The following is a 57,671-nucleotide window of genomic DNA, read 5'->3' on the forward strand; positions in this document are numbered from 1 at the left end:
ACCCCGTTGTGGGGGGAAAGGAAAAGGACAGCAAAATAGCGGCGGGAGGGGAAAAGAAAAAGACAGAAAAAAAAAAAGAACACCCCACTCCTCCCCCCAGCAGCCCCCCCGCCCCCCCCCCCGACAGGCGCCTGCGACGCCGTTCAGCGGGCCGTGCGCAGCCCGTCGAAGGCGAGGTGGACGACGGTGTCCACCAGCTGCTCCCGCTCCGTCACGGAGGCCTGGTGCGGCCGGTACCACTCGACCAGCGAGTTGATCATGCCGAAGAGCAGCCGGGTCGCGAGCCGGATGTCCAGGTCGGCCCGCAGGTCGCCCTCGGAGACCGCCGCCTTCAGGAGCTCGGCCACCCGGTGGTCGAACTCGCGGCGCCGCTCCAGCGCCCACCGCTCGGTCGAGGTGTTGCCCCGCACCCGCAGCAGCAGCGTCACGTACGGCAGCTCGGCGATCAGCACCTCGACCGTGCGCCGGGTCACGTACTCGACCCGCTCGACGGCCCGGCCGCGCCCCGCGCCCGGCTCGTCGAGGACGGCGAAGAGCCCGTCGAGCGCCCGGCTGACCGCGCGCCGCAGCAGCTCCTCCTTGCCGGCGACGTGGTGGTAGATCGAGGACTTGGAGATCCCGGCCGCCTTGGACAGGTGCTCCATGGACGTGCCGTCGTAGCCGCGCTCGTTGAAGACCTGCACGGCCACCGAGAGCAGCGAGTCGGGGGTGTAGGTGTCGCGTCGCGCGGTGGTCATCTCGCCTCCTCCGCTTCCTCGGCGTACGCCCGGCGCACCAGGCCGAGGCTCGGCGCGTACCGGCCCGTCGGGTACCGCTCGTGCAGCGCGTGGAGCAGGGCCGCCGCGCGCCGGTGGCCGAGGCGTGCGGCCCACTCCAGCGGACCGGCCGGGTAGTTGACCCCGAGGCGCATCGCGGTGTCCACGTCCTCGGCGGTGGCGACGCCCCGCTCGACCGCGTCGGCCGCCAGGTCGGCGAGCATCGCGACCGTGCGGGCGACGATCATCCCCGGCACGTCGCCGATCACCGACACCTTCTTGCCGATCGCCTGGAAGAGGCCGACGGCCTCGGCAAGGCCCTCCGGCGAGATGCCCTCGCGGGCCGACAGGACGATCCTGTCCGCCTTCTCGTAGTCGAGCGCCAGGTCGAAGTAGACGATGTCCTCCTGGTGGTACTCGAAGGAGGTCTCGCCGTCCGCGAGGCTGAGCTTCACGCCCGAGGGCAGGTCCACGAACCCGTCGCCCTTCTTACTCCGGACGGCGACGCCGGCCCGCTCGAAGAGGCCCACCAGGGGCTGCGCGGGACCGAGGTCACCGCGCACCGTGACCCGCGAGGGCGCCTTCTCCGGCGCCGCGGTGTGCGGCTCGGGGCGCTCGGCGCCCTCCGCGTACGAGAACCAGCCGTGGCCCGACTTCCGCCCGAGCCGGCCCGACTCCACGAGGCGCCGCTGCGCGAGCGAGGGCGTGAACTTGGGGTCCTGGTAGAAGGACTCCCAGACCGACCGCGTGACGGCCTCGTTGACGTCCTGGCCGATGAGGTCGGTCAGCTCGAAGGGTCCCATCCGGAAGCCGCCGCACTCGCGCAGCGCCGCGTCGATCGTGGCCGGGTCGGCGGCGCCCTCCTCGAAGACGCGGAGCGCCTCCGCGTAGAAGGGGCGGGCGACGCGGTTCACGATGAAGCCGGGGGTGTCGGTGCAGCGCACCGGCGTCTTGCCCCAGCGCTTCGCCGTCTCGTACGCGCGCGTGGCGACGGCCGGGTCGGTGGCGAAGCCGCTGACGACCTCGACCAGCGGCAGCAGCGGCGCCGGGTTGAAGAAGTGCAGGCCGACGAAGCGGCCAGGCAGCCGCAGCCCGCCGGCGATCGCGGTGACGGAGAGCGAGGAGGTGTTGGTGGCGAGGACGGCGTCCTCGCCGACGACGTCCTCCAGCTCGGCGAAGAGCCGCTGCTTGACGTCGAGCCGTTCGACGATCGCCTCGACGACGAGGGCCGCGTCGGAGAGCTCGGCGAGGCCGTCCGCCGCGTGCAGCCGTGCGACGGCGGCGTCCCGGTCCTCCTTGCCCAGCCGGCCCTTCTCGACCAGCCGGTCCAGGCGGCCCGTGACGGCCGCGACGGCCTCCTCGGCCCGGCCGGGGGCGCTGTCGTAGAGGCGTACGGGATGGCCCGCGACCAGGGCGACCTGGGCGATCCCCTGGCCCATGGTGCCGGTGCCGACGACGGCGACCGTGCTGCCCGGCTCGATGCCTGGTGGGACGGGCCCGGGCCCGTCGGCCGACAGCTCGTCGCTCCCGGGGCGGACGTTCGCGTTGGCGGTCATAGGAGTGATCCTCCCCGATGGGTTTTCCACAGGATCGCCGGACCCCCTTGTCCCGACCGATCGTTCGGTTACTCTAACTCCGTACGCGTCTCCCTGCCCAGCTCGACGAGGAGTTGGTCCATCCATGGCCACCGCTCTGCTGACCACCGACCGTCTGGCCGAGAAGCACCGGTCCACACTCGATCAGGCGCTCTCCACGATCCGCACCCGCGCCTACTGGTCCCCGCACCCGGAGCACCCGAAGGCCTACGGGGAGAACGGCTCGCTGGACGCCGCCGCGGGTCTCGCCGCCTACCAGGACCTGCTCGGCAAGCGCTTCGAGCTCGACCAGCCGGGCACGGACGGCTGGACCGCCGGCGAGACCTCGCCGTACGGCCCGGTCCTCGGCATCGAGTACCCGCACGCCGACATCGACGTGCTGCTCCCCGCGATGCGCGCCGGCATGGCCGCCTGGCGTGACGCCGGCCCCGAGACCCGCGCCCTGGTGTGCCTGGAGATCCTCGCCCGGATCTCCGCCCGCACCCACGAGTTCGCCCACGCCGTCATGCACACCAGCGGCCAGGCGTTCATGATGGCGTTCCAGGCCGGCGGCCCGCACGCCCAGGACCGCGGCCTGGAGGCCGTGGCCTACGCCTACGAGGAGCAGACCCGCACCCCGGCGGGCCGCGCCGCCTGGTCGAAGCCGCAGGGCAAGCGCGACCCGCTGGAGCTCAGCAAGGAGTTCACCCCGGTCGCCCGCGGCATCGCGCTCATGATCGGCTGCAACACCTTCCCGACCTGGAACGGCTACCCGGGCCTGTTCGCCTCCCTGGCCACCGGCAACCCGGTCCTGGTCAAGCCGCACCCGCGCGCGGTCCTCCCGCTGGCCCTGACCGTCCGGGTCGCCCGCGAGGTCCTCGCCGAGTCCGGCTTCGACCCCAACCTGGTCGCGCTGGCCGCCGAGCAGCCGGGCGAGGGCATCGCCAAGACCCTGGCGGTCCGCCCCGAGATCAAGATCATCGACTACACCGGCTCGACCTCGTTCGGCGACTGGCTGGAGGCCAACGCCCGCCAGGCCCAGGTCTACACGGAGAAGGCCGGCGTCAACACCGTGGTCGTCGACTCCACCGACGACTACAAGGGCATGCTCGGCAACCTGGCCTTCTCCCTGTCCCTCTACAGCGGCCAGATGTGCACCACCCCGCAGAACCTGCTGATCCCCCGCGACGGCATCACCACCGACCACGGCCCGAAGACGTACGACGAGGTCGTGGCCGACCTCGCCGCCGCCGTCGGCGGTCTGCTGGGCGACGACGCCCGGGCGAACGCGCTGCTCGGCGCCCTCGTCAACCCGGACGTCAAGGCCCGCCTGGAGGCCGCCGCGGGCCTCGGCGAGGTGGCGCTGGCCTCCCGCGAGGTGACGAACCCGGACTTCCCGGACGCCGTCGTCCGCACGCCGGTCATCGTCAAGCTCGACGGCTCCAAGCCGGACGCCGAGGCCGCCTACTTCTCGGAGTGCTTCGGCCCCGTCTCCTTCGCCGTCTCGGTCGACTCCACGACCGAGGCCCTGGAGCTCCTGCGCCGCACGATCCGCGAGAAGGGCGCGATGACGGTCGGCGCGTACACGACCTCGCCGGAGACCGAGCGCGCCGTCGAGGAGGTCTGCCTGGAGGAGTCCGCCCAGCTCTCCCTGAACCTCACCGGCGGTGTCTACGTCAACCAGACCGCCGCCTTCTCCGACTTCCACGGCTCCGGCGGCAACCCCGCCGCGAACGCGGCCCTGTGCGACGGCGCCTTCGTCTCCAACCGCTTCCGGGTGGTGGAAGTCCGCCGCCAGTCCTGAACCGGCCTCCGACCTGACCAGGCCATCGGCCTGACCGGGTCACCGACCTGACCAGGTCAGAGGCCTGTCCCAGGACGTCGGACCGACCCGGGCCCGCCCCTCAGCTGACGGAGGGGCGGGCCCGGGGTTCAGGCGGGAGGCGTCACGCGATGTCCGCGTACCTCTGCACCCACGCGTGCATCGCGACGGCCGCCGCCGCGCCCGCGTTGATCGACCGCGTCGAGCCGAACTGCGCGATCGAGCAGACCATCGCCGCGTGCTCACGCGCCTCCTCCGTGAGGCCGGGCCCCTCCTGCCCGAACAGCAGCACGCACCGGCGCGGCAGCACCGTCCGCTCCAGCGGCACGGCGCCCGGCAGGTTGTCGATGCCGATGATCGGCAGGTCCTCCGCCGCCGCCCACGCGGTCAGCGACGCCGTGTCCGGGTGGTGCCGCACGTGCTGGTAGCGGTCCGTGACCATGGCCCCGCGCCGGTTCCAGCGCCGCCGCCCGACGATGTGGACCTCCTTCGCGAGGAAGGCGTTCGCCGTCCGCACCACCGAGCCGATGTTGAAGTCGTGGCCCCAGTTCTCCACCGCCACGTGGAAGTCGTGGCGCCGGGTGTCCAGGTCCGCGACGATCGCCTCGCGCGTCCAGTACCGGTAGCGGTCGACGACATTGCGCCGGTCGCCGCCTGCCAGCAGCTCGCGGTCGTAACGATCGTCGTCCGGCCACGGCTCCGGGTGCGGCCCGACGCCGACCTCGGGGCCGTAGCCCTCGTCGTACTGGACCGGCTCGGCAGGCTGTTCTTCGGTGGTGCTCACCCGACGAGGGTACGGGGGCTCGCCCCGTCACCCGAACGGCTCTGACCGGGCGCCGGGGCTTCCTCACCCCGCGCTCGCCCGCGGCCGACGCCGCGGCCGGCGCCGAGGCCGGTGCCGAGCAGCCGGTCCCGGCCCCGCGCGGCCCGCGCCCCCAGCCACACCAGGAACGCCGTCGGCAGGAACACGGCGTCCGCGGCGATCATCGCCATCGAGAAGAACGGCAGCCCGAGCAGCAGCGCGATCCCGGCGTGCTCCAGCATCATCGCCGCGAGCAGCACGTTCTTGACCTTGCGGTTGAAGAGCGTGAAGGGGAAGGCGACCTGCACGATCACCGTGCCGTAGGTCAGCAGCAGCACCATCACGCCGCTCGATCCGAGCAGGTCGGAGAGGGCCGGCCACGGGGAGAAGTAGTCGAGCTTGAGCGGGAAGTAGAGCGCCGTGCCGTCCTGCCAGCGCGAACCCTGCACCTTGTACCAGCCGGCCGTGGCGTAGATCAGGCACACCTCCGCCATGATCACGACGAGCGTGGCGTTGTGCGCGAGGTTGGCGAGGACGTCCAGCAGGGTGCGCGGCTCGCCGGGCGCGTACCGGCACACCAGCCACCACAGCCCGTGCCCCAGCCACAGCACCCAGAACAGCACGAGCAGCCACCACTCACCGGTGACGCCGGAGAAGTACGTGGCGGCGAGCAGGAAACCACCGAGCACGATCCACAGCACCGGCCCCGCGAATCCACCGTCATCGCTGCCACTGCCACTGCCATTGCCGCTGCTACTGCCACTGCCGCGGCCGTCGGCCTTGACGCCGGCGCGGGCGGCGCGGGCGCGGGCGGCGCGCCGGGCGTCGAGCGACCAGACCTGCCCGCAGCGGGTGAGGACGAGGTAGACCGCCATGAGGTGGACGACGTTGTCGCCGCCGTCGCCCATGAAGATGGACCGGTTCTGCAGGGACAGCACGCCGGCCATGAAAACCACCGAGACGGCCCGGGTGTGCCAGCCGAGGAGCAGCAGGACGGCGGAGAGCACGGCGAGGCCGTAGACGACCTCGAACCACAGCCGCCCGTCCGACCACATCAGCGCGGTGAAGGAGCGGTTGTCGGCGATCAGCTGCCGGCCCATCTCCCAGGACCACGGGCTGTCGGGCCCGTACAGCTCCAGCCGGTGGGGCCACTCGCGCAGCAGGAAGAGCAGCCAGGTGAAGGAGAAGCCGATGCGGACGATCGCGGCCTGGTAGGGGCCGAGGGCGTGCGCCGTGACCTTCTGGACGGCGGAGGCCAGCCGCCGGTCGAAGGGGACGCGGGAGGCGGCGGGGGTGGTCTGGCTCATCGGGCTGCCTCCGTACCGGCCTTGGCCTCGGTGCTGTTGCCGGCGGCCGCCCCGGGCCGGTCGGGCGCGGTGATGCGCCACCAGGGGTACGTACGGAACGACGGCCGGGTGTCGATCTTCTCGGTGCTCCAGGCGGGGGCCGGCACGGGCCGGGTGGCGGACCGCAGCTGGATCTTCTCGACGGTGCCGCCGAGCGCCCGCTCGTCGAGGCGCAGCATGACGATCCGGCGCAGGTACTGCTCCGAGAGCCGGCCGCGCAGCCCGTTGGGGCGCTGGTCGTCGGTGTGGGAGTTGAGGTAGAAGTCCCAGGCGCGGCGCAGCTCGTTCTGCTCGGTGTGGCTGGGCAGGAGGTTGCCGCGGATCTGTTCGGCGTCCTGCGCGGACAGGTCGATCCAGCCAGTGGTCGTACGGGTGCCGTCCGGGCGGGCGAGCTCGGCGCGGACGTGGACGGCGATGTTCTGCTGGAGCGGGTTGGGGGCGAAGAGCTTCCAGTTCTGCTCGAACTCGGGGTAGACCCAGTCGTCGACGGCCTCGCCGTGCCGCTTGGTCAGCGTGTTCGAGGGCGCGACGTGCAGGAAGACCATCGAGAGGTGGACGCAGGCGAGGACGCCGATGACGGCGAGCGCGACGGCCGCGACGACCTGGTACGGCATGGAGAGTGCCCCGATCCCGCCGGCGACACCCTCCTCGGCCCCGGACCCGGACCCGGACGCGGCCCGGCCTCCGGCTTCGGCCCCGGATTCGGCCTGTCCAGCGGAGTCGGCCCCGGCAGCGGACTCGGCTCGCGCCCCGACCCCGGCCCCGGAGTCGGCCCCGGCCTCCTCCGTAGCCACGGACTCAGATCCTTCAGCGACCCCGGCCACCCGTTCGGGCGAACCGCCCGGACCGGGTGCGACCCCGCCCCCGTCGTCGTACGAGTCCATCGCGCCCCGCTCCCGCTCGGCCTCAGCAGTTATCCACAGGGTTGACACCATACGGGCCGCCGAACGACCATTGAAGTCATTCAACCGAACGATCGGTCGGTAGGGGGTCCGATGACCACAGGTACGGCAGAGGCGACAGCGGCAGAGGGGACGACGGCGAGCCAGGCCGCCCTCGAAGCGGTGTTCGACGCCGCCGTGGCCGCCGACGAGCGCATCGAGCCGCGCGACTGGATGCCCGACGCCTACCGCGCCGGCCTCATCCGCCAGATCGCGCAGCACGCGCACTCCGAGATCATCGGCATGCAGCCGGAGGCCAACTGGATCACCCGCGCGCCCTCCCTGCGGCGCAAGGCGATCCTCATGGCCAAGGTCCAGGACGAGGCCGGCCACGGCCTGTACCTGTACAGCGCGGCCGAGACCCTCGGCACCAGCCGCGACGAGCTCCTCGACAAGCTCCACTCCGGCCGCCAGAAGTACTCGTCGATCTTCAACTACCCGACGCTGACCTGGGCCGACGTCGGCGCCATCGGCTGGCTCGTGGACGGCGCCGCGATCACCAACCAGGTCCCGCTCTGCCGCTGCTCCTACGGGCCGTACGCGCGCGCGATGGTCCGGGTCTGCAAGGAGGAGTCCTTCCACCAGCGCCAGGGTTACGAGGCGCTGCTCGCCCTCTCCCGCGGCACCGAGGCGCAGCACGCGATGGCCCAGGACGCGGTCGACCGCTGGTGGTGGCCCTCGCTGATGATGTTCGGCCCGCCGGACGACGAGTCGACGCACTCCGCGCAGGCGATGGCGTGGAAGATCAAGCGCCACTCCAACGACGAACTGCGGCAGCGCTTCGTCGACATCGCGGCCCCGCAGGCCGAGAGCCTCGGCCTCACCCTCCCCGACCCCGACCTGAAGTGGAACGAGGAGCGCGGGCACTACGACTTCGGCCCCATCGACTGGGACGAGTTCTGGAACGTCCTCAAGGGCAACGGCCCCTGCAACGAGCAGCGGCTGAGCAAGCGCCGCCAGGCGCACGAGGACGGAGCCTGGGTCAGGGACGCCGCCGCGGCCTACGCGGAGAAGCACGCCACCCGGCACGGGCGGCACGGCGAGGACGCCGGCCACGACCGGCACGACGAGCAGCAGGACCACACGCACGACACGCACGGGGAGGCACGGGCATGACCACCGACGGATGGCCGCTGTGGGAGGTGTTCGTGCGCTCGCGCCGCGGACTGTCCCACACCCACGCCGGCAGCCTGCACGCGCCGGACGCCGAGATGGCCCTGCGCAACGCCCGCGACCTCTACACCCGCCGCATGGAGGGCGTCTCGATCTGGGTCGTCCCCTCCGCCGCGATCACCGCCTCCTCGCCCGACGAGAAGGACCCCTTCTTCGAGCCCTCCGCCGACAAGCCCTACCGGCACCCCACCTTCTACGAGATCCCGGACGGGGTGAAGCACCTGTGACCGGCCCGACCAGCAGCACCAGCGGTACCGCCACCGTCCCCGCCGCCACGCTCGCCCTCGGCGACGACGCCCTCGTCCTCGCCCAGCGCCTGGGGGAGTGGGCGGGCGGCGCGCCCGTCCTCGAAGAAGAGGTCGCCCTCGCCAACATCGCGCTCGACCTCCTCGGCCAGGCCCGCGTCCTGCTCTCCCTGGTCGGCGACGAGGACGAGCTGGCGTACCTCCGCGAGGAGCGCGCCTTCCGCAACTGCCAGCTCGTCGAACAGCCCAACGGCGACTTCGCCCACACCATCGCCCGGCAGCTGTACTTCTCCACCTACCAGCACCTGCTGTACGGACAGCTTGCCGCCGGGGACGGCCCGCTCGCCGGACTCGCCGCCAAGGCCGTCAAGGAAGTCGCCTACCACCAGGACCACGCCGAACACTGGACCCTGCGGCTCGGCGACGGCACCGAAGAGAGCCACCGGCGCATGCAGACCGCCTGCGACGCCCTGTGGCGCTACACCGGCGAACTGTTCCAGCCCCTCGACGGCCTCGACCTGGACACCGAGGCCATGGAGCGCGCCTGGCTCGACTCGGTCACCGCCGTCCTCGGCCGGGCCACGCTCACCGTCCCGGCAGGACCGCGCACCGGCGCCTGGTCCGCCGGCGCCGGCCGCCAGGGACTCCACACCGAGTCCTTCGGCCGCATGCTCGCCGAGATGCAGCACCTGCACCGCAGCCACCCGGGGGCGTCATGGTGACCGGCACCCCTGCCACGGCCCCCACGCCGCTCGAGGAGGAGCTGGCCCGGATCGCCGGCGCCGTCCTCGACCCCGAGCTGCCCGTCCTCACCCTCGCCGAACTCGGCGTGCTGCGCGGCGTCCACGTCCACGGCCCCGGCCGCGTCGAGGTCGAGCTCACCCCCACCTACACCGGCTGCCCGGCCGTCGAAGCCATGTCGTCCGACATCGAGAACGCCCTCCACGCACACGGCGTGCCCGAGGTCTCCGTCGTCACCGTCCTCAGCCCCGCCTGGTCGACCGACGACATCAGCGAGGAAGGCCGCCGCAAGCTCGCCGAGTTCGGCATCGCCCCGCCCCGCCCCCAGGGCCCGGCCGGCGGACCGATACCGCTCACCCTGGCGATCCGCTGCCCCCATTGCGGATCCACCGACACCGAACTCCTCAGCCGCTTCTCCTCCACCGCGTGCAAGGCACTGCGCCGCTGCGCGGCCTGCCGCGAACCGTTCGACCACTTCAAGGAGTTGTAGATGCCGTCGACGCCGTCCTCGACCGCCGGACGGGCCGGGTTCCACCCGCTCCGCGTGAGCGAGGTCGAGCAGCTCACCGACGACTCCGTGGCCGTCACCTTCGCGGTCCCGCCCGAGCTCCGCGAGACCTACCGCCACACCCCCGGCCAGCACCTCGCCCTGCGCCGTCTCGGCCCCGACGGCGAGGAGATCCGCCGCACCTACTCGATCTGCGCACCGGCCGCCGCCGAAGGCGAGACGCCCGTCCTGCGCGTCGGCATCCGCCTGGTCGAAGGCGGAGAGTTCTCCACGTACGCCCTCAAGGAGCTCGCCGTCGGCGACACCGTCGAGGTCATGGAACCCATGGGACGCTTCGTCCTCGACCCGCGCCCCGGGCACTTCGCGGCCGTCGTCGGCGGAAGCGGCATCACACCGGTGCTTTCGATGGCGGCGACAGTGCTGGCCCGCGAGCCCGAGGCCCGGTTCTGCCTGGTCCGCAGCGACCGCACCGCTTCGTCCACGATGTTCCTCGACGACGTCGCCGACCTCAAGGACCGCTTCCCCGACCGTTTCCAGCTGGTCACCGTGCTCTCCCGCGAGGAACAGCAGGCCGGACTCCCCTCCGGACGGCTCGACGAGGAACGGCTCACGGCCCTGCTGCCCGCGCTCCTGCCCGTCGGCGAGATCGACGGCTGGTTCCTGTGCGGCCCCTTCGGCCTGGTGCAGAACGCCGAGCGCACCCTGCGCGCCCTCGGCGTCCCGCGCACCCGCATCCACCAGGAGATCTTCCACGTCGACGACGGCTCCGCGCCCGCCCCGGCGGCCGCGGCGGACGCACCCGCCCACGCCACGCTGACCGCCACCCTGCACGGCCGGTCCGGCAACTGGCCGGTCCAGCAGGGCGAGACGCTCCTCGACACCGTGCTGCGCGCCCGGGCGGACGCCCCGTACGCATGCAAGGGCGGCGTGTGCGGCACCTGCCGCGCGTTCCTCGTCTCCGGGGAGGTGCGGATGGACCGCAACTTCGCCCTGGAGCCCGAGGAGACCGACGCCGGCTACGTCCTGGCCTGCCAGTCGCACCCCGCCACCCCGGAGGTCGAGCTCGACTTCGACCGCTGACCTCGCACGACCCGACATGGGCGGGCGCGCCCGGGCAGGACCCGGAGCGGGCCCGCCCATTCCCTTCCGGTAGAACCTGTTCTATCTTGACGATCCGTCAGATCCCAGCGGAGCAGGCCGAAAGGGACAGGACCGTGGACTTCACCTTCACCGAAGAACAGCAAGCGGCCGCCGAAACGGCCAAAGCCGTCTTCGCCGACGTCCCACCCGACGCCGTACCCAGCCCCGCCCTCACCCCCGGCGCCGTCGCCGACGACCTCGACCGCGCCCTCTGGACCCGCCTCGCCGACACCGACCTGCTCGGCCTCGTCCTCGACCCCAGCCACGGCGGCGCCGGACTCGACCCCGTCGCCCTCTGCCTCGTCCTCCGCGAATCCGCCCGCGCCCTCGCCCGCATCCCCCTCCTCGAAACCAGCGCGGTCGCCCTCACCCTCCAGCGCTACGCCCCCGCCACCACCACGGCCCACCTGCTCCCCCGCGTCACCCGCGGCGAACTCGTCCTCACCGCCGCCGCCCACGGCCGCACCGGCCACGACCCGGCCCCCCTCGCCGTCACCGCCCGACGCACCCCCGACGGCTGGACCCTCGACGGCCACACCAGCGCCGTCCCCTGGGCCCACCAGGCCGACCACATCGCCGTACCCGCCCACACCCCCGACGGACACACCGTCCTCGCCCTGCTGCCCCGCAACCCCACCGGCCTCACCCTCACCGACCAGTACGGCACCCACGGCGAACGCCTCGCCGAACTCCACCTCGACGACGTCCACCTCGACACCACCGACGTCATCGACACCGAAGGCGCCTGGGAACGGCTCCACGGACTGCTCACCACCGGAACCTGCGCCCTCGCCCTCGGCCTCGGCGAACAAGTCCTCACCATGACCAGCCAGTACACCGGCAAACGCGAACAGTTCGGCCACCCCGTGGCCACATTCCAGGCCGTCGCCGTCCAGGCAGCCGACCGCTACATCGACCTGCGCGCCATGGAAGTCACCCTCTGGCAGGCCGCCTGGCGCCTCACCACCGACGCCGCCGGCCCCCTCCCCGCAGCCGCGGACATCGCCGTAGCCAAGATCTGGGCCTCAGAAGGCGTACGCCGCGTCGTCCAGACCGCCCAGCACCTCCACGGTGGCTTCGGCGCCGACACCGACTACCCGCTGCACCGCTACCACGCCTGGGCCAAACACCTCGAACTCGCCCTCGGCCCCGCCGCACGGCACGAAGAAGAACTCGGCGACCTGCTCGCCACCCACTCCCTCGGCTGAACCACGGCCCGCACGCGCACTACAGCACGTACGCGGGGCTCCCGTCGTCCGTCACCATCGGGCGCCCCGCACCGTCCCAGGCGAGCATGCCGCCATCGACGTTCACCGCGTCGATCCCCTGCCGCACCAGATACTGCGTGACCTGCGCCGACCGGCCACCCACCCGGCACATCACGAAAGCCCGCCGCCCATCGGCCACGGCCTCCGTCACCTCACCGAACCGCGCCACGAAATCACTCATCGGAACGTGCAGCGCACCCTCCACGTGACCGGCCGCCCACTCGTCGTCCTCACGGACGTCCAGCACCAGGGCATCCGCCGGCACGGAAGCCACGTCGACCGTCGGCAGCGGGGCGAAATTCATGAACGTGGCCTTCTCTTCCGAAACTCCGCGCCCCCACGGGCGCACCTCACTCGAAACCTACTGCACCACACCTACCGCACCAGAGCCGCCAGCTCCGCCTCACGCTCCGCGACCTGCGCCAGCAACTGCTCCGCGATCTCCTCGAGCAGACGATCCGGATCATCCGGCGCCATCCGCAGCATCGCGCCGATCGCGCTCTCCTCCAGATCCCGCGCCACCAGCGACAGCATCTCCTTGCGCTGCGCCAGCCACTCCAGCCGCGCGTACAGCTCCTCGCCCTCGCTCAACCGCACCTCAGGCACCGGACCTGCCGCCCACTCCGCCGACAGCTCCCGCAGCAGCGCCTCGTCACCGCGCGCATAGGCCGCGTTCACGCGCGTGATGAACTCCTCACGCCGCTTCCGCTCGTCCTCGTCCCGCGCCAGATCCGGATGCGCCTGCCGCGCCAGATCCCGGTACAGCTTGCGCACCTCGTCCGACGGCCGGACCCGCTTCGGCGGCTGCACCGGCCGGTCCGTCAGCATCGCCGCCGCCTCCGCGGAAAGCCCGTCGGAGTCCACCCACTCGTGGAACAGCTCCTCCACCCCGGGCATCGGCATGACCGCGGCCCGCGCCTCCTGCGCCCGCCGCACATCCTCCGGATCCCCGGTACGCGCCGCCCGCGCCTCCGCGATCTGCGCGTCCAGCTCGTCGAGCCGCGCGTACATCGGGCCCAGCTTCTGGTGATGCAGCCGGGAGAAGTTCTCCACCTCGACCCGGAAGGTCTCCACCGCGATCTCGAACTCGATCAGCGCCTGCTCGGCCACCCGCACCGCCTGGTCGAGCCGCGCCTCGGGCCGCTCGCCCTCCGACCCACCGGCCGGCTCTGCGGACCCGCCGGCCACGCCCTGGTCCTCGCTCACGTCCACGCCCGTCCACGTCCTCGTTCCGGCTCGTCCCACCCAGCCTACGGTCCCGCCCCCTCCCCAAGCGGGGGGCTCCCCCCTCCCCCTCCCCTCCCTCCCCTCCCCGCTGTAAAGCTCGGCCCTGAACGCCCCGTCCCGGTCAGAACAGCTCGCTCCCATCCGGTCAGGACGGCCCGGCCCTGGACGACCCCATCCCGGCCCTGGACGGCTCGACCCCATACAAGATCAGCGCTGGGCCCCTCGCGCGGACGCGGCGCGGCCGCAGGCCCGCCCCACAGCCCGCCCCACGGCGCCGCCTCGCGGGCCCGCGGGGCCCCGCCCTCCTGGGTGCCGTGCGCCGCTCAGACGCCGGCTTCGGCGGCTATGCGGCCGGTGCGGATGGCCGTGACGAGGTCGGCGTGGTCCTCGGTGGTGCGGTCGGCGTAGGCGACGGCGAAGGAGGCGACGGCCTCGTCGAGCTCCTCGTTCTTGCCGCAGTAGCCGGCGATCAGCCGCGGGTCGGCGCTGTGCGCGTGGGCGCGGGCGAGCAGGGCTCCGGTCATGCGGCCGTAGTCGTCGAACTGGTCGGCGGTGAGGGCGGCGGGGTCGACGCTGCCCTTGCGGTTGCGGAACTGGCGGACCTGGAAGGGTCGCCCTTCGACCGTGGTCCAGCCGAGCAGGATGTCGCTGACGACCTGCATCCGCTTCTGTCCGAGGACCACGCGGCGCCCTTCGTGCCCGGTGTCGGGTAGGGGGAAGCCGACGGCCGGCAGGTACGGCAGCAGCGCCGAGGGGCGGGCCTCCTTGACCTGGAGGACCAGCGGCTCGCCCCGGTGGTCGAGCAGCAGCACCACGTACGAACGGGTGCCGACGCTTCCGGTGCCGACGACGCGGAAGGCCACGTCGTGTATCGCGTAGCGGGCGAGCAGCGGCAGTCGGTCCTCGGCGACGGTCGCCAGGTAGGGGCCGAGGGCGGCGGCGACGGCCGCGGCCTCCGCGTCGCCGACGCGGCGCAGGACCGGAGGGGCGTCGACGAAGCGTCGGCCGCCGCCTTCCGTCTCCGGCACGCTCTCGGTGGAGCGGGCGGCGAAGCGGGCGCTGGTGTTGTTGCGGGCCTTGGCGGAGACGCGTTCGAGGGTGCCTATGAGGTCGCGGGCGTCGGTGTGGGAGACGAGTTCCTCGTCGGCGATGGCGTTCCAGGCGTCGAGGGCGGGGAGCCGGGCGAGCAGGCGCATGGTGCGCCGGTAGGCGCCGACGGTGTCGAAGGCGGCGGCCCGGCAGGTGTCCTCGTCGGCGCCGGCTTCGCGTCCGGCGAGGACGAGGGAGGTGGCGAGCCGCTTGAGGTCCCATTCCCAGGGGCCGACGACGGTCTCGTCGAAGTCGTTGAGGTCGATGACGAGCCGGCCTCGGGCGTCACCGTAGAGGCCGAAGTTGGCGGCGTGGGCGTCGCCGCAGAGCTGGGCGGCGATGCCGGTGACGGGGGAGCCGGCGAGGTCGTGGGCCATGAGTCCGGCGGAGCCGCGGAGGAACGTGAAGGGGCTCGCGGACATCCTGCCGACGCGGATGGGGGTGAGTTCGGGTACGCGGCCCCGGTTGGATTCCTCGACGGCGCGGACGGCGTCGGGCCTGTCGGGGGCGGGGGTGAGCGTGGCCTGGGCGGTGCGGGGGAGCCGGTCGCGCAGCTCCTTGCCCCGCTGCCTGGCGGTGGCCGCCGCTCCGTCGGTGGCGCGACGGGTGAATCCGGGCACGTAGGGGACGCGGGCGGAGGTCGTGTCCGCCGTGTGGTCGCGTGGTCCTGGTACCGCTGTCCTGGTTGCGTCCATCGGACGTCCTCCCCCGTCGTTCGCTGTTCCGCGCGCGCCGCTTTCGCTCTCGTCGCGGCGCGCCTGTGGCGTGCTGTGCCGTGGTGCCAACATCAACTTCGTCGGCTGGGCATGACGGTACCGCCGGGGCCACGAGGCCGTCGCCCCCTGTGGACAACGGTCTGTGGATAACTCCGCACCGCTTGCCTCGCGGCCTTCCGGCGCGGTCAGACGCCGTCAGACGCCGACCGCCTCCTCCATCTCCTCCTCCGCCGCGGTCTCGGCGTGGGTCTGCGCGTGAGTCGGCGCGGCGGCCGAGGCCGGGACGGGGGCCGGGGCCGGTGCGGTGGTTGCCTGGTGGCGGCGGGATTCGGTGAGGCCGGCGATGGCCGTCAGCGCAACGCCCGCGAGGAACCAGAGGGTCAGGACGAGGACGTTGCCGCCGAGGGCGTGGCCGTCGAAGTAGACGTGGTCGCGGACGCCCTCGACGAATCCGGCGCCGTTCCAGAAGGCGTGCAGCGCGCCGAAGAAGCCGGGCTGGAGTTCGGGCCGGTAGATGCCGCCGGAGCTGGTGAAGTTCAGCATCACGAACAGCACCATCACGCCGAGGGTGGTCCAGCGCTTGAGGAAGGTGTGCAGTCCGACGCCGATCAGCAGGATGCCGGCGCTGTACAGCCAGGACAGGGCCCAGACTCCGCCGAGGCCGTGGTCGACGAGGTGGAAGAGGGGTCCGGCGAGGACGGCGCCGACGAGGCTGACGACGAGGGACATGCCCGCGGCGAGCAGGGCCCTGACGCGCAGGGGCAGGACGGCTCCGGCGCCGCCGATGACGGCGACGGAGGCGTAGGAGCCGATGCTGAGGGCGACGAGGAGGAAGAAGATGCCCTGGCCGGTGGGGTCGCCGGAGGCGACGGGGGCGACGTCGGTGACCTTGAGCGGTTCGTCGTGGGTGGCGGCGACCTTGGTGAAGACCTTCTCGACGGCCATGGCGCTGGTGTCGGAGGAGGCGGAGGCGACGAGCAGTTCGGGGCCGTGGCCGGGGGTGCCGGGGAGGTAGGCGCCGAAGCTGGACCGCTCGCGCAGGGCGGTGGTGGCGGTCTCGCGGTCGGGGACGGTGCGGACGTCGAGGGCGCCGGCTCCCTTGTCCTGGAGGGTCTGCGCGAGGACCTGGGTGCTGGGTCCGGAGCCGACGATGTCGACGCGCAGGTCGTGGGGTTCGGGGGCGTGGAAGGCGCCGAGGTAGGCGAGGCCCATGCCGATGCACATCAGCAGGGGTGTGAGCAGATGCCCGAGGACGTGGCGAAGTGCTCCCTTGGTGGTCGGTCCTGCGGACACCGGAACCTCCATGGTTGGCTTTTACAACTAAACAACCGTTGTACTATACAACCGAAGAGTTGAGTCCGACCAGCGGGCCGCCCGCGAACCCAGGGAGCGCACCATGAGCGACGGCGCGCGGGAGACGTCCCTCGACACCATCCAGCGCGAGCTGACGGCCTTCGCCCGCCGGGCGCGGGCCGCGGCGGCGCGGCTCCATCCGGAGCTGCCGCTGGTCTCGTACACGCTGCTGGCCCACATCGACGACCGGAAGGGCTGCCGGGCGACGGATCTCGCGGCCCACTACCTGCTGGACAAGTCGACGGTCAGCCGGCAGATCGCGGCCCTGGAGAAGATGGGGCTGGTCGAACGGCGTCCCGATCCGGACGACCACCGCGTGCAGGTGCTTCACCCCACCGAGGCGGGCACCCGGCTGCTCTCCTCGACGCAGGCCAGCCGGCTCGCCGCGTACGAGGAACGCCTCAAGGACTGGTCGGCCGAGGACCTGGCCGCGTTCGCGGCCTACCTCCTCCGCTACAACGCGGCCGGTGACACGGGTCTGCCCGCCCCGATCGGGGACTCCTGGCCCAGGACCGAGGCGTAGCCCCCCTCGCGGTACGGCACCCGCGCCGCGACCGGCCGGCGGTGTCCTACAACCCGGCGTCCCGGGCCAGCAGCGCCGCCTGCACCCTGTTCTCGCAGCCCAGCTTGGACAGGATGCGGCTCACGTACGTCTTCACGGTGGCCTCGCTCATGTGCAGCCGCCGGCCCGCGTCGGCGTTGGACAGTCCTTCGCCGAGCAGTGCGAGCACCTCGCGCTCCCGCTCGCTCAGTGCGGTGAGCCGGGCCCGCGCCTCCTCCGCGCGTGCCGCCTCCCGGCCGGAGGCGAGCCGCTCGACGACGTGCCGGGTGGCCGCCGGTGAGAGGTAGGCGTCGCCGGCCGCCGCGGCCCGCACGGCGCGGATCAGCTCGGCCGGTGCCGTGTCCTTGAGCAGGAAGCCCGCTCCGCCGTGCTCCAGGGCCCGCAGCACGTTCTCCCGCTCGCCGAACGTCGTGAGCACGATCACCCTCGTCGCCGGGGCGGCGCGCCGCAGTTCGGGGAGGGCGGAGAGTCCGTCGAGGACGGGCATCTGGATGTCGAGCAGGACGACGTCCGCCGCGTGGGCGCGCGCCAGGTCGACGGCCTCGCGGCCGTTGGTCGCCTCGGCGACGACCTCGATCTCCGGATCCGAGGTGAGGATCATCCGGATCCCCGCCCTGATCAGCGGCTCGTCGTCGGCGATGACGACCCTGATCCGCCGCCCCGCCCCCGGTCCCGATCCCGGCTTCGGCCCCGGTCCCGTCGCCGAAGCCGTTGATGCCGTCCCCGTCGCGGGTCCCGTCCCTGCCCCGTCCACAGCCACTCCCCAACGGCCCTCGCGCGAACGCCCTAGCGCACGACCTCGTACGACTTCTTCTCGATCAGCTTGCCGTCCTTGAAGCAGAACCGGAAAACCGGCTCCTTGTCGAAGTCCTCGCTCGTCTCCGAGCTCATCAGGACCAGGCACGTCGATCCCTCGGGCTCCGCGGGGCCCTTTCCGTGCAGACCGGTGGTGGCGATGGTGTCACCCGAAGGAAGACCGTCACGCACCTTGCGCTCGCTGTCGCCGACCTTGACCGCGTCGTACTGCGCGGGATCGATCATTCCCTTCGACACCGAACCCATCAGGAACCAGAGGCCGAAGCCTGCCGCCACGAGCAGCAGCACCAGGGCGGCGACCGCGATCCCGCAGCCGATCGCTATCCCGCTGCCCGTGCTCCTGCCCCTGCCCGCCTGCATCGCCATCGCCAGCTCCCGTTCGGCCACCGTCCAGTCGGACGGTCCGACTGCGACCCGACCACGGTGGCCGCGCCGGGGCCCCTTCGACTGCTGCCGGAAGTCGTCGGCCGCATCGACGAAAGGCGCGGCGTAGGGATCGGCCTGCGGTGCGGCGTACGGGTCCGTGTACGGCGCGGCGTACGGGTCCACGTACGGCGCGGCCTCCACCGCCCCGTACGGCAGGACCCCGGCGACCCGGAAGCCGCCGCCGTCCGCGGGGCCCGCGTGGACGATGCCGCCGACCAGGCGGGCCCGCTCGTGCAGGCCGGGCAGCCCCTGGCCGCCGCTGACGACGTCGGACGGGGCCTCGGCCGACTCCTCGTTGAGCACCTCGACGACGAACGCGTCCGGCTCGTACCGCACCTCGACGGTGATGGGGGCGCCCGGGGCGTGCTTGTAGGCGTTCGTGAGGCCTTCCTGGACGATGCGGTACGCGGCGTGGTCGACGGCCGGCGCGAGCGGCCGGGTCTCGCCGTGCCGGTTCAGGCCGATGGCCGTGCCGGCGGCGCGGGCGGCCGTGACGAGCCCTTCGATGCCGGCGGTCCCCCGTGCCGCCCGCCCCGTCTCGTCGCCCGGCCGCACCAGCGGGACGCCCTGGCCGCCCCGGTCCGCGTCGTCGGGCGCCTCCACGCCGTCGCGGAGGATGCCGACGACCTCCCGCAGCTCGTGCATGGCGTCCATGGACGCGCCGCGCAGCACGGCGACCACCTCGCGCTGGCGGTCGGTCAGGTTCGGGTCCACCTCCAGCGCCCCGGTGTGCACGGAGATCAGTGCCAGCTGGTGGCCGAGGCTGTCGTGCATGTCCTGGGCGATCCGCTGCCGTTCCCGCATCCTGGCCTGGCCGACGAGCATCGCCCGTTCCCGCAGCAGCTGCACGTTGCGCTCCTGGAGCGCGTGGAGCAGGGTCCTGCGCTGGGTCCAGTAGCGGTGGGCGAGGCCGGGCGCGAGCGTCGTCGCGAGGAAGTACAGCGTCGAGATGAACGCGAGCGTGAGCAGCCGCTGCTGCTGCCAGGCCTCGACGACCGTGCCCGCGATGTTCAGCACGTACGCCGTGGTGAACGCGGCCAGCGCCCGTTCGACGCCCGCGACGTAGCGGCCGGCGGACCAGCCGAGGAGTATCAGCAGCGCGAGGAAGCCCGGTATGAACGGGGAGAGGGCGGACGTGACGACGAGCACCGTCGCCGGCAGGCGGCGGCGCAGCAGCGACAGCACGGCCGAGGCCAGCGCGACGGCGGCGAGCGTCCATCCCCCGCCGCCCAGGACGTCCTCGGTGCCGGCGGCCAGCAGCGCCATGACGACGGCGAGCACCAGCTCGCCCGCGGTCCTGCGCCGCGACCACTGCCCGGGCACCGCGAACCAGCGCCACCCGTCACCGAGCAGCGTCACCAGCCGCGTACGCGTACGGGCGGGAGTCCGGGTCTTCGTAGGAGCTTCCACGCCCGCACGATAGGGCGGGCGTTCACCGGCCCGCCGTCCTCTTTCGTCGCGCCCCGCACCGACGAACGTCGCGACCGATCCCCCGCCCCGAGTCACGGCTCCCGTCCCAAGCCGCAGCACCCGCCCCCGCAACAACACGGGCCGGAGACGCGGAAGCCCCCTAGGTCATCGGCCTACGGGGCTTCCGTCTGGCGGGGCGCCGATGAAACGCGCTACTCACTTGCCGGCCCGCTGTGACGTCGGCGGGGATCGACAGCTCCCGCAGTCGGCTCGGGCCGGCCCTCCTCAGGCCGGGGTTGCACGGTCGAAAGCCGGGCCGGTGGTGCACGAGGCCAGGTCCTGCCGTAGCACCTCCCACCACAGATCCTCGCCGTCAGGTCCGGTCAGGAAGTGCGCGGCTGGAAGGCTGCGCGACAAGAGGCGATCGGTCTCGTCGCGCCAGGCGAGGGTCGAGGAAGCCGGGATCGCGGTGTCCTCGGTGCCGTGGTAGAGGAAGACCGGGCACCTCAGGTGGTCGTACGACGCGGGCCTGAGGTAGCTCTCGCTCGCGTGGAGCTCCGCCCGGATGGTGGGGAGGAACAGCTCGAGGAACTCCTCCTCGCCCTCCAGGTCCGGACTCAGTCCTCCGATCTCGGCGAGCTCTGTGAGCAGTTCCCTTTCGGCCATCGAACGCCAGTTGATCGGCGGCAGGGGCGTGGAGGGCGCCCGCTGGCTCGCCGCGAACACGGCCTCGACCCGCTTGCCTGAAGCCTCCAGCCGCGCGGCCATGTCGTACGCCACGAGCGCTCCGTAGCTGAGGCCGGCGAACGCGACGCGTTCGCTGCTCGCGAGTTCCGCGGCGAGGGACCGCAGCGTGTAGGTGCTGACCGCGGCGACGTCCGGGAAGGGCTCGTCGAAGAGCCGTCCCTCCCGGCCCGGCAGGTCGGGCAGGACCAGCTCGACGCCGTCGGGCAGGTCGTCCCGCCAGCTTCGATAACGCCCCAGCCCACCGCCGGCGTGCGGGAAGCACACCAGGGTCAGGGGGTGCAGGCCAGACATGTGACACCTCTGTTGTTCGATGGTTGACCGACTCGGCACGGCACCGGCACCGTCAGCGTTTCGCGCCGACGGGCGCCGCGGGGCCGATGCAGCTGAGCAACTCGTCCAGTGCCTCGTAGAAGCCCTCGATCTCGGCGACCTCGTTGTACAGATACGCGGAGACCCGGAGGATCTCGCCGTCGGCCAGGCCGGTGACCAGGGGCTGCGAGCACATGTGGCCGCTGCGCACCATGTAGCCGTACGAGTCGCTCAGCATGCGGGCGACGTCGCCGGTCGGGACGCCCTGGTCCAGGCGGAGGCTGACCAGCCCGATCCGGTCGGTCAGCTCCGGCGGGCCGATGAGACGGATGCCGGGGCGGGTGAGCGCCCCGCTGACGAGGGCGGCCGCCAGGTCCCGCTCGTGCCGGTGGAGCGCCCCGGGGTCCAGGGCCTCCAGGTAGCGCACGGCCGCGCCGGATCCGATGACGGAGGCGATGGCCGGCGTGCCCGCCTCGAACTTGTAGGGCGTGCGCCGGTCGACGCTGCCGTCGAGGTCGACCCAGTCGACCATGCCGCCGCCGACCGTCAGCGGGCGCAGCTCCGCGAGGAGGCGGCCGCGGCCGAAGAGGACGCCCACGCCGGTGGGGCCCAGCATCTTGTGCATCGAGAAGGCGAGGAAGTCGACGTCCAGGTCGTGCACGTTCAGACGCTGATGGGGCAGGGACTGCGCGGCGTCGAGGACGATGACCGCGTCGGTGGCGGAACGGATCTCGGCGATCAGTTCGGCCACCGGGTGGACGACGCCGGTGACGTTGGAGCAGTGGGTCAGCGCGACCACCTTCGGCCGGCCGCGCAGCAGCTCCCGGAAGTGCTCGCGGTCGAGCCGGCCGTCGGCGTCCACCCGGGTCAGGGCGAGCCGGCCGGCCCGCCGCCACGGCAGCATCTGGGAGTGGTGCGCGTCCATGCAGCCGACTATGTACGCGTCCGGGTCAAGGTCCAGGCCCTGGGCGACGAGGTTGAGGGCCTCGCTGGTGTTCCGGGTGAGGACGACCTCGTTGGCCGCGGCGCCGATGTGGTTCGCGATCAGCACCCGGGACGCCTCGTAGGCGTCGGACGCCTCCTCGGACAGCCGGTGCTTGCCGCGGTGGATGTTGGCGCCGTTGGTCTCGTAGTAGTCGGTGATGGCCCGGATGACGGTGTCCGGCTTGAGGGTCGTCGCCGCGTTGTCCAGGTAGGAGATCCGCTCCCCGTCGATCTCCCGGCGCAGGGCCGGGAAGTCCTCCCGGTGGCTGTGTCGCACGGTCATCACGCACCTTCCGCGGATATCTGGGAGACGCACGGCTGGAACTTGCCGCTGCGCTCGCCGGCGATGTAGTCGACGGCCTCGACCCGGACGGGGTTCGGGGCCAGGGCCTCGGTGAGGCGGAGCACGAGCGCGGTGTTCTCCTCGGGCCGCGCGTCGGCGTGGGGGATGTACCGGAAGGTGCACGCACCGGTCCGGTCCTGCTCCAGCTTGTAGAGGTCGATGCCGGGGGCGTCGCCGACCAGCGCGTCCACGGCGCCCGGGCTGACGACCCGGCCGTCCGCCAGCCGGATCATGTGGGTGGCCCGGCCCTCGATCCGCACCAGCGGCAGGTCGCTGCCGCAGTCGCAGCGGCCGCCGAGCGGGGTGAAGTGGTCCCCGGTGGCGTAGCGGACGCGCGGCACCAGGCCGTCGTCGACCGTGGTGACGTACAGCTCGCCCGTCTCGCCGTCGGCCACCGGCCGGCCGTCCCGGATGAACTCCAGGTGGAAGTCACGGTTGTTGACGTGCCGGCCGCCGAGGTGGCACTCGAAGCCGAGGTAGCCGAGCTCGGACATGCCGATCATGTCGCCGATCGGCAGCTCCGGGCCCATGAACTCCTCGATCTGGCGCCGTGCCACCCGGGTCATGAGGGTGTAGCCGCACACCATGTGCAGTCGGCGCGGCGAGGTGATGGTGCGGCCGAGCTTCCGTGCCCAGCGCGTGAGGAACGCGAAGTGGGTGGGGTCCACGACCAGCAGGTCGGGCTCGTAGAGCTCGATCTCGTCGAGCGCCTTGACGATCTGCCACTCCGGGGTGGCCAGGAGGTCGTGGGCCACGGTCAGCACCAGGGTGCCGTCCGCGAGGATCCGGTCCTCCATGGTCGAGAAGCCCGTCGCGCACTCGACGTCCGAGCAGTTCGGCGGCGCGAAGCGGCAGATCTTCGGGCGGCTGCCGGGGCTCCACAGCCCGTCGAAGCGGCGGTTGACGCCGAGGGCGGTGGCCTGCCGGCGCGCCAGGTCGTACGAGAGGATGGCGCTGTTCAGCCGCTCGCCGGAGGTGCCGGAGCTCTGGAAGCGCATCACGTGCGGGGAGTTGAGGGTGTATCCCTTGGCGAGCACGCCGGCGGGGAAGTTGCGCCGGTAGTGGGACTTCGAGGTCGGCGGCAGCTTCAGGAAGTCCGCCGGTTCCCGGATGTCCGCGGGCAGCAGGCCGCTGGCCTCCATGTGCTTGCGGAAGAACACGGTGTTGTCGAAGGCGTACGCGATCTCTTCCCGTACGGCCTCGAAGACGGTCGGGTCGGTCATGCCATCGCCACCAGAACGGAGCGGTCCCCGGAGTAGGGGTTCCGGCCGTGCGAGAACTGCTCGTTGTCGACGATCATGACGTCGCCGGTCTGCCAGGGCAGGGCGATCTCCTCGGCCGCGTAGGCAGCCCGGACGTGAGCCAGGTCCTCCGGGTTCAGGGGCGTGCCGTCGCCGTACAGGGCGTTGCGGGGCAGCTCGTCCTCGGCGAACTCCGCCCGGAGCTCGCGCTCGACGTGCTCGGGCAGCGAGCTGACGTGGAAGAGGTGCGCCTGGTTGAACCAGACCTTCTCCCCGGTCGCCCGCGCCGTGAGGGTCGCCTGCACCACGTGCCGGGTGCGCAGCCGCTCGCCACCCAGCCACTCCGCCTCGATGCCGTGCCGGGCGCAGTAGGCGTCGACGTCGGCGCGGTCCTCGGTCTGGAAGACCTCCTGCCAGCTGAGGTCCATGCCGTGGCCGAAGTTCCGTACGTACATGACGCCGTGCCGCTCGAAGCGTTCCCGGGTGGCCTCCGGCAGGCGGGCGTGGACGCGGGCGCTGTCCGCGACGGGCGTCTCGCCGCCGGTGGCGGCGGGGACGACGCAGGTGAGGAAGAGCGTCGCCGGCCAGGCGTCGGTGTACGACATCTCGTTGTGCTGCGGGATGGTCTGGTCGGCCGGGTACTCGGTCGACGTGAAGACGTTGCCGTCGACGCGGCGGCGCGGCGTGGAGCGGTTGTCGTAGTCGCGCAGGCCCCCGTCGAGGCCGGTGGCGAGCTCCGCGAGGCCGGCGGCGTCGAGCGGGGCGAATCCGCGGAGCAGGACGGCGCCGTGCGTGTCGCGCAGCCCGGCCAGGGCGCCGCCCGAGTGCGACAGCCACGCCCGTGCGTCGAGGCCGGGGACGGCGGGGGTGACGCACACCGCGCGCGACCCGTCGATCAGCGGGGCGGTGCGGACCAGGGTCTCGCCGCTGACCGCGACGGACCGCCGGGTCCGGCTGAAGCGCCCGCCCGGGGCGGTGTTGTCGGTCTGGGTCAACACGCTTCTGCCTCCTTCTTCTCCAGAAGCTGGTCGATGAACTCGGCGAGCTCCGACACGACGGGGAACTCGAAGAGGTTGCGCAGCTTGACACTCACCTTGAACTCCTCGCGCAGCCGGGCGACCAGCTGGGTCGCGAGCAGCGAGTGGCCGCCGATCTCGAAGAAGTCGTCGTCGGCGCCGACCTGTCCGAGGAGCAGCAGCTGCGCCACGATGCCGGCCACGGCCTTCTCGGTCGGGGTGCGGGGCTCGGTGTACGAGGTGGAGCCCTGGGTGTAGAAGCCCGGTTCGGGCAGCATCGAGGCGTCGATCTTGCCGCTGCTGGTCAGCGGGAAGGCGTCCAGGGCCACGAGGTGGGCCGGCAGCATGAAGTCCGGGAGACGCTCGGCCAGGAACTCGCGGAGCCACTCCGCGGAGCCGCGCTCGCCCTCGGCGTCGATCAGATAGCCGACGAGGTGGGCGCCGGTGCTCTCGCCGGCCTCCACGACGAGGCTGCCGGTCACGCGCGGGTGCTTGCGCATGACGGCCTCGATCTCGCCGAGCTCCACGCGGAAGCCGCGGAGCTTGATCTGGCGGTCGACGCGGCCGAGGAACTCGACGGTGTGGTCGGGCAGCAGGCGCACCTTGTCACCGGTGCGGTACATCCGCGCCGACGGGTCGGCGGCGAACGGGTCGGCGGCGAACCGCTCCCGCTGGTCCTCGGTCGGCGACAGATAGCCCTGGGCCACGGAGGAGCCGCCGATCCACAGCTCGCCCGGGACACCGGCCGGCAGCGGCCGCCGCTGCGGGTCGAGGACGTAGGCGCGCGCGTGCCGCATCGGCGTGCCGAGCGGGACGCTGGAGGCCAGGGCGGCCAGGTCGTCGGTGTCGGTGGCCGGCCCGCAGAGCACGCCGACCGTCGTCTCGGTCGGACCGTAGTGGTTGTACAGCCGGCAGTCGCCGAGGTAGCCCTTGAACAGGTTGTACCAGCCCCAGCCGAACGGCTCGCCGCCCGCGACCAGCACCTCGCGCGGCATCAGCCGCTCCGGCGCCTCGGCCACGGTGAACAGGGCCTCCAAGTGCGAGGGCGTGATCTTGAGGAGGTCGTAGGTCTCCGCGGAGAGCAGCTCGGCGAGCGCCTGCGCGTCCGCGGACACCTCCGGCGCGACGACCAGCAGCTCGCCACCGGTGAGCAGCGGCGGGAACAGCGCGGTGTTGCCGAGGTCGGTGCCCAGGGTGCCCAGCGCGACCGAGCTGACCGGGCCGGTGAGCCCGAGCCGGTCGAGGACGCCGTCCAGGTAGGCCGCGAGCTGCCCGTGGCCGATCAGCACGCCCTTCGGCGTACCGGTGGAGCCCGAGGTGAAGATGACGTACGCGGGGTCGTCGTCGGACGTCGTCACGTCGAGGCGCTCGGCGGCGCGGCCGGCGCACACCGTGAGCTCCGCGTCGAGGAGGAGTGTGTCGCACTCCGCCGGGAGGGCCAGGGCCGTCTCGGCGGTCGCCACGACGTGGGCGAAGCCGACCGCTTCGACGACGGCGGAACGCCGCTTGGCGGGCAGGTGGGGGTCGATCGGCACATAGCCGGCGCCGGCCTTGGCGATCGCGAGCATCGCGACGATCGCCAGGTCCGAGCGCTCCAGGCAGAGGCCGACCAGCGCGCCGGGGCGCACCCCGCGGCCGGCCAGCTCGCCCGCGAGCCGGTCGGCGGCCTCGTCGAGCTCGCGGTAGCTCCAGGTGCGGACGGCGGTCCGCAGGGCCGGGGCGTCCGGGGTCCGCTCGGCGGTCGCCTCGACCTGCCGGTGCCAGTGCGCGGCGGGCCGCTCCGCCGGCCGGGCCGGGTTGGTGGCCTCGACCAGCTCGCGGGCGGCCTGCTCGTCCAGCATGGGCAGCGCGGGCACGGCGGCGTCGAGGTCGCCGGCCAGGGCCTCCAGGGTGGCCCGCAGGCAGACGAGCAGCGCCTCGGCGCCGCCCTCGGCCATGCCGAGGGTCTGGTGGCGCAGGACGAGGTGGAGTTCGCCGTCCGCGGCGCGCGCCGCAAGGGCGACCTTGCGGGTGCCGTCGGCGGGCTCGATCCACAGGCCGGTGAAGGCCGGCGCGGTGCCCGCGGTGAGGTCGGCGGCGTCGTGGAACGAGAAGCCCGGGAGGCCGGCGGTGGGCTGTCCGGCCGGGTCCATGGCGCTCTCGTCGGCCTGCTCGAAGGTGTCGAGCTCCAGGTCGACCGCGCGCAGCAGGTCGCCGAGGGTCGTCCCGTCGGAGACCGAGGCGAGGACCGGCACGGGCGTCTCGAAGAGGCCGATCGAGCTCTGCATCTCCTGGAACGGGCGGCGCGCGAGCAGCGCCTCGACCGCGAGGCGCTCCGGCCGGCCGGCGGCGTGCCAGAGGGCGGCGGTCCAGCCGGTCAGCAGGACGCTGCGCAGTCCGCCCGCGCAGTCCTCGCCGAGGCGGCGCAGCCGCCCGGCCAGGGGTGCGGGGACCGTCCACTCCAGGGCGGCCCGGTCGGTGTCGTCGGAGAGCAGCTCCAGCGGCAGGTTCAGCGGCGGCAGGGCCGCCAGCTCGGCCGCGCGGTCGGCGGCGAGTTCGCGCTGGCGCGGGCTCGGCGCACCCTCCTCGGTCTGCCACTGGGCGTAGTCGGCGTACTGGACGACGTCCTCGCGGCTCCAGGCGGAGCCTGCGAGCCGCGCGGTGTACGCGTCGCGCAGGTCCCGGAGGAAGACCTCGGCCGAGACCGTGTCCATGCTCATCCGGGGCGCCGACACGAGCAGCGAGCGGCGCCCGCCGGTGCCGGCGTCGGCGCCGGCGCCCGGGGCGGTCTCGGTCTCGGTGAAGACGGTCAGGTGGACGGCCTCCGCCCGCTCGTCTCCGGTGCCCGCCGTGCGGGCCTCTTCGCGGACGAGGGCGGCGAGCGCCGCGGCGTCGCCCGAGCGCTCCGAGACGCGGACCCGCGGCTCGTCCTCGATGACCATGAGCACGGCGCTGTTCTCGCCGAGCACCTTGCGGTAGGCGGTGCGCAGGCTCTCGTGCGCGGTGACGACGTCCCGCGCCGCGTGGGCGAGCACGTCGAGGTCGAGGGCGGCGCCGAGGGACACCCCGGCGACCCTGCGACCGGCCTGTCCGCCCGCGGCGAGGCCGAGGACGTGCTGCTGCTGCTTCGACAGACGGAAGCCTTCCCAGGTCTGCGTCATCGGCTCGGCTCCGGTTCGATCCACAACTGCCCCTTGGTGTACGTGTTCCACGTGGTGACTGCGTCCGGACCGAGGTACTCGGCGGCGATCTGCCAGAAGCCCGCGTACTCGGCCGGGAGGTTGAGATGGGAGTGACTGACCTGCTGCGGCATGTGGGCCAGGACGTCACCGAGCTTCATCCGCAGCAGGTCCAGGAACTGCTCGCGGTCGAGCGGGATGTCCTCACCGGTCCGCCGGTCCTTCAGGGCCGGCTGCCCCGTGGGGCGCATGATGTTGCGGAAGCTCTTGCCGAGCGACGCGTAGTTCATGACGGAGAAGTGGTAGATCATCTCCTCCACGCGGGGCCCGACGAAGGCCCGGACCTCGGCGCGCTTCGCCTCGGGGATGGACTCCACGTTGTCGTTGTGGAGTCCCTCGGTGCCGTAGACACCGTGGAAGAGCCCCGCGAGGCAGACGTGTTCGCCGGCCTTCATGTCCTGGAGGATGGTGCACGCCCGGAACATGTGGTCCAGGAGCGTCTCGTCCTGGTGCGCGACCTTGTGCAGCCCCAACCGCACCAGGTCGTCTCGGTATTGCTCTGCGTCAAGCATTCATTCTTCCTCGGCTGTCTCGGGGCCGCCGGCGCCCGGGGCGGGCGCCGGCGGACGGGTGGTCCTCATCCCTCGCTGGTCCTCATCCCTCGCGCACGGACGCCCGCCGCGCGCGGACCTGCTTCCACGACCGCTGCGCGCGGTTCTCGTCGCGGCCTTCCCACAGGTCTTCCAGGGTTCGGTTGATCTGGCTGAGGCGGGTGTCCGGCTCGGTGGACAGCAGCGTCACCAGCGCGCGCAGGCAGCGGGTCAGCCGGCGGACGGTGGCGTCGGAGAAGAGGCCGACGCGGTAGTCGATGCCGCCCTCCATGCCGCCGTCCGGACCGGCGACCAGGGTGAGCTTGATGTCGTGCACGGAGAGCAGGAACTCCGCCTCCAGCTCCTCGGCGCGCACGCCGGGCACGTCCCAGTCGGGCAGCGGGACGTCCTCGAGCAGGAACCAGGTGCGGTACACCGGCGCCGACTCGCCCGCCCGCCGCTCCGGCCGGACGGCCTGGACGACGTGGTCGAACGGCACGTCCTGGTGCGCGTACGCCTCCAGGGCCCGCTCGCGGACCTCCTTCAGCACGTCGGTGAAGGTCGGGTCGCCGCTGAACCGGGTGCGGATCGCGAGGCTGTTGACGAGGAACCCGATCGTGTTCTCCAGCTGCGGGTACGCGCGGTGGCCGGCCGGCACGCCGACGACGATGTCCTGCTGGCGGCACCACCACTGGAGCAGCACTTGCCAGGCGGCCAGGTACCCCATGAACGTGGTCGCCTGCCCGCTCGTGCAGACCTCCCGGAAGGCCGAGGCCACCGCGGGTTCGACGGTGAGCGGAGCGCGGGCGCCCTCGATCACCTCGGAGTCCTCGATCACGCCCTCGGTCGGCAGCGCCAGGACGGGCAACGGGCCGGCCAGTTCGCGGCGCCAGAAGTCGATCTGCTCGGTGAACGCGCCGGACGCGGCCTGCCTGGCCTCCCACAGCGCGACGTCCGCGTAGCCGACCCCGGGCTCGGGCAGGACGGAGGCGGTCCCGCTCCGGTACAGCGCGCTGATCTCGCGGACCATGATCGAGGTGGACCAGGCGTCCCACACGATGTGGTGCACGGACACGACCAGGACGTGCTGCTCCGGACCCTCCCGCAGCAGCCGGACCCGGAAGTGCGGGCCGCCGGACAGGTCGAACGGCGTACGGGTCTCCTCGGCGATCACCCGCTCGGGGGCCAGCTTCTCCGGGTCGTCGGCCACGTCGACGAGCTGGAAGTCGAGCGCCTTGCCGGAGCCCGGGACCTGCCGCGGGGAGTCCCCGGCCGCCTCGAAGGTCAGCGACAGGACGTCGTGCCGGTCCACGAAGATCTCGAACGCCCTGCGCAGGGCCGTGACGTCCAGCGGACCGGTGAGCCGGAACGGCTGGACCAGGTTGTACGTGGTGCTGCCGGGCGAGAGCTGCTCGTGGAACCAGAGCCGCGACTGGGCGGCGGTCAGCGGGACCGGGGCGTCGTCGTCGGCCCGGCGGGCCGGGCCGGCCTGGGTGGGCGAGGCGGCGCCGTCGCGGACGGCGTCGATCGCGCCGGCGATCCGCTCCAGCGTCGGGTTGTCGAAGATGGTCCGGATCGGGATCTCGACGTCGAGCGCCTTGCGCAGATGGACCACCGTGCGCATGGCGGTCAGCGAGTCACCGCCGAGCTCGAAGAAGTGGTCCTGCCGGCCGACGCGTTCGACCTGGAGCATCTCCGCCCACACCTCGGCGACGGTCCGCTCGATCTCGGAGGCCGGCGGCTGGTACGCGGTGGACTCGGCCGGCTCGTCCGGCACGACCAGGGCCTTGCGGTCGACCTTGCCGTTGGCGGTGAGCGGCAGTTCGGGGATCGCGAGGACGGTCTCGGGCACCATGTAGCCCGGCAGCTTGGCGCCGAGGAACTCCCGTACGTCCTCCGGGACCGGACGGCCCTCCTCGGGGACCACGAACGCGATCAGCCGCTTGGCTCCCTGCGGCCGGCCGTGGACGACAGCCACCGCGCCCCGCACGTCGGGGTGCTGGAGCAGCGCCGTCTCGATCTCGCCCAGCTCGATCCGGTAGCCCTGGATCTTGACCTGGAAGTCCTCGCGGCCGAGGAACTCGATCTCCCCGCTGGGCAGGAACCGGCCCAGGTCGCCCGTCCGGTAGAGCCGCTCGCCCGTCACCGGGTGGCGCACGAAGCTCGCGGCGGTCTTCGCCTCGTCACGGAGATAGCCCTCGGCCAGGCCGACACCGCCGATGTAGAGCTGGCCCGGGACGCCGGTCGGGCGCGGCCGGAAGCTCTCGTCGAGGACGTGGAAGCTCTGGTTGCGCATCGGGGAGCCGTACGGGATGGACGGCCAGTCCGCCGGCACCTCGCCGACGGGGTGGAGGATCGACCAGATGGACGCCTCCGTCGCGCCGCCGAGGCTGACCACCTCCGGCGTTCCCAGGGTGCGCCGGATGCGCTCCGGCAGGGTGACGGGGAACCAGTCGCCGCTGAGCATCACCAGCCGCAGCGCGTCGCTGGTCACCCCGCCCACCGTCATGTGCTCGACCAGCAGCTCCATCAGCGCCGGTACGGAGTTCCACACGGTGACTCCGGCCTGCTCGACCAGCTCCAGCCAGACCGCCGGGTCGCGGTGCGCCGCCGGGTCGGGGACCACGACGGCGCCGCCGACGGCCAGCGGGCCGAAGATGTCGTACACCGACAGGTCGAAGCTCAGCGAGGACAGGGCGAGGGTCCGGTCCTCGGGGCCGACCGCGAAGCGGTCGTTGACATCGACGACCGTGTTGAGCGCGCCGCGGTGGCTGATCATCACGCCCTTGGGCACACCGGTCGAACCGGAGGTGAAGATCACGTAGGCGAGGTCCCCGGGACCCGTGGCGGGCCTGGCCGCCGGCTCCGGGCCGGGGTCGGACGGCAGCGCGTCCACGGCGGACACCGTGCCGTCGGGGCCCAGCGGGCCGGTCATCCGCCCGGCGACCCACGACTGGGTCAGCACCGCGCGGACCTGCCCCTGTTCGAGCAGGAAGCGGATGCGCTCCTCGGGCAGTTCCGCGTCGACCGGCAGGTACGCCGCGCCCGACGCCAGGATGCCGAGGACTGCGGCGCTCTGCTCCCAGCCCTTCTCCATGACCACGGCGACCAGGTCGTTCGGCCGGACGTCCAGCGCGGTGAGGCGGGCAGCGATCACCCCGGCGCGGCCCGCGAGTTCGCCGTAACTCAGCGTCCGGGAGCGGGTGATCACGGCCGGGCGGTCCGGGGTGCGCTCGGCGAGGGCGAAGAACGGCTCGTGGAGCAGACCGTCCGGCAGGTGGCCGTCCGTCCGGTTGTACGCCTCGCGGCGCCGCGCCTCCTCGGCCGGCAGCAGTGACGGCATCGGCAGGCCCCAGTGCTCGTCGGACTCGGCCAGCCAGCGCAGCAGTTCCAGCGTGGCCCCGTGGATCGAGGCGACCAGCCCCTCGGGGAACAGCTCGTCGACCGCGTCGATGTCCAGGACCAGGGCGCCGTCCTGCTCGAAGACCTGGGCGTCGATCCAGACCTGCGGCGTCTGGGAGATGCTGAACACCTCCTCGCCGAGCCCCGTGTCCTGGCCGTGGTCGAGGAAGAGACTGGTGAAGACCGCCGGCATCGCCGCCTCGGGGCGCACCCGCTTCATCTCGCGCAGCACCCGGACACCGCTGAAGAGCCGGTGGTCGATGTCGGTGAGGAGCTGGTCGCGCACCGCGCGGGTGCGCTCGGCGAAGGTGTCGCCGGCGGCGGTGTCGACCTCGAGCAGGGTCACGGAGGTGAAGTCGCCGACCACGGCGTCCACTCCCGGGTGGAGCGGAAGCCGGTTGGCCATGGGGAGGTTGAGGGTGAACCTGCGGTTCGTGGCCCAGGTCGCCATGGCCTCGCTGTACGCCGAGACCAGCAGCGCCGTGGGTGTGATGCCGCGGCGGGCGGCCGCCGCCTTCACCCGGTCCCAGCGCTCCTTGTCCAGCGTCCCGCCGACCCGGCTGAAGCGAGGCGTGTCGATGGTGCGCGGGTCGCGGGCCAGCGGCAGTTCGGGGGCGGGGGCGAAGTCCGGTACCCGCTCGCGCCAGTACGCCTCCGCACGGCGGTACAGCTCGGTCTCCTCCAGGCCCCGCTCGGCGAGGACGTAGTCCCGGAAGGAGAGGGCGGGCTCGGGCAGTTCGGCGTCCGGGTCGCGGTAGAGCGCGGCGAGCTCGCCGAGCAGCAGGTTCGAGCTGCGGGCGTCGGTGATCAGACCGTCAATGCTGTAGTGCAGCCGGGTGCGGTCGCCGTCCAAGCGGCTGGCCCGCAGCTCGAACAGGGGCCACTGCTCGGGCACGAAGACCTGGTGGGACATGGCGTCACGGGTGGCCTTCAGCGCGGCCCGCACCTCCTCGTCCGGCAGCCCGCGCAGGTCCTGGGTGGCGATGACGTAGTCGGGGACCTCGGCGAGGATCTGCTGCTCGCCCCGCGGCAGCACGATCGCCCGGAGCATGCCGTGGCGCCGGATCAGCCGGCGGAACGCCCGCTCCAGCCGCGGCAGGTCGAGCTCGGTCGCCTCGAACTCCTCGTAGCCGTGCATGCCGACGTTGCCGATGTCGAAGACGCCGGTGCGGCCGATCCAGTAGGCCTGCTGCACGTCGGTCAGCGGGAAGGGCTCCGCCTCGGCTGCGGGGTCGGGTGTGATGACCGGCAGCGCCTCCGGCGCGCCGTCCTGCGTCCGGGCGCGGGCGGCGTCGACCGCGGCGGCCAGACCGCGCACCGTGGGCTGCCCGACGAAGTCGCGCAGCGAGATCTCGACGCCGAAGAGGCCGCGTACCCGGGAGACCAGCTGCGTGGCGAGCAGCGAGTGACCGCCCAGCTCGAAGAAGCCGTCCTCCGGGCCGACGGCCGCGGTGCCGAGGAGGTCGGTGAAGACCGCGGCGACCTCCCGCTCGGTCGGGTCGGTGTAGACCGGAGCGTCCTGCGGCGGGTGCGGGGTGCGCGCGGGCTCCGTGGCCGCCGCCTGCTCCGCGGCGGTCTCGCCGGTCACCGTGGAGTGGCGGCATGCGCAGCCGCCGGCGGTCGCGGCGCGCGGCGGATCGACCCAGCACCGCTCCCGCTCGAAGGGATAGGTGGGCAGGACGGTGCGCAGCGGCCGGGCGTCGCCGGTCAGGGCCGCCCAGTCCGTCGGGACGCCCTCGCACCACAGTTCGCCGACGGCCCGTCGCAGACCCGGCTCGTCCGGATCGGCCGGGGCCGGCAGCGACGCGACCGCGTCGATCCCGGCGGCGCGGGCCAGCCGCGTGAGCACCTGACCGGGACCGGCCTCCAGGAGTACGGCTCCAGTGTCGCGGACCGCGGCCAGCGCGTCGTCGAAGCGCACCGTGGCACGGATCTGCCGCGCCCAGTACGCCGGGCTGGTGGCCTCCTCGTCGGTGATCCAGGTGCCGGTCACGTTCGACACGAACGGGACGCGCGGCGGCGCGAGCGCGACCCGGGCGGCCTCCTCGGCGAAGGCGGCGGCCGCGTCCTCCATGAGCCGCGAGTGGAAGGCGTGCGAGGTCCGCAGGCGCCGGGAGACGACACCGCGCTCGGCGAGCCGTGCCTCGAAGGCCGCGACGGCCTCCTCGGCCCCCGCCACCACGCACTCGCGCGGCCCGTTGACGGCGGCCAGGTCCAGGGCCAGGCCGTCGAGCAGGTCCGCGACCTCGCTCTCCGGCAGCGGGACGGCGGCCATCGCGCCGGCCGGCGCGGCCTGCATCAGTCGGCCGCGGGCGGCGACCAGACGCAGCGCGTCCTCCAGGGACATCACGTCGGCGAGGCAGGCGGCCACCAGCTCGCCCACGCTGTGCCCGACCATCGCCACGGGGCGCACGCCCCAGGACTCCCAGAGCCGCGCCAGCGCGTACTCCAGGACGAACAGCGCCGGCTGCGCCAGCGAGGTCGCGTGGACCGCGGCCTCGTCCTCGGGCAGCCGCCCGTCGAGGCCGAGCACCGGCCGGACGTCGACGCCGGTCCGCGACAGGAGCAGGGACGCGGCCCGGTCGGCCTCCGCCCGGAACACCGGCTCCTGCGCGTACCCGGCACGGGCCATGCCCGCGCGCTGGGCGCCCTGCCCGGGGAAGGCGAGGACGGTCGCGCGGTCCCGGGGCTTGTCGCCGGTGCCGTGGGCCGTGAGCAGCCCGGCGTCCAGCGCCTCGACGGCCTCGGCGACGCTGCTCGCGAGGACGAAGCCGCGCCGCGGGAGCTGCCGGCGGCCGTACCGCAGGGTGTGCGCGACGTCCTCGACGCGCTCCCGCGGGTGGGTCCGCAGGTGCTCGGCGAGCCGGGCGGCGGACGCGGCGAGCGCAGTCGGGGTGGCGGCGGACAGCGGCAGCACGTGCCGGACGCGGGCTTCGGCCCGCGGCGCGCGCGGGGTGCGGGCGGGCGCCTCCTCCAGGACGACATGGGCGTTGGTGCCGCCGATGCCGAAGGAGCTCACGCCCGCGCGCAGCCGCTCGCCCCGCCACGGCGTCAGGGCCGTGGGGACGTGGAACGGACTGTCGTCCAGGGCGAGCGCGGGGTTCGGCCGCTCGAAGTGCAGCGAGGGCGGCAGCTGCCTGGCCTTGAGCGAGAGGACCACCTTGATGAGGCCGATGACGCCGGCCGCCGTGTCCAGGTGCCCGACGTTGGTCTTGACCGAGCCGAGGGCGCAGCTTCCGGCCGGCCTGTCGCCGAAGACCCGCTTGAGCGCGGCCACTTCGATGGGGTCGCCGAGCGCGGTGCCGGTGCCGTGGGCCTCCACGTACGAGACGGTGGACGGCGCCACGTCGGCGACGGCCAGGGCCTCCGTGATCACCTCGGCCTGGCCCTCGACGCTCGGCGCGGTGAAGCCGACCTTGCGCGCCCCGTCGTTGTTGACGGCGGAGCCGCGGATCACCGCGTGGATAACGTCGCCGTCGGCGAGGGCGTCCGCCAGCCGCTTGAGCACCACGACGGCGGCGCCGCTGCCGGCCACGGTGCCGTCCGCGGCGGCGTCGAAGGCGCGGCAGTGGCCGTCGGACGACTTGATGCCGCCGGGCTCGTGGACGTAGCCGCGGCGCTGCGGGATCACGGTGGCGCCGCCGGCGAGCGCCACGTCGCACTCGCCGCTGTTCAGGGCCTGGCACGCGGTGTGGACGGCGACGAGCGAGGTCGAGCAGCCGGTCTGGATGCTGACGCTCGGACCGCGCAGGTCGAGTTTGAAGGAGATCCGGGTCGGCACGAAGTCCTTGTCGTTGCCGAGGGAGGTCTGGAACTCGCCGACCCGGGCCACCAGGTCCCCGTTCGGCAGCAAATTGCGGTGCAGATAGGCGCTCTCGCCGACGCCCGCGTAGACGCCGGTGACCAGGTCCGGCCCGTCCGAGGGGCTGCCGGCGTGCTCCAGGGCCTCCCAGGCGCACTCGAGCAGCAGCCGGTGCTGCGGGTCGAGCATCTGGGCCTCGCGCGGGGAGAAGCCGAAGAAGGCGGCGTCGAAGCCCTCCATGTCCGGGAGCACGCCGAGCCTGCGCACGTAGTCCGGGCGGGCGGCCTCGTCGGGCGTGACGCCCGCGGTGAGGAGTTCCTCGTCCGTCAAGGTGCTGATCGACTCGACTCCGCCGGCCAGGTTCCGCCAGAAGGCGTCGAGGGTGTCCGCCCCGGGACATCGCAGGGCCATTCCCACGACGGCGACCGCCCCGGCGGGCACCGCGCCTTCGTCCGTGTTCTCGTTCGTCATTCCTGTCTCCAAGGTTTCGGACGTCACCGCGCGGTCCTCCGCGGTGTCCGTGCGCGTGCGTGCTCCCTGCGTGCGGCGGCCCGGCGGAGTCCCGCGTCCCCCGTCGTGGCGGGGCTCTCCTCGCCTTCGGCGAGATGCCGGGCCAGGCTCCGGACGGTGGGGTGGGCGAACAGGTCCACCACGGGGATCTGCCGTCCGAGCCGTTCGGTCAGCCGGGCCTGCACCCGCAGCAGGAGCAGCGAGTGGCCGCCGGCCTCGAAGAAGTTGTCGTCGGCGCCCACCTGACCGACCGCCAGGACCTCGGCCCAGACGGCGGCCACCAGGCGTTCCGTCTCGCCGTGGAGCGGCGCCCGCGCGGTGCCGCCCGGCCGGGCGGGCGCGGGCAGGGCGCGCCGGTCGGTCTTGCCGCGCTCACCGCGCGGCAGGCCGTCCATCAGGACGAGCGCGGCGGGCACCATGTACTCCGGCAGCCTGCGGGCGAGGTGCTCGCGCAGCTCGGCGTCCGTGACGGTGCCGGACACCGCGGCGTAGCCGACCAGGACGGGCTTGCCGGGCACGTCCTCGCGCAGCATCGCCACCGCGTCCCTGACCCGCGGGTGCGCGGTCAGGGCGGCCTCGATCTCGCCGAGTTCGATCCGGAAGCCGCGCAGTTTCACCTGGTGGTCGGTGCGGCCGAGGAACTCGAGGGTTCCGTCGGCGGTCGCGCGGACCCGGTCGCCCGTGGCGTACATGCGCTCCCCCGGCGGTCCCCAGGGGTCGGGCAGGAAGGCCGAGGCCGTCCGCCCGGGGTCTCCCAGATAGCCCTGGGCGACCCCGGATCCGGCGAGGAACAGAGTGCCGTGGACGCCCCGCGGGACCGGCCGCAGCCGCTCGTCGAGGACGTACGCGCGGACGCCGGGCAGCGGCCTGCCGATCGGCACGGTCGTTCCGCCGGCCGGCTCACCGGGGGCCGGTTCGTGCAGCGTGGCCGTGATGGTGGTCTCCGTCGGGCCGTACGCGTTGAGCCAGCGCACCCCGGCGGGCGCCGCGGCCTGCCACTCGGCGAGCCGTCCGGCGTCGACCCGCTCGCTGCCCACCACGACGAGCCGCAGCTCGGGGCAGTCCGTGACCGGGTAGCGGTCGAGTACGGCGACCCACTCGTGCCAGTACGAGGCGGGGAGGTTGAGCACGCTCAGCCGTTCCCGCCGGGCCAGGCCGATGAGTTCCGCCATCCCCGGCACCGGTCCGGCCGGGAGCAGGACGACGTGTCCGCCGCGGATCAGGGTGGCGAACAGCTCCTCGGCCGCCACGTCGAAGCCGAGGGAGGCGAACTGGAGCGCCCGGTCGTCCTGGTGCAGTCCGTAGCGGTCGGCGACGGCTCCCAGCGTGTGGGCGAGGTTGGCCTGGCTGACGCACACGCCCTTGGGGACGCCGGTGGTCCCCGAGGTGTAGAGGACGTAGGCCGTGGCCGCCGGAGGGACGGCGGGGAGGTCGGCGGCGTCCGCCGCGCACCGCGCGTCCCCGGCCGGCCCGCCGTCGCCCAGGACCTCCTCGACGGTGACGGACGGGACGGTGCCACGGGCCCGTCCGGCGGTGGCGGCGGAACCCAGGACCAGGACGGCCCCCGAGTCCGCGACCACCTGGTCGAGCCGGTCCCGCGGGGCGCCCGCGTCGACCGGGACATAGGCCGCACCGGCCTTCATGACCCCGATCAGCGCGGCCGGCCAGGCGAGGGAGCGCTCCAGGCACACCACGACGCGGCTGCCCGGCCCGACGCCGAGGGCGCGCAGGCGGTGGGCGATCCGGTCCGAGCGGGCGGCCAGTTCGGCGTGGCTCAGCGAGCGGCCGTCCTGGCTGACCGCGGTCCGCCCGGCCCAGCGCGCGGAGGCCTCGTCGAGGAGGCCGAGCAGGGTGCCGGGAGTGCCGGCAGCGGCCGGCCGGGCCTCCCCGACCAGTGCGGCCGACTCGGCCGCGTCGAGCGGTGACAGCTCGTGCAGCCGGGCTTCGGGCGCGGCGAGGGCGGATTCCAGGAGGGTCGTGAAGTGGTCCGCGAACCGCTCCACGGTGGCCCGGTCGAAGAGGTCGACGTCGTACTCGATCGCACCGTGCAGGGCGCCCGAGTCGAGCGAGGACTCCTCCCAGACCAGGGTGAGGTCGAACTTCGCGACCGGGCTGACGGATTCGCGGACCGTCATGTCCAGGCCCGGCGCGACGGCGACGTCGCCGGGCACCTTCTGCATCGCCATCATCACCTGGAACAGCGGCGTGCGGCTCGGGTCGCGGGGCGGCCGGACGGCCTCCACGACCTGCTCGAACGGCACGTCCTGGTGCTCGAAGGCGCTCAGCGCGCCCTCCCGGACGGTGGCGAGGAACGCGGCGAACGTCTGCTCCTCGTCCCAGCGCGAGCGGAGCACCAGGGTGTTCACGAAGAACCCGATCAGGTCGTCGAGTTCCGGGCGGACCCGGCCCGACACCGGGGTGCCGACGCTGACGTCCCGCACCCCGGCGTACCGGCCGAGCAGCAGCTGGAACACGGCGAGCAGGGTCATGAACCGGGTCGCGCCGAGACGGCCGCTCACCTCGCCGAGCCGGGCGGTGAGCGCGGCCGGCAGCCGTACCGGGACCGTGTCGCCGACGTGCCGCGGGGCGGCGGGGCGGGGACGGTCGGTGGGCAGGTCGAGGACGGGACGCGCGTCGGCCAGGCAGTCGAGCCAGTAGCCGAGCTGCCCGTCCCGGACCGGACCGTCCAGGAGCGCGCGCTGCCAGACGGCGTAGTCCGGGTACTGGACCGGCAGCGGCGGCAGCGGGTCGGCCCCGTCGTCGAGCGCGGCCCGGTACAGCGCGGTGAGGTCCCGCAGGAGCACACCGACCGACCAGCCGTCGGAGACGGCGTGGTGCATCGTCACCAGGAGCACGGAGTGCCGCTCGGCCAGCCGCAGCAGGCGGAAGCGGACCAGCGGTCCCGCGGAGAGGTCGAAGGGCCGCACGGCCTCGGCGCGAGTGCGCTCAGCGGCCGCCGCGGTCCGCTCGGACGCGGGCAGGTGACCGAGGTCCTCGGCCGCCCACGGCAGGTCACCGGGCGGGTCGACGACCTGGACGGGGACGCCGTCCGCGGTGTCCGTCAGACGCGTCCGCAGCGAGGCGTGCCGCCGCAGCAGTTCCCGCAGCGCCGCGCGCAGGGCGTGCGGGTCGAGATCGCCCGTGAGGGTCAGCGCCAGCGGCACGTTGTACAGCGGGCCGCCGGGGGCGAGCCGGTCGAGGAACCACAGGCGCTGCTGGGCGAAGGACAGCGGCTGGGGCGCGGGGCCCGCGGGGACGAGGGGCAGCGCCGTCCGGGCGGAACGGGCCGCCGCGGCGCGCCGGGCGAAGGCGGACACCGTGGCCGCCTCGAACATGTCCCGGAGGCCGAGTTCTGCCCCGAGTCCGGCGGCCACCCGGCCGACGGCCTGCGCGGCGAGCAGCGAGTTACCGCCCAGCGCGAAGAAGTCGTCGTCCGCGGAGAGCCCGTCGAGACCGAGCAGCTCCTCCCAGACCCGGGCGACCAGCTTCTCGGTCGCGCCGCGGGGCGGGACGTGCGTCCCGGAGCGGGCGCCGTCACGTTCGGCCGGCTCGGGCAGCGCGGCGAGGTCGGCCTTGCCGTTCGGCGTCACCGGCAGCTCGTCGAGGAGCACGTACCAGGTGGGGACCATCGCGGCGGGCAGCCGGTCCGCCACGAACGACCGCAGGTCGCGCGGCTCGGCCCTTTCCCCGTCCGCCAGGACGACATAGGCGGCGAGCGCCCGCCGGTCGCCCTCGCCCTTCAGGACGACGACCGCCTCCCGTACGCCGGGACGGTCACGGAGCACGTTCGCGATCTCGTCGGGCTCGATGCGGACGCCGCGGATCTTCACCTGGGAGTCGGCACGGCCGAGGTATTCGAGGGTGCCGTCGGAGCGCCAGCGGGCGATGTCCCCGGTGCGGTAGAGGCGTTCGCCGGTGCCGAACGGGTGCGGCACGAAGCGCTCGGCGGTCAGGCCGGGGCGTCCGGTGTAGCCGCGGGCCAGGCCGGGCCCGCCGATGTGCAGCTCGCCGGGCAGGCCGACGCCGGCGTGTCCGCCGCGGCGGTCGAGGACGTACAGCTCGGTGCCGGTGATCGGCCGGCCGATCGGTATCCGGTCCTCCGGGGCCGGGCTGCCGACGTCGTGGCGGCTCGCGATGGTGGTGCCCTCGGTCGGGCCGTACGCGTTGACGAGGCGGACGCCCGGCGCCGCGTGCCGTACCGCGCGCACCCGGCGGACGTCCGCGGCCTCACCGCCGAAGAAGAGGGTGCGCAGCGGCGCGAACATGCCCGGATCGGCGTCGGCGCACTTGTGGAAGACGGCCGTGGTGAGCAGCATCGACGTGATGCCGTCGGCCTCGACGCGCCGGCGGAGCGCCGTGGGCGAGAGGACCTCGTGCTTGGGGACGCCCACCAGCCGGGCGCCGTTCAGCAGCGCGCCCCAGATCTCGAAAGTAGCCGCGTCGAACGAGGTGTTGGCGACCTGGCCCACCACGTCGGTCGGGTCCCAGCCGAGGTAGTCGGTGTCGCGGACCAGACGTACGACGCCGCGGTGGGTGATGGCGACGCCCTTGGGGAGGCCGGTCGATCCCGAGGTGTAGAGCACGCAGGCCTGCTGCTCGGGGTGCGGCGGCACGCGCGGGGCCCGCGGGGCCGACAGCTCCGCCAGCTCGCCGATCCGCACCACCGGGACCTCGCCCGCGAAGGAGACGTCCCCGTCGGCGATGACCAGCCGGGCCCGGCTGTCCGCGACCATGTGGGCGAGCCGGGCGTCGGGGTGGCCCGAGTCGAGCGGCACGTACGCCGCCCCGGCCATCTGGACCGCGAGCATCGCGACGACCAGCGACGCCGAGGGCTCTACGGCGAGGCCGACCGTACTCTCGGGCCGCACCCCGCGCGCCACCAGGGCGTCCGCCATCCGCTCGGCGCGGGTGCGGAGTTCGCCGTACGTCAGGGTGGCGTCCGGGAACACCACGGCCACGGCGTCCGGGGTCGCCCGGCACCGGTCGAGGAGCGCCTCGACCACACTGCGGGCGGTGGTCCGGCCGGGCGCGGTGCCCCAGGCAGTGAGCAGCGCCCGCTCCTCGGCCGTCGTGTGTCCGAGCGCGTGGAGCGGCGAACCGGGCGCCGCCAGGGCGGAGTCGAGCAGGGTCAGGAACTGGGTGGCGAACCGCTCGACGGTCGCCCGGTCGAACAGGGCGGGGTCGTACACGAGCGCGCCGTGCTGGGTGCCGGGCCGGGTGCCGTCGGGGGACGGAGGGTCCCAGAGCAGGGCGAGCTCGACGAGTGGCGCGGGGCGGGCTGCGCGGGAGCCCGTCATCGTACGGAACGGCGCGTCCCCCTCCGGCGCGCGGGGCGCCGGGTCCGGGACGGGTCCGGGGCACGTGTCGGGGTCCGAGGCAGGGGCCGGGGCCGCCAGGGCGCCGTGCACCTCGGCGAGGAGATCCGCGAAGGCGCGTGCCTCGTCGGCGTGCGCGCTGAGCGGCAGGAGGGTGTCCGGGGCCGCCGGGGCGGGGACGCCGACGACGACCTCGGCCGTACCGGTGTAGCGGCCGACGAGCAGCGCGAACACGGTCGTGAGGGTCGCGGAGCGGTCGGCCCCGAGGGTGCCGGCGACCCGGTCCAGACGCCGTACGACCGGGCCGTCGAGCGAGATCGCCACCGCGTCGCGCGTCGCGCGTCGCTCGGCGGGCCGCTGACGGTCGGTGGGGAGCCCGGGCGCGGAGAGCTCGCCGGGGAGCCGGTCCCGCTCGGATGCGTTGGCCGCCACGTCGGGTTCCTCCTTACGAAAGGCATGGCTCGCCGGGAGACGGAACCGACGGCCCGGGATCCGGGTCGGGGTTCCGTCTCGTCGGGCGAGAGGGAGATGTCCTGAGGGGTCTGGACTCAGGACGGGTTCGCGGCGACCGGGCTCGGCTCCGCCGGGGTGTCGTCGCTCTCCTCGGGCAGCCGGCGCATTCGGCGCACGGGGGAGAGCAGCACGATCAGCGAGGGCACGAAGAGGCCGATCGCCGAGAGCACGACCGTCTCGCGCAGGCCCAGGGCGGTGGCGAGGGCGCCGCCCATCAGGGAGCCCAGGGCGAGGGTGCCCCAGGAGAGCGAGCGCACGGTCGCGTTCACCCGGCCCTGGAGGTGCTCGGGAGTGATCGCCTGCCGGAAGCTGATGACGGTCACGTCCCACACGGGGATGCCGAAGAAGCCGATGAAGGTCGCGACGGCGGCGAGCACGGCGGCGCCGAGGGAGTTCCCGTCCACGGTGGCCAGGAGCAGGAAGCCGATACCGGGCAGCGCCACGGCGGCGATCAGCGTCGGGCCGACGCCCAGCCAGCCGATGAACCGCTCGGACAGCAGGGCGCCGACGAGTCCGCCGACGCTGCCGACGGCGACGATCAGACCGACCACCGTCGAGCTGAGTCCCGCCTCACGGATGAGGTAGAGGAAGTAGACGGCCATGACCGAGCTGAAGGACAGGCTGAGGAAGAAGACCGCGACGGTGCACCAGCGGAGCAGCGGGTTGCGGCCGACGAGGGCGAAACCCTCGCGCAGCGAGGCCCACACCGACTGTCTGCCCTCGGCGTCCGCGTCGGGCTTGGGGGCCTGGTCCGCCGGCATGCGGGTGAGCGCGAGCGCCGAGATCAGATAGCTCACGGCGTCGATGGCGATGACGACGGGGGCGCTGAGGACGCCGATGAGACCGCCCGCGATGCCCGGGCCCGCGACCTCGGCGGTCGATGCGGAGGCCTGCAGCCTGCCGTTGGCCTCCATCAGCCGGTCACGTCCGACGAGCCCCGGAAGGTAGGACATGTAGGCGATCTCGAAGAAGACCGTCATCACGCCCACGAGGAACGTCACGGCGAGCAGCTGCGGGATCGTCAGGATGTCCAGGGCGTAGGCCACGGGGATCCAGGCCAGCGCGGCGAACCGGACGAGGTTCGCCGTGATGAGGAGGGGCCGCCGGGCCCGCCGGTCCACCAGGACGCCGACGAACAGTCCGAACAGCAGGAACGGCAGTGATTCGAGCGCGCCCAGCAGGCCGGCCTCCATCGGGGTCGCGTGGAGGACGACGACCGCGGTGAGGGGCAGGGCCACATAGGTGATCTGGGTCCCCAGGAAGGAGACCGATTGACTCGCCCAGAAGAGGGCGAACGCCCTGTTCCTGAAGACGGATCCGGGCGGACGGGTTGCCTCCACGGCAAACCTCCAGATTCGGCGGGAGGGGTCGACGGGCCGGTCGGCCGGCGATGCGACGGTCGGGCACGGAGGAGCGCGCGGCCCGAGGCACGTGCGGGCGTCGTTCAGCCCAGGGCGGCGACCAGGCTCAGCGGCCTCATGTCCGTCCAGTGCGCGTCGACGTAGGCGACGCACGAGGAACGGTCGGCCGGGCCGTGGACGACGGTCCAGCCTGCGGGGACCTGGGCGAATTCCGGCCAGAGTGCGTGCTGGCCTTCGCCGTTCACCACCACGAGACAGGGGGCCTGGAGACCCTCGGACGCATCCGTCATCAGGTTCTCTCCTCGGGGATGCCTGGGTAGGGAGCGACGCACGGCACCGGCCCGCCCTTGCGGACCTGCGGTCGCCGCGCTGATGACAGCACCTTTCCACGCTGTGCACGAATTTGGCAACCTCTTGCCAAGGCTGTGCCTGCGGGTTAGCTTGATGGTGCGTCCAGACCGGACGCCATCCGACCTTTCTTCATCCTTGGGGGATCCACATGCGCCGCATCTGTCGACTCGGAGCTGTTCTCGGCCTGCTCGCCCTTGCCTTCGGCGTCGGTCAGGCCGGGGGTGTCGTGGCCGCCGGGACGTCGACCGACACGGTCTCGCTGGCGAGCGCCCAGCAGTCGCTCATCGACTGGCCGTAAACAGTTGTCAAAGAATTGACAAGGGGTTCTATGTTAGGCAACTTAGGCAACCTGTCAGTGACGCGGGGGTGGGGGAAGGCGTGCAGACCTTCCCCCACCCCCGCATTTTTCGGCGAGGAAGGTTTCAGCGGTGGTCGATCGGTCCCACTTCGGCAGGCGGCTGCGCACGCTCCGGAAGGAACGGGGCCTCTCCCAGGCGCAGTTGGCCGACGGCGCCCTCTCTCCCGGCTACCTCTCCCGCCTCGAGTCCGGCACCCGGCCGCCCACGCCGAAGGTCCTCGCCCATCTCGCCGAGCGGCTCGGCGTCCCCCTCTCCGCCTTCGACGCCCCGGCCGCCGCCGACCGGGCGCCCGTCGACGACCTGGTCAGGGCGATCACCTCCGAGAGCGGCGCCGGCCAGGTCCGTGAGCTGCTCGACCGCGTCGCGGCCGACCCGGCCGCCGCCCTGCCGCCTCCGCTGCGCTGGCTGGCCCTCTGGACGCGGGCCGGGACCCGGCCGCGCGACGCGATCGACGACACGCCCCTGGCCACCGGTCAGGAGCTGCTGCGCACCGCCGAGGAGAGCGGGATCCCGGAACTGCGGGTGCGCTCCCTGGTCTTCGTCGCCCGCTTCCACCGGTCGCTCGGCGACATGAAGACGGCCCACGGTCTCGCCGCCGACGCCTACGCCCTCGCGATCGAGCACGATCTGCCCAGGACCGACGTGGTGCGCGCGCTGATGCTGCTGATCTCCACCGAGGCCGAGTCGAGCCGGCTGACCAACGCCCTGAAGCACGTGGCGGACCTGGAACTGCTCTCACGGGACACCCCGCGGACCATGCGGGTCGAAGCCCTGTGGACCGCGGCCTGCGTCTACGTCCGGCACAGCAACCACCTGGCCGCCGAGGCCCGGCTCGTCCAGGCCATGGAGCTCAACAGCAGCCGGGACGACCTCACCCTGTGGCTGCGACTGCGCCTCGCCGCCGCCTCGCTCTATCTGCAGATGCACCCCTGCCGACGCGCCGAGGCCCGTCGGACCCTCGACGAGATCGAGCCCGCCCTCGCCCTGGTCGGCAACGCCCGGCAGCTCCTGGAGTTCCGCACGATCCGGGCCCACGCGCACTTCCAGGCCGGCGAGATCGAGGCGGCGCGCGCCCTGTGCGCGGAGATAGGCACGCAGGCGCGGCAGCTCGCGTTCCGGGACCGGGTCCGGTTCGACGTCCTGGTCCAGCTGATCGAGATCAGGTCGGGACGCGTCGGCTCCGGGGCGCGGGCCGTCGAGGCGCTGGCCCGGAAGGCGCACGAGGCGGCCAACATGGATCTCGCCGCGGAGATCTGGAAGAACCTCGCGGAGACCCTGGCCGCCGTCCGTTCCTCGTAGCCGCTGGGGAGTTCGTCGGTGAAGTACGAGGGCAGGTGGACGCTGCGGTCCAGGCGGCCGAGTTCCATGACGGCCTTGCCGGTCGGGGTGGGCTCGCCACCCTCGCGCACCTCCCACCGGCCTTCGACGGGGGTGAGGGTGGCGGCGGGGTTCCTACTGGGACGCCTCTGTTCGGCCGCCGCGTCGCGCCAGCAGCGCCGCACAGGTGACCAGCGCCAGCGCGGCGAAGCCGAAGCAGGCCCAGAGTCCGTACGGGCCGGTCCAGAAGACGCCGGGCGTGGTGCTCTGGATGCCGGTCACCACCGCGACGCCGAGCGCTCCGCCGGCCTGCTGGCAGGTCACCAGGGTTCCCGACGCCGTGCCCTGGTTCTCCCGGGTGGCGGCGACGCCGGCCAGCATGACCGCCGCCGGGTAGGCCACGGCGATGCCCGCGCCGACCAGGAGCGCGGCGGGCAGAAGATGAGTGACGTACGCGCCGGACCACACCGTCGTGTACAGCAGCTGGCCCGCGGTGATCACGGCGAGCCCGGAGAGCAGCAGCAGCGTCGGCGGCCTGCGGTCGGCGAGCCGGGCCGCGGGCGTCGACAGGACGCCCACGGCGATCCCCTGTGGCAGGAAGGCGAGGCCGGCGGCGAGCGCCGAAAGGCCCTGCCGGTCCTGCAGATCGGTCGCCACGAGGAACATGGCACCCGTGATGCCCGCGAACGCGCCGCCGAGCGCGACGCACGCCGCGGCCATGCGGCGGTCGGTCACCAGGCCCAGCGGCAGGAGCGGCGACGCGGCCCGCCGCTGCACGGCGAGGAAGGCCAGGACGGCGAGCAGCCCGGTCCCGGCGACGGCGCCGACCTCGGCGAAGGACGCCGAGCCGACCCGGCCCACCCCGTGCACGAGCGCCGCGAGACCGCCGGTGACCAGGAGCGCGGAGCCGTAGGGCAGCGGCCGCCGGGCGGCGGCCGGGGCGGCGGAGGGCTTCAGGACCCGGCCGCCGACGACCAGGACCAGCAGGGTCAGCGGAACGTACAGGACGAAGCCGCCCCGCCAGCCGAAACCCGCCGTGAGCAGACCGCCGGTGACGACGCCGAGGGAGAAGCCCACCGCCCCCATCGCGCTGAAGACCCCGAGCGCGCGGTTGCGCGGGGATCCCTCGGGGAAGCTCGCGACGATCAGCGACACTGCCGCCGGTGCGGTGATCGCGGCCCCGGCACCCTGGACGGCCCGCGCGGCGACGAGGGAGAAGGCGCCCTGGGCGAGGGCGGCGCCGAGCGAGCCCGCGCCGAACACCGCCACCCCGGCCAGGAACACCCGCCGCCCTCCCCACCGGTCCGCGGCCGTGCCGCCCGCGAGCAGCAGACCCGCGTACGCCACCAGGAACGCGCCCGCGACCAGCTGCAGCCGGTCCGGGCCGAGCGAGAGGCCCGCGCGGATGCCCGCCAGCTGCACGTTGATGGCGGACAGGCTCATGCCTTCGAAGAGCACGGCGGTGCACAGCACCAGCAGGGCCGTCCATGCGCGCCGGTCGAACCGGAAGGCGGCGCCGACGGCGGTCGGGGAAGTGGTGGTCATGGGTGTTCCTTGGGTGGTGAGGAGTGCGGTACGGCGGCGGGGTGTCCGCCCGGGCCCGCGAGGGCGCCCGCCAGGGACGACCGGGCGAGGCGGTAGGCGGCCCGGAGGTCGTCGCCGTCGTACCGGTGGCGGGCGAGCCCGCGCAGGGCGCCGTCCGCGTTCACGGCCACGGTGTGCCCCAGCGCCTCGAACAGCGGAACGTCCGACGTCGAGTCCCCGTACGCGGCGCAGGCGTCGCGGTCGAGGCCGAGCCGCGCGCGGATCCGCTCGACGGCGACGACCTTGTCCGCGGGCGTGAGGATGCCGGCCGGGTCGGGTGCGCCGCGCAGCGGCAGCGGCGGGAAGACGGAGGCGACCACCTCGTCGACGCCGAGCGCCGTCAGCCGGCCGGCGAAGAAGTCCGGGGACATCGTCACGACGACCGCGTGCTCGCCGCGCCGCCGGATGTCGGCGAGGACCTCCCGCAGGCCCCCGATCCAGGGTGCCGTGGCGAACGCGTCCGCCACGGCACCGGCGGTCAGCCCCGCCCACAGCCGGCACACCTCGGCGGCGAAGCCGCGCGTGTCGAGGGTGCTGGTCGTGAAGTCCCGCTCAAGTCCGACCAGTTCGGGCACGCAGCCGAGCCGGCGGGCGATCTCCAGGCTCGCGGTGGTGCCGCGCAGCAGCGTGCCGTCCAGATCGAAGACGTGCAGCCGGCTCACCGGGCGGAGCCGCCCCACCGGGCGGTACGGGCAGCGCCGGAGGCCGCGCCCGCGGGACGGTCCGACGGGTCGTCCGCCGGGTCATCCGCCGGGTAGAAGGCCCAGCCGGCGGGGGCCGGCTCGCCGCGCCAAGCGGCGAGCAGGGCCGCGCTCGCCGGGAAGAGCGGGGCGGGCAGCTCCTCGGGCGAGGCCCACACCCAGCGGTCGAAGACCTCGGGTTCCGGAGTGGTGGGCACGGCGTCGGGCGTGTCCACCCGGGCGAGCACCCCGGCGGTCACATGGGTGCGGCCACTGCCGGTGTGCAGCGCGACGGTGAAGACCCGCGCGTCTGTCACCTCGTCGAGGCCGCACTCCTCCGCCGTCTCGCGGACCGCGGCCTCCTCGAAGGTCTCTCCGGGCTCCACCGAGCCGCCGGGCAGACACCAGGACGGCTCCTCGCCCCGCTTGATCCGGTGGCCGATCAGCACGGCCCCGTCGGCGCGCAGCAGCAGCGCGCCGACCCCGACCACCGGGCGGGGGCGCTCGTCGGACGCTCCGCTCACCGGTCGCCCGCCGGCTCGCTCAGGTCGCTCAGGTCGCGCAGCGCGGAGTCGGCCGCGTAGTGGCCGCTGATCATCGCCGCGACGATGCCGCGGAACAGGCCGCACGCGTCGCCCGCGACCCACGCGGGCGCGTCGGTCAGCCGCAGGTCACCGTCGACCCGCGGGTACCAGCCCACGCCCTCCAGGGTGGGGCCGATCAGCTGCGTCTCACCGTCCCGTACGTCCGGGAAGGCGTCCGCGAGACGGACCAGGCCGCGCACCATGATCTCCCGCAGCTCGGGGCCGTAGACGTGGTCGAAGGTGGCGACGGCCTCCGGCTCGCCGGCGAGGAGCGCCGCCATGGAGACGGTGAAGTGGGACGACTCCTCGGCCATGGCGACGAGGGCGGGAGCCATGGCCCGGCGCGCCACCTCCTCGTCCAGGATGCGGGTGTTGAACCCGACGTTGGACCGGCCGGTCGGCGGGCAGTCGGAGCGACCGGAGACCGTCCACAGGCCCTGGGTCTCGGTGAGGGCGGCCTCGCCGTCCCGGCAGGCGCAGAAGGTGCGCCACTCGACGCTGCCGTCCTCCTCGCAGAAGCGGAGCTTGGGGTCGAGCTGCTTCATGTCGCGGAAGAACGCGCGGTCGGCGGGCTGCTGGATGCGGAAGCCGACCTCCAGACGGCGGAACGCCTGGCCCTCGGTGAGCGTGTTGAGGCCGAGCGGGCCGAACCGGCCGCTGGCCACGAGGAGTCGGCGGGTGACGAGCTCCGACTCCGCGCCGTCGGTGTCGCGCAGCACCAGCCGGAAGTCGTCGGAGACCGGGTCGTAGGAGGACTTCACGACCTCGGTGCCGGTGATGACGGTGGCGTCGGTCGCGGCGACCATGTCCTCCGTGAGCTTCAGCCGGGCCTCGAGGGAGAGGTAGTCGGAGGGGTACTCCTTGAGCACCCACTCGCCGGAGCCGACGGTGTAGGCCGTCGGGTCGGACGGGTACGGCGGGGTGTCCAGGCCGTAGGAGCCGAGGAGTTCGCAGGTCCAGTCGTAGGCGGCGCGCAGGTCGTCGGCGCGCGGCAGCGTCCACAGTTCGCTGGCCGAAGGGAAGAAGGAGAACTTGCCGTCGGAGAACAGCCCGGCGCCGCCGTGGCCGCGGGTCAGGTCCTCCGCCGCGTAGCGGTCCCGCGCGGTGACGGGCTTGCCTCCGTCGACGAGCGCGACGCGGTACGGCGATCCGGCGAGGCGGTGGGCCGCGGCGAGACCGGCCGGTCCGGCGCCGACGATGACGAGGTCGAAGGTGTTCACGATGCTCCAAGCAGGCAGACGGACAAGCAGGTGGGCCCGGCGACAGCCGGGGACGGGTGGGTCGGGAAGCGGGGGCCCGCGGGTGGGACGGCGGGCGCCCGCGGTCAGTCGTCGAGGAGTTCCTCGAGATCCGGAAGGCAGTCGCCGCAGCCGGTGTTGGCGCCGGTGGCGAGACGCAGGCCGGGGACGTCACGGACGCCCGAGCACTTGGCCGCGAGGATCACGCTCTCCGGGACGTGGGCACAGAGGCAGATCAGCGGGTCGTCCAGTGCGGACCTGACCGTCATGACCGCATCCCCGCGGTCCCGGTGGTCCCGGTGGTCCCGGTGGTCACCGTTGTCCCGGTGGTCTCCGTGGTCTCGCGCAGCCGGGTCAGTGCCCGGTCGAGCACGTCCGTCATGACGTCCAGGTCCCGGTCGTCGATGACGAGCGGCGGGTGGATATTGATCACGTCCGGGGCCATTCCGGTCGAGGCGACGATCAGCCCCGTGTGCGGGTCGGCCGTCAGGCACAGCTGGCGCAGCGCGGGCGCGTGGTCGCCGGTGAGGACCAGGCGCGCGGCGCCGCCGAAGGCGCGGCAGTCGCTCACCAGGTCCGGGTGGGCGGCCTGGAGTCGTTTCAGGCGGACGGTCATCCGCTCGGCGAGCCGGTCCATGTCCCCGGCCGGGTCCGCCCAGCCGTCCCAGCGGTCCAGGACCGCCCGGGTCACGCCCAGGGCGTGCGGGATGCCGATGTAGGTGGAGGAGTGACTGCCGGGCCGGTACGTGGCCGGGTCGGCGAGCGGCTCGCGGGCCCAGACGGCGCTGAGCGCCGCGGCTCCGTTGGTCAGGGCCTTGCTGGCGACCACCACGTCGGGGGTGACGCCGGCCCGCTGGAAGCCCCAGCGCGGTCCGGTCCGGTGCATGCCGGTGAAGATCTCGTCGGCGATGACGACGGCGCCGTTGCGGCGCGCGTGGTCCACGGCGGCCCGCAGCAGCACGTGGTCGGGCTCGGCCATGCCGCCGACGTTCTGGACGGACTCGAAGACGAAAGCGCTCACCTTGCGGCCGAAGCCCGTTCCGCCGACGCCGGAGAGTTCCGAGCCCCAGCGGGTGGCCGCCGTGACGCAGCCCGTGGTGCAGCCCGGGGTCTCGCGGGCGGCGGCGTGCGGGCAGCGTCCGCAGTCCGGGCTGGGCAGGCGGACGACTTCGAGGCCCCAGGCCGCGAGGAGTTCGCGGTAGCGGGGGCTGGAGCTGAGCATGCTGGTGACGCCGGACCTGCCGTGGAAGGCTCCTTCGAAGACCACGACGGTGCCGGGGCCGACGGCGCTGAACGCGATGCGCAGCGCGGTCTCCATGCCCTGGGCGCCGCCCAGGTCCAGCTCGACCCGGCCGGGCGTGCCGACGGCCTCGCCGAAGAGCCGCTCAAGGCGCTGGAGCACGTCGAGCCGGAGCTCGGACTCGCAGAACGACGGGAGCGCCGGCATGTCCTCGCAGTACGCGAGCGCGTCGCGCAGGATCCGCTTGTCGTAGCCCCAGGCGACGGTGCCGTTGGCGGCCTCGGCGTCGAGGTACGGGCGGCCGTCGGCGGCGTGCAGATAGCTGCCCTCGGCGCGGACGAAGCGCGGCACCCGCTCGGCCCGGTAGATGAGGTTGCCGGCGCCGGCGTACGGGGGAACGGTGGCGGTCATACGGCCATCGCCTCCTCCGGCGCGCGGTCACGGTGCGGGGCCGGGACGCGCCAGGCGTCGGCGCGGGTGGTGGCGATGATCGGCAGGACCCCTTCCTCGTTGCAGTGGATCCAGCTGGTCAGCACGGTCAGCACGTCCCAGCGGGCGTCGGCGTCCGGGAGCGGGGTGCGGCGGAGCTCGCGGAGCCAGGTGTCGAGGTGGGCGGGGTCCGCCGCCTCGCGGGCGCACGCGCCCCACGGCCCGTCGAGAGCGGCGAGGCGCCCCAGGCTCGCGGTGACGTCCAGGTCGTGGGCGGGGATCTCGGCCTCGGCGTCGCGGAGCAGGGTGCGCACCGTCCGTTCGGCGGTGGACGCGGTGGTGGCGGCGGTGTCGCCGTCCGGGCCGGCGGGCGCGGTGCCGAAGAGCGGCCCGGCGCACCACGCCCAGCCGGTCTGGTACGAGAAGAGCTGCAACTCTCGTGCGACATCGGCCGGTTCGTCGGCGGTGTGCATGAAGTTGAAGAGGCCGTTGACCCGGCCGATGCGGGTCCTCAGGTCGCCGCTGCGCGCGGCGGACGGGTCGGCGGAGCCCTTGGCGACGGTGAGGCGCACGCTGGCCGGCAGGTCCCGTGCTCCGTCGCGGTCCTCCAGGAGGACGAGCAGGGCGGGGCCCGAGGAGAGCAGCGGGTCGACGAGTGCGATGCGCTGTTCGGACGCGGCGTTGAACTGGTAGCGCCACAACTCCCGTACGAGCAGCGGGTCGAAGCGCACGGTGGTGGCCGCGACCGGGTGCCAGCCGAGGCTGCGCAGGATGTCGAGGATCGGTTCGCAGCGGCGTCCGGCCACGGCGTCAGGCTTCAGCACGACGAAGGTGTGCCGGTGCAGCGCGTCGGTGCCGAGGGCCGGGGCGAGCGAGGCGAGCGCCTCCCGCATGTAGGGGTCACGGCGGTAGGCCTCGGCCTTCTCGGGGTCCCGGGTCAGGGAGTCCAGGGCGCGGGCGCCGATGGCGGAGTACGGCACGGCTTCATCTCCCCTCGGGAACGGGAACGGGTACGGGTACGGACGGGGCCGCGGGTGGGGTGACGGGTGCCGGCGCGGGCGCCTCGAGTCGTCTGCCGCCCAGCGGCAGCGGCACGCCGTCGGCCAGGACGACCCGGCTTCCGTCGGGATGCGTCCCCGCGGCCAGGGCGAGCGAGCCGGCGGCGAAGGCCCGTACGGTCCACTCCAGGCAGGGCCGGTCGCTCAGCAGCTTCTGCTCCTGTTCCTGGGCCAGGGCGTCGACGCCCGGCCGGACCGGGACGGGCGGCCCCTGGCACAGGACGGCTCCGCCGTCGTGGCTGTCGTCCACGAGGAAGCAGGAGGTCCGGGTGGTGGTGTGGCCGAGCCGCATGGCCTCGGCCACCGGGTCGTTGCCGATCAGCACCCGGCGGCCCTGCGCGTCGAGCACGGTGAGGTCGCCGGGGTGCTGGTTGATCATCCGGCCGCGGTAGCGGGTGAGCAGGTTCCCCTCGATCCAGCGGTGGTACGCGAGGACGACGAGGTCCAGTGCCCCGTTCACGCTCTCCCAGGCGGCCAAGCGGGCGTCGAGTTCGTCGTGCCACTGCCGGGCGCGGCGCCGGTAGTCGGCGCGGGCCTCGGCAGTGGTCGCCCGCGAGGCGGTTCCGCAGCGGGCGTCGAAGTCGCCCGGCCAGGCCTCGATGCCGTGCTCGCGGGCGAGGCCCAGGGCTGGGGAGCGGGTGCCGTGCGAGGCGACGAGGGCCACCTGGTAGCGGTCCGGCTCGGCGTCCTGGAGGCCGATCAGGGTGCGCAGATTGGCGCCGGTGGCCGAGACGAGCACGCCGATCCGCAGCGGCCTTTCGGCGGCGAGTGCTTCCGCGTCCGCTTCGGCGTCGGCGTGGCCGCCCGCGCGGCGCAGAGGAAGGGGAGCCGGGCCGGTGGCCGGCATCACGCGGCGTCCGCGACGTCGAGGGCGGCCCACTGCGCCTGGGTGGCGGCGAGCATGCCGTCCGGCAGCTGGCCGGCGTCGAGCGGGGCGAGCCCGAAGGCGCGGTGAGCGGTGCCGGCGGCCAGGTCCCACAGGCCGGGGCCCTTGAGGTCCCAGGTCATGGCGTTGCGCATCTGCTGGGCGAGCGGCTGGGAACCGGCCGCGACGATGCCGCCGGCCTGGTACCACAGGCCGTTCTCCTCGCCCTGGGTCAGGTCCTGGCCGCCGAGCCGGGCGGAGTCGCAACGGTCGGTCATCATCATGGAGTTCTCGAGGCCCATGAGGGTGACCGCTCGGCTGGCGATGGCCAGGTCGACGTGCTCGCCGTCGAAGTTGATGCAGGCGGCGATGCGGCCGGCGGCGGCCTCGCGCATGATGGCCGCCGGGACGGGACCGGCGATCTCGTCCATCGTGTCCAGGGTCCAGCCCGGCAGGTCGTACGAGGCGAGGGTGGCCTCGCGCGCCTCGCGGGCCCGGGTGGTGCGGAAGGCGTGCCGGATGGTGAGCGGCATGTCGTTGAAGAGGTGGTCGGTCACGACCCGCGCGCCCGCGCCGTTCCACTCGGCGTCCCAGGCGATGTCGACGATGTCCTTGACGAGGCGAGCGCTCTCTCCCGGGTCGGTCCGGGTGAAGTGGCCGAGCGCGGGCCTGACCCCGTAACCGAGGAGCATCGGGACGACCCAGTCGAAGCCGGGGTGGCGCGCGAAGGTCTGGCCGTGGAAGTCCGAGGCGGGGGAGAAGGCGTCCGGCGAGAGGACCATGTAGCACAGCCCGTACTCGCCGAGCCGGGCGAGCCGCTCCCACTCCGAGCGGGTCGGCGCCCAGACGGTGTCGGCCGGGGTGCCGCCGTGACTGGACAGCAGCGGGCCCTCAAGGGCGACGCCGACGACGTGCGGGATCCGTCCGGCGCGCCGCATCGCGTCGTAACGGCGCATGAACTTCTCGAACTCGCCCAGCCTGTGGTGGTGGAGGTACAGCGTCGGGATGCTGAGCACGCCTTCCCGGGCGCAGATCTCCTCCAGGAGTTCGAGGTCGAGCAGGGAGAACTCGGAGAAGTCCACGCCGGCAAAGCCATGGCAGTGGACCTCCACCGGAAGCAGCGGGGTGTGGGTCTGCTCGGCCGGGCCAGACAGGTTCGCCATCGATCATCCCTCTTCGTGTTCCTACGCGGTTCTGTCAAGAAGCCTTTGACAAGAGTTGCCTGAATGGGTGGGCGGCTTGACCATACCATCGCGTCGTTTCTGGGCAAGGGGTGTCCACTCTCTGGCATAGCCACACCTGCCATCAGGTCCGCATCGGCGGCGCCACCTGACGAAAGAGCTTGTCAAAACCCTCTCCCCCGACCTTGACTGACTTGCCAGAGTTGCCTAGGTTGACGTGGCAAGTGGTGTCAAGGAAATCGAGAGGGAAGCCGGTGCAGCACAAGCTGGTCGTCTTTGACAACAGCGGTGTCCTGGTGGACAGCGAGGCCCTCGGCAACCGTCTGCTCGCCGAGATGCTGACCGCCGAGGGCGTGCCGACGACCTTCGCCGACGCCGTCACGCACTACCTCGGCACGTCCTTCGCCGACGTCCTCGCGACGGTCCGCCGGAACACCGGCGTCACCCTCGCCGAGGACTTCGGGGACCGCTTCCACGCCCGGCTCTTCGAGACCTTCGAGCGGGAACTGACGGCGATGCCCGGCATCCACGGGGTCCTCGACGAGCTCGACGCCCTGGGCGTGCCGTACTGCGTCGCCTCCAACGACACGGCCGACCGGGTCCGCGTCACCCTCGGGCTCACCGGCCTTGCCGCTCGCCTGGCCGGCCGGGTCCTCGGCGCGGACCTGGTGGCACTGCCCAAGCCCGCCCCCGACCTCTTCCTCCTCGCCGCCGAACGCTTCGGCGTCGCCCCGGAGGAGTGCCTCGTGGTCGAGGACAGCGCCCGCGGGGTCGCCGCCGCCCGCGCGGCCGGCACGACCGTGTTCGGCCTGGCCTCCCTCACGCCCCGCGACCGGCTCTCCGGAGCCCACCGCGTTCTCGGCTCCCTGGCCGAGCTGCGCCCGCTGCTCCCGGGCCTCTGCGCCGTCCCGCAGTTCCTGGAGGCCCGCGCATGACCACCGGCCACGGGATGACGGACGACCGCCGTGCGCCCGCCGACCAGGGGATGACGGACGATCACGGGACGGCCGGCGACGACCGCCGGACGCCCGGCGACCGCCGGCTCGGCCTGCACGTCTTCGACCTCGACGGGACGCTGCTGCGCTCCGACGCCACCCTCAGCGACTACGCCCGCGACGGGCTCAACTCCCTGCTCGACAGCGGCACGGCGCTGACCGTGGCCAGCGCCCGCAGCGCGGTCGCCATCCGCGAACTGCTCGCCGGCGTCCGGCTGACCCTGCCCGTCGTCGAGCTGAACGGCGCCTTCCTCACCGACCTCGCCACCGGCCGGCACCTCGCGCACGCCACGCTCGGCCCGGAGACGGCGGCCCGCGCCCTGGACGCGCTCGCCCGGCTGGCCGCCGAGCCCGTGCTCACCACCTGGGACGGCACCGCCGACCGCGTGCTGCACGGCCCCTGCGGCGATCCCGCGACCGCCTGGTACATCGCGGAGAAGCGCGCCTACGGGGACCCGCGCCTCGCGTCCTGCCGGGACCCGTACGACGGGGTCGCCGGAGTGCGGACCGCCGCGGTCATCGCCTTCGTGCCCGACGAGCGGGCCACTGCCGCGACCGCCGCCCTCGCGGCGGAGCTCGGCGACTCGGCCGGCGTCATGGCGGCCGCCAACCGCTACGTCCCCGGCTGGACCGAGATCCAGATCGCGCATCCCGAGGCCGAGAAGGGCCGTGCGGTGCGCCGGCTCGCCCGCGAGGCCGGCCTCGACGGCGCGGGGCTCACCGTCTACGGCGACCACCTCAACGACCTGCCCATGTTCGCCGTGGCCGAGCGCACCGTCGCCCCCGCAAACGCCCACCCCGAGGTCCTCGCCCGCGCGTCTGCGGTCACCGCCGCCAACGACGAGGACGGCGTGGTCCGTTACCTGCTCGACGGTCACCTGGCCGACGGTCGCCTGGCCGACGGAGCGGCGCCGTGCTGATCGTCCTGGAAGGCATCGACGGCAGCGGGAAGTCCACCGTGGCCCGCCTCGTCGCGGAGGAGCTCGCCCTTGGCGCCGCCACCCTCGCCGACAAGAAGAGCGCCGGCGCCACCGACCCGGCGACCGCGGCCCGCGCCGCGGCGCTGCGCGAGCTCATCTGGTCCTCCCCGGAGGAACAGGGCGACACCTGCGGAGCCGCCCACTGGATCCTGCTGATCGCCTCCTGGTACGCGGCACTCGCCCGGCTCAGGCCCGAGCTGGCGAACGACGGCGCGAACGCCGGTGCGGACGACAGCACGGTCGCCGTCATGGACGGCTGGTACTACCGCAACATCGCCAAGACCCTGGTCCGCGAACCGCTGGACGCGCAGTGGGTCGAGTCGCTCTTCGCACCCGTGCCGGAGCCCGCCCTGACCGTCCTCCTCGACGTCGACCCGGACGTCGCCTGGTCGCGCCGCGACACGTTCAAGGAGACCGAACTCGGCCGCTGGGACGGGTACACGGGCCCGCCGCGCGACGCCTTCCGCGGCTACCAGTCCGTCGTCCGCCGCGAGTTGCTGCGCATGGCCGCCGAACGCGACTGGCTGGTCCTGGCCCCGCACCCGGACGACCCGCCGGAGCACACCGCGGCGGCCGTGGTGGCCGCGGTACGCGCGCTGAGGAGAACCCCATGAGTCCCACCCGTGACGTGGTCGGCGCCTCCGACCTCGACATCTTCGCCGACACGCTCGCCGACGTCGCCGCCGGCCGGTGCCCGGCGGACGAGCTCGACCGACTGCCCGTCGCCGGCTCCCCGCTCGCCCTGCGGATCCGCAGGGACTACGAGGTCCCGTACCAAGGAGAAACCGTGATCGATTACCTCGACCAGCTCACCGTCGACTGGTCCGACTTCGAGAGGGCGGGTGAGATCACCCGCGACGTCGTCCATCGCCTCGCGGACGACAAGGAGTCCCTGCGCAAGCTGGTCTACGACGTGGAGCACAAGCCGGAGCTGCTCGCCATGTGCGAGCGCCACCAGCTGCTCGACTACATCGTCCTGTACGACGCGCTGGACCGAGGCATCCGGCTGCGTCTGCACATCTCGACCGAGGACCACTTCGACCGCCCGCACGACCACCGGTTCTCCTTCTCCAGCCGCATCGTGGCGGGCAGCTACACCCACACCTGGTACCACATGGACGGCGACCTCTACGGCGACGGCCCCGACCCCGAGGCGCGCCAGTACCTCAGCCGGCACAACCCGGACCCGCGCGCCGAGGGCCTGCTGGACCGGCTCACGCCGCACATCGTCCGCCGCGAGGAGCCGGGCAGCTGCTACACGCTCCACCACAGCGCCATCCACACCACGTTCACCACGCCCGACACCGTCTCCCTGTTCCTGCGCGGACCGGTCGAGAAGGACCGCTCCGTGATCATGGACAAGGCGGAGGGCACCCTCTGGTGGCGCTTCGGCCGCCAGGACGAGCCCGAGGAGCGTCGTCAGCAGAAGGCCATGGGCCTCGACGCCTACCGGCAGATCCGGGAGCGCCTGGAGAAGCTCGGCGTCATCTGACGCCCGGGCCGCCCCTTCCCCCTTCCGCACCGGACGACCGGTGCCCGCCAGAGGAGACCACCACCATGACCGTCGAGACGGCAGACCGGGTACACGTCAACAACACCGTCGTC

The 57,671-nt window shown here is 73.3% G+C and carries 45 protein-coding genes (1 of these 45 running past the window's edge); 15 read left to right on the forward strand and 30 right to left on the reverse strand.

What is annotated here, in order from left to right; all coding sequences use genetic code 11:
• Positions 1–143: 143 nt before the first annotated feature.
• The gene (locus ACFWJO_RS22725) at positions 144–737 is read right to left on the reverse strand and encodes a TetR/AcrR family transcriptional regulator (RefSeq protein ID WP_386867765.1); all 594 of its coding nucleotides are present in this window, start codon (positions 735–737) and stop codon (positions 144–146) included.
• Complete coding sequence (locus tag ACFWJO_RS22730) at positions 734–2,311, reverse strand: 3-hydroxyacyl-CoA dehydrogenase (RefSeq protein ID WP_386867767.1); 1,578 nt, start codon at positions 2,309–2,311, stop codon at positions 734–736. The genes ACFWJO_RS22725 and ACFWJO_RS22730 overlap by 4 nt, the downstream gene beginning before the upstream one ends.
• 124 nt (positions 2,312–2,435) lie before the next feature.
• Here ACFWJO_RS22730 and paaN point away from each other — a divergent pair, with 124 nt between their 5' ends.
• Positions 2,436–4,133, forward strand: coding sequence for a phenylacetic acid degradation protein PaaN (paaN, locus tag ACFWJO_RS22735; protein ID WP_386867769.1), 1,698 nt, complete (start codon positions 2,436–2,438; stop codon positions 4,131–4,133).
• A 142-nt stretch (positions 4,134–4,275) separates the two neighbouring features.
• Here paaN and ACFWJO_RS22740 read toward each other — a convergent pair whose 3' ends face one another.
• The 3 genes from ACFWJO_RS22740 to ACFWJO_RS22750 are packed head-to-tail and all read right to left on the reverse strand — an operon-like array spanning position 4,276 to position 7,093.
• Positions 4,276–4,935 (reverse strand): TrmH family RNA methyltransferase, encoded by a 660-nt coding sequence (locus tag ACFWJO_RS22740; protein ID WP_386867771.1) that lies wholly within the window; start codon positions 4,933–4,935, stop codon positions 4,276–4,278.
• Entirely contained in the window at positions 4,932–6,260 is a 1,329-nt protein-coding gene (locus ACFWJO_RS22745; protein WP_386867773.1) for an HTTM domain-containing protein, read from the reverse strand. The genes ACFWJO_RS22740 and ACFWJO_RS22745 overlap by 4 nt, the downstream gene beginning before the upstream one ends.
• Complete coding sequence (locus tag ACFWJO_RS22750) at positions 6,257–7,093, reverse strand: DUF5819 family protein (protein ID WP_386867775.1); 837 nt, start codon at positions 7,091–7,093, stop codon at positions 6,257–6,259. The genes ACFWJO_RS22745 and ACFWJO_RS22750 overlap by 4 nt, the downstream gene beginning before the upstream one ends.
• A 201-nt stretch (positions 7,094–7,294) precedes the next feature.
• On the opposite strand from ACFWJO_RS22750, the gene paaA reads away from it, so the two are divergent.
• The 6 genes from paaA to ACFWJO_RS22780 all read left to right on the forward strand — a co-directional run bounded on the left by paaA (position 7,295) and on the right by ACFWJO_RS22780 (position 12,255).
• Entirely contained in the window at positions 7,295–8,356 is a 1,062-nt protein-coding gene (paaA, locus tag ACFWJO_RS22755; RefSeq protein WP_386867777.1) for a 1,2-phenylacetyl-CoA epoxidase subunit PaaA, read from the forward strand.
• On the forward strand, positions 8,353–8,640 hold the full coding sequence (gene paaB / locus ACFWJO_RS22760; protein ID WP_384418002.1) for a 1,2-phenylacetyl-CoA epoxidase subunit PaaB: 288 nt from the start codon (positions 8,353–8,355) through the stop codon (positions 8,638–8,640). The genes paaA and paaB overlap by 4 nt, the downstream gene beginning before the upstream one ends.
• Positions 8,637–9,380, forward strand: a complete 744-nt coding sequence (gene paaC / locus ACFWJO_RS22765) for a 1,2-phenylacetyl-CoA epoxidase subunit PaaC (RefSeq protein WP_386867779.1) — start codon at positions 8,637–8,639, stop codon at positions 9,378–9,380. Before paaB ends, paaC begins: the two co-directional genes overlap by 4 nt.
• Positions 9,374–9,889 (forward strand): 1,2-phenylacetyl-CoA epoxidase subunit PaaD, encoded by a 516-nt coding sequence (gene paaD / locus ACFWJO_RS22770; RefSeq protein WP_386867781.1) that lies wholly within the window; start codon positions 9,374–9,376, stop codon positions 9,887–9,889. The genes paaC and paaD overlap by 7 nt, the downstream gene beginning before the upstream one ends.
• Positions 9,890–10,987, forward strand: a complete 1,098-nt coding sequence (locus ACFWJO_RS22775; RefSeq protein WP_386867783.1) for a 2Fe-2S iron-sulfur cluster-binding protein — start codon at positions 9,890–9,892, stop codon at positions 10,985–10,987. It begins immediately after the preceding gene.
• A gap of 134 nt (positions 10,988–11,121) precedes the next feature.
• Complete coding sequence (locus tag ACFWJO_RS22780) at positions 11,122–12,255, forward strand: acyl-CoA dehydrogenase family protein (RefSeq protein WP_386867785.1); 1,134 nt, start codon at positions 11,122–11,124, stop codon at positions 12,253–12,255.
• Positions 12,256–12,274: 19 nt separating this feature from the next.
• Here ACFWJO_RS22780 and ACFWJO_RS22785 read toward each other — a convergent pair whose 3' ends face one another.
• The 4 genes from ACFWJO_RS22785 to ACFWJO_RS22800 all read right to left on the reverse strand — a co-directional run bounded on the left by ACFWJO_RS22785 (position 12,275) and on the right by ACFWJO_RS22800 (position 16,652).
• Complete coding sequence (locus ACFWJO_RS22785; protein WP_385693612.1) at positions 12,275–12,619, reverse strand: rhodanese-like domain-containing protein; 345 nt, start codon at positions 12,617–12,619, stop codon at positions 12,275–12,277.
• Between the two features lie 71 nt (positions 12,620–12,690).
• Positions 12,691–13,503 (reverse strand): hypothetical protein, encoded by an 813-nt coding sequence (locus ACFWJO_RS22790; protein WP_386867915.1) that lies wholly within the window; start codon positions 13,501–13,503, stop codon positions 12,691–12,693.
• A 362-nt stretch (positions 13,504–13,865) separates the two neighbouring features.
• Positions 13,866–15,326, reverse strand: a complete 1,461-nt coding sequence (locus ACFWJO_RS22795) for a DUF2252 domain-containing protein (protein ID WP_386867787.1) — start codon at positions 15,324–15,326, stop codon at positions 13,866–13,868.
• 216 nt (positions 15,327–15,542) lie between these two features.
• Positions 15,543–16,652 carry a hypothetical protein gene (locus ACFWJO_RS22800; protein ID WP_386867789.1) on the reverse strand — a complete coding sequence of 370 codons (1,110 nt, stop codon included), beginning with the start codon at positions 16,650–16,652 and terminating at the stop codon, positions 15,543–15,545.
• 91 nt (positions 16,653–16,743) lie between these two features.
• On the opposite strand from ACFWJO_RS22800, the gene ACFWJO_RS22805 reads away from it, so the two are divergent.
• A complete protein-coding gene (locus tag ACFWJO_RS22805; protein WP_386867791.1) occupies positions 16,744–17,223 on the forward strand; it encodes a MarR family winged helix-turn-helix transcriptional regulator in 480 nt (159 codons plus the stop codon).
• A 46-nt stretch (positions 17,224–17,269) separates the two neighbouring features.
• On the opposite strand, the gene ACFWJO_RS22810 is transcribed toward ACFWJO_RS22805, so the two are convergent.
• The 12 genes from ACFWJO_RS22810 to ACFWJO_RS22865 form a co-directional block, all read right to left on the reverse strand.
• Positions 17,270–17,914 carry a response regulator gene (locus ACFWJO_RS22810; RefSeq protein WP_386867917.1) on the reverse strand — a complete coding sequence of 215 codons (645 nt, stop codon included), beginning with the start codon at positions 17,912–17,914 and terminating at the stop codon, positions 17,270–17,272.
• Positions 17,915–18,048: 134 nt separating this feature from the next.
• A complete protein-coding gene (locus ACFWJO_RS22815; protein ID WP_386867919.1) occupies positions 18,049–19,770 on the reverse strand; it encodes a sensor histidine kinase in 1,722 nt (573 codons plus the stop codon).
• A 429-nt stretch (positions 19,771–20,199) separates the two neighbouring features.
• Complete coding sequence (locus ACFWJO_RS22820; protein ID WP_386867793.1) at positions 20,200–20,952, reverse strand: thioesterase II family protein; 753 nt, start codon at positions 20,950–20,952, stop codon at positions 20,200–20,202.
• A 52-nt stretch (positions 20,953–21,004) separates the two neighbouring features.
• Entirely contained in the window at positions 21,005–22,237 is a 1,233-nt protein-coding gene (locus ACFWJO_RS22825; RefSeq protein ID WP_386867795.1) for an aminotransferase class V-fold PLP-dependent enzyme, read from the reverse strand.
• Positions 22,237–23,520 carry a phenylacetate--CoA ligase family protein gene (locus tag ACFWJO_RS22830; protein WP_386867797.1) on the reverse strand — a complete coding sequence of 428 codons (1,284 nt, stop codon included), beginning with the start codon at positions 23,518–23,520 and terminating at the stop codon, positions 22,237–22,239. Before ACFWJO_RS22830 ends, ACFWJO_RS22825 begins: the two co-directional genes overlap by 1 nt.
• Positions 23,517–24,536 carry a TauD/TfdA family dioxygenase gene (locus tag ACFWJO_RS22835; protein ID WP_386867799.1) on the reverse strand — a complete coding sequence of 340 codons (1,020 nt, stop codon included), beginning with the start codon at positions 24,534–24,536 and terminating at the stop codon, positions 23,517–23,519. Before ACFWJO_RS22835 ends, ACFWJO_RS22830 begins: the two co-directional genes overlap by 4 nt.
• Entirely contained in the window at positions 24,530–27,694 is a 3,165-nt protein-coding gene (locus tag ACFWJO_RS22840; protein ID WP_386867801.1) for an amino acid adenylation domain-containing protein, read from the reverse strand. Before ACFWJO_RS22840 ends, ACFWJO_RS22835 begins: the two co-directional genes overlap by 7 nt.
• Positions 27,691–28,284, reverse strand: a complete 594-nt coding sequence (locus tag ACFWJO_RS22845; RefSeq protein WP_386867803.1) for a DUF6817 domain-containing protein — start codon at positions 28,282–28,284, stop codon at positions 27,691–27,693. Before ACFWJO_RS22845 ends, ACFWJO_RS22840 begins: the two co-directional genes overlap by 4 nt.
• A gap of 82 nt (positions 28,285–28,366) precedes the next feature.
• Positions 28,367–35,977 (reverse strand): amino acid adenylation domain-containing protein, encoded by a 7,611-nt coding sequence (locus ACFWJO_RS22850; protein WP_386867805.1) that lies wholly within the window; start codon positions 35,975–35,977, stop codon positions 28,367–28,369.
• A 23-nt stretch (positions 35,978–36,000) separates the two neighbouring features.
• Entirely contained in the window at positions 36,001–41,763 is a 5,763-nt protein-coding gene (locus ACFWJO_RS22855; RefSeq protein ID WP_386867807.1) for an amino acid adenylation domain-containing protein, read from the reverse strand.
• 116 nt (positions 41,764–41,879) lie between these two features.
• Positions 41,880–43,184, reverse strand: a complete 1,305-nt coding sequence (locus ACFWJO_RS22860; protein WP_386867809.1) for an MFS transporter — start codon at positions 43,182–43,184, stop codon at positions 41,880–41,882.
• 104 nt (positions 43,185–43,288) lie between these two features.
• The gene (locus ACFWJO_RS22865) at positions 43,289–43,495 is read right to left on the reverse strand and encodes an MbtH family protein (RefSeq protein ID WP_386867811.1); all 207 of its coding nucleotides are present in this window, start codon (positions 43,493–43,495) and stop codon (positions 43,289–43,291) included.
• 209 nt (positions 43,496–43,704) lie between these two features.
• Here ACFWJO_RS22865 and ACFWJO_RS22870 point away from each other — a divergent pair, with 209 nt between their 5' ends.
• Positions 43,705–43,854 carry a hypothetical protein gene (locus tag ACFWJO_RS22870; RefSeq protein WP_386867813.1) on the forward strand — a complete coding sequence of 50 codons (150 nt, stop codon included), beginning with the start codon at positions 43,705–43,707 and terminating at the stop codon, positions 43,852–43,854.
• Positions 43,855–43,984: 130 nt separating this feature from the next.
• Positions 43,985–45,214, forward strand: coding sequence for a helix-turn-helix domain-containing protein (locus tag ACFWJO_RS22875; protein ID WP_386867815.1), 1,230 nt, complete (start codon positions 43,985–43,987; stop codon positions 45,212–45,214).
• 153 nt (positions 45,215–45,367) lie between these two features.
• Here ACFWJO_RS22875 and ACFWJO_RS22880 read toward each other — a convergent pair whose 3' ends face one another.
• The 9 genes from ACFWJO_RS22880 to ACFWJO_RS22920 all read right to left on the reverse strand — a co-directional run bounded on the left by ACFWJO_RS22880 (position 45,368) and on the right by ACFWJO_RS22920 (position 54,073).
• Positions 45,368–46,777, reverse strand: a complete 1,410-nt coding sequence (locus ACFWJO_RS22880; RefSeq protein ID WP_386867816.1) for an MFS transporter — start codon at positions 46,775–46,777, stop codon at positions 45,368–45,370.
• Positions 46,774–47,478, reverse strand: a complete 705-nt coding sequence (locus ACFWJO_RS22885) for an HAD family hydrolase (protein WP_386867818.1) — start codon at positions 47,476–47,478, stop codon at positions 46,774–46,776. Before ACFWJO_RS22885 ends, ACFWJO_RS22880 begins: the two co-directional genes overlap by 4 nt.
• Entirely contained in the window at positions 47,475–48,020 is a 546-nt protein-coding gene (locus ACFWJO_RS22890) for an NUDIX hydrolase (protein WP_386867820.1), read from the reverse strand. Before ACFWJO_RS22890 ends, ACFWJO_RS22885 begins: the two co-directional genes overlap by 4 nt.
• On the reverse strand, positions 48,017–49,300 hold the full coding sequence (locus ACFWJO_RS22895; protein ID WP_386867822.1) for an FAD-dependent oxidoreductase: 1,284 nt from the start codon (positions 49,298–49,300) through the stop codon (positions 48,017–48,019). Before ACFWJO_RS22895 ends, ACFWJO_RS22890 begins: the two co-directional genes overlap by 4 nt.
• Positions 49,301–49,404: 104 nt before the next feature.
• Positions 49,405–49,587 (reverse strand): (2Fe-2S)-binding protein, encoded by a 183-nt coding sequence (locus tag ACFWJO_RS22900; protein ID WP_386867824.1) that lies wholly within the window; start codon positions 49,585–49,587, stop codon positions 49,405–49,407.
• Complete coding sequence (locus tag ACFWJO_RS22905; protein WP_386867825.1) at positions 49,584–50,969, reverse strand: aminotransferase class III-fold pyridoxal phosphate-dependent enzyme; 1,386 nt, start codon at positions 50,967–50,969, stop codon at positions 49,584–49,586. The genes ACFWJO_RS22900 and ACFWJO_RS22905 overlap by 4 nt, the downstream gene beginning before the upstream one ends.
• Positions 50,966–51,967 (reverse strand): nucleoside-diphosphate kinase, encoded by a 1,002-nt coding sequence (locus ACFWJO_RS22910; RefSeq protein ID WP_386867827.1) that lies wholly within the window; start codon positions 51,965–51,967, stop codon positions 50,966–50,968. The genes ACFWJO_RS22905 and ACFWJO_RS22910 overlap by 4 nt, the downstream gene beginning before the upstream one ends.
• A 4-nt stretch (positions 51,968–51,971) precedes the next feature.
• Complete coding sequence (locus tag ACFWJO_RS22915) at positions 51,972–52,892, reverse strand: formyltransferase family protein (RefSeq protein ID WP_386867828.1); 921 nt, start codon at positions 52,890–52,892, stop codon at positions 51,972–51,974.
• Positions 52,892–54,073, reverse strand: coding sequence for a hypothetical protein (locus ACFWJO_RS22920; RefSeq protein ID WP_386867830.1), 1,182 nt, complete (start codon positions 54,071–54,073; stop codon positions 52,892–52,894). The genes ACFWJO_RS22915 and ACFWJO_RS22920 overlap by 1 nt, the downstream gene beginning before the upstream one ends.
• Before the next feature lie 272 nt (positions 54,074–54,345).
• On the opposite strand from ACFWJO_RS22920, the gene ACFWJO_RS22925 reads away from it, so the two are divergent.
• From ACFWJO_RS22925 to ACFWJO_RS22945, 5 genes are all read left to right on the forward strand, one after another.
• Positions 54,346–55,026 carry an HAD family hydrolase gene (locus ACFWJO_RS22925; protein ID WP_386867832.1) on the forward strand — a complete coding sequence of 227 codons (681 nt, stop codon included), beginning with the start codon at positions 54,346–54,348 and terminating at the stop codon, positions 55,024–55,026.
• On the forward strand, positions 55,023–56,006 hold the full coding sequence (locus tag ACFWJO_RS22930; RefSeq protein ID WP_386867834.1) for an HAD family hydrolase: 984 nt from the start codon (positions 55,023–55,025) through the stop codon (positions 56,004–56,006). The genes ACFWJO_RS22925 and ACFWJO_RS22930 overlap by 4 nt, the downstream gene beginning before the upstream one ends.
• Positions 56,000–56,680: a dTMP kinase gene (locus ACFWJO_RS22935; RefSeq protein WP_386867836.1), complete on the forward strand. Its 681-nt coding sequence runs from the start codon at positions 56,000–56,002 to the stop codon at positions 56,678–56,680. Before ACFWJO_RS22930 ends, ACFWJO_RS22935 begins: the two co-directional genes overlap by 7 nt.
• On the forward strand, positions 56,677–57,558 hold the full coding sequence (locus ACFWJO_RS22940; RefSeq protein WP_386867838.1) for a hypothetical protein: 882 nt from the start codon (positions 56,677–56,679) through the stop codon (positions 57,556–57,558). The genes ACFWJO_RS22935 and ACFWJO_RS22940 overlap by 4 nt, the downstream gene beginning before the upstream one ends.
• 65 nt (positions 57,559–57,623) lie before the next feature.
• A protein-coding gene (locus ACFWJO_RS22945; RefSeq protein ID WP_386867840.1) for a hypothetical protein crosses the window boundary here: on the forward strand, positions 57,624–57,671 show its start. It continues 750 nt past the right edge of the window; 48 of the gene's 798 nt are visible here — the first part of the coding sequence; the start codon lies at positions 57,624–57,626; the stop codon falls past the right edge of the window.

It is taken from the genome of Streptomyces sp. NPDC127092 (assembly GCF_042722475.1).
Classification (GTDB): Bacteria; Actinomycetota; Actinomycetes; order Streptomycetales; family Streptomycetaceae; genus Streptomyces.

What these genes read in the sequence shown, in the direction of transcription:
- ACFWJO_RS22725 (WP_386867765.1), bottom strand. Translation starts at nt 737, where the DNA reads ATGACCACCGCGCGACGCGACACCTACACCCCCGACTCGCTGCTCTCG.
- ACFWJO_RS22730 (WP_386867767.1), bottom strand. Translation starts at nt 2,311, where the DNA reads ATGACCGCCAACGCGAACGTCCGCCCCGGGAGCGACGAGCTGTCGGCC.
- paaN (WP_386867769.1), top strand. Translation starts at nt 2,436, where the DNA reads ATGGCCACCGCTCTGCTGACCACCGACCGTCTGGCCGAGAAGCACCGG.
- ACFWJO_RS22745 (WP_386867773.1), bottom strand. Translation starts at nt 6,260, where the DNA reads ATGAGCCAGACCACCCCCGCCGCCTCCCGCGTCCCCTTCGACCGGCGG.
- paaA (WP_386867777.1), top strand. Translation starts at nt 7,295, where the DNA reads ATGACCACAGGTACGGCAGAGGCGACAGCGGCAGAGGGGACGACGGCG.
- paaB (WP_384418002.1), top strand. Translation starts at nt 8,353, where the DNA reads ATGACCACCGACGGATGGCCGCTGTGGGAGGTGTTCGTGCGCTCGCGC.
- paaD (WP_386867781.1), top strand. Translation starts at nt 9,374, where the DNA reads ATGGTGACCGGCACCCCTGCCACGGCCCCCACGCCGCTCGAGGAGGAG.
- ACFWJO_RS22775 (WP_386867783.1), top strand. Translation starts at nt 9,890, where the DNA reads ATGCCGTCGACGCCGTCCTCGACCGCCGGACGGGCCGGGTTCCACCCG.
- ACFWJO_RS22785 (WP_385693612.1), bottom strand. Translation starts at nt 12,619, where the DNA reads ATGAATTTCGCCCCGCTGCCGACGGTCGACGTGGCTTCCGTGCCGGCG.
- ACFWJO_RS22795 (WP_386867787.1), bottom strand. Translation starts at nt 15,326, where the DNA reads ATGGACGCAACCAGGACAGCGGTACCAGGACCACGCGACCACACGGCG.
- ACFWJO_RS22800 (WP_386867789.1), bottom strand. Translation starts at nt 16,652, where the DNA reads ATGGAGGTTCCGGTGTCCGCAGGACCGACCACCAAGGGAGCACTTCGC.
- ACFWJO_RS22805 (WP_386867791.1), top strand. Translation starts at nt 16,744, where the DNA reads ATGAGCGACGGCGCGCGGGAGACGTCCCTCGACACCATCCAGCGCGAG.
- ACFWJO_RS22815 (WP_386867919.1), bottom strand. Translation starts at nt 19,770, where the DNA reads ATGGCGCTGCTGGCCGCCGGCACCGAGGACGTCCTGGGCGGCGGGGGA.
- ACFWJO_RS22820 (WP_386867793.1), bottom strand. Translation starts at nt 20,952, where the DNA reads ATGTCTGGCCTGCACCCCCTGACCCTGGTGTGCTTCCCGCACGCCGGC.
- ACFWJO_RS22825 (WP_386867795.1), bottom strand. Translation starts at nt 22,237, where the DNA reads ATGACCGTGCGACACAGCCACCGGGAGGACTTCCCGGCCCTGCGCCGG.
- ACFWJO_RS22830 (WP_386867797.1), bottom strand. Translation starts at nt 23,520, where the DNA reads ATGACCGACCCGACCGTCTTCGAGGCCGTACGGGAAGAGATCGCGTAC.
- ACFWJO_RS22840 (WP_386867801.1), bottom strand. Translation starts at nt 27,694, where the DNA reads ATGACGCAGACCTGGGAAGGCTTCCGTCTGTCGAAGCAGCAGCAGCAC.
- ACFWJO_RS22845 (WP_386867803.1), bottom strand. Translation starts at nt 28,284, where the DNA reads ATGCTTGACGCAGAGCAATACCGAGACGACCTGGTGCGGTTGGGGCTG.
- ACFWJO_RS22850 (WP_386867805.1), bottom strand. Translation starts at nt 35,977, where the DNA reads ATGACGAACGAGAACACGGACGAAGGCGCGGTGCCCGCCGGGGCGGTC.
- ACFWJO_RS22865 (WP_386867811.1), bottom strand. Translation starts at nt 43,495, where the DNA reads ATGACGGATGCGTCCGAGGGTCTCCAGGCCCCCTGTCTCGTGGTGGTG.
- ACFWJO_RS22870 (WP_386867813.1), top strand. Translation starts at nt 43,705, where the DNA reads ATGCGCCGCATCTGTCGACTCGGAGCTGTTCTCGGCCTGCTCGCCCTT.
- ACFWJO_RS22880 (WP_386867816.1), bottom strand. Translation starts at nt 46,777, where the DNA reads ATGACCACCACTTCCCCGACCGCCGTCGGCGCCGCCTTCCGGTTCGAC.
- ACFWJO_RS22900 (WP_386867824.1), bottom strand. Translation starts at nt 49,587, where the DNA reads ATGACGGTCAGGTCCGCACTGGACGACCCGCTGATCTGCCTCTGTGCC.
- ACFWJO_RS22905 (WP_386867825.1), bottom strand. Translation starts at nt 50,969, where the DNA reads ATGACCGCCACCGTTCCCCCGTACGCCGGCGCCGGCAACCTCATCTAC.
- ACFWJO_RS22915 (WP_386867828.1), bottom strand. Translation starts at nt 52,892, where the DNA reads ATGCCGGCCACCGGCCCGGCTCCCCTTCCTCTGCGCCGCGCGGGCGGC.
- ACFWJO_RS22920 (WP_386867830.1), bottom strand. Translation starts at nt 54,073, where the DNA reads ATGGCGAACCTGTCTGGCCCGGCCGAGCAGACCCACACCCCGCTGCTT.
- ACFWJO_RS22930 (WP_386867834.1), top strand. Translation starts at nt 55,023, where the DNA reads ATGACCACCGGCCACGGGATGACGGACGACCGCCGTGCGCCCGCCGAC.
- ACFWJO_RS22940 (WP_386867838.1), top strand. Translation starts at nt 56,677, where the DNA reads ATGAGTCCCACCCGTGACGTGGTCGGCGCCTCCGACCTCGACATCTTC.